The 57,671-nt window shown below is 48.2% G+C and carries 52 protein-coding genes and 1 riboswitch (2 of these 53 cut by a window edge); of the genes, 16 read left to right on the forward strand and 36 right to left on the reverse strand.

The features are described 5' to 3' along the window. The 5 genes in view from A8709_RS29830 to A8709_RS29850 are tightly spaced (at most 27 nt apart) and all read left to right on the forward strand, a layout consistent with a single transcriptional unit that may run on beyond the window. Positions 1 to 1,174: the 3' portion of an ABC transporter ATP-binding protein gene (locus tag A8709_RS29830; protein ID WP_065858104.1), read on the forward strand. Its footprint begins 329 nt before the window's first position; only the last 1,174 of its 1,503 coding nucleotides appear in the window; its start codon lies off the left edge, out of view; the stop codon is at positions 1,172 to 1,174. After that, positions 1,167 to 2,234, forward strand: coding sequence for an ABC transporter permease (locus A8709_RS29835; protein ID WP_065858106.1), 1,068 nt, complete (start codon positions 1,167 to 1,169; stop codon positions 2,232 to 2,234). The genes A8709_RS29830 and A8709_RS29835 overlap by 8 nt, the downstream gene beginning before the upstream one ends. After that, positions 2,218 to 3,141 carry an ABC transporter permease gene (locus A8709_RS29840; RefSeq protein ID WP_065858108.1) on the forward strand — a complete coding sequence of 308 codons (924 nt, stop codon included), beginning with the start codon at positions 2,218 to 2,220 and terminating at the stop codon, positions 3,139 to 3,141. The genes A8709_RS29835 and A8709_RS29840 overlap by 17 nt, the downstream gene beginning before the upstream one ends. A 27-nt stretch (positions 3,142 to 3,168) precedes the next feature. Beyond that, positions 3,169 to 3,846, forward strand: coding sequence for a sulfite oxidase-like oxidoreductase (locus A8709_RS29845; protein ID WP_065858110.1), 678 nt, complete (start codon positions 3,169 to 3,171; stop codon positions 3,844 to 3,846). 1 nt (position 3,847) lies between these two features. Beyond that, on the forward strand, positions 3,848 to 4,579 hold the full coding sequence (locus A8709_RS29850) for a nucleoside phosphorylase (protein WP_065858111.1): 732 nt from the start codon (positions 3,848 to 3,850) through the stop codon (positions 4,577 to 4,579). Positions 4,580 to 4,701: 122 nt separating this feature from the next. On the opposite strand, the gene A8709_RS29855 is transcribed toward A8709_RS29850, so the two are convergent. Further along, on the reverse strand, positions 4,702 to 5,553 hold the full coding sequence (locus tag A8709_RS29855) for a sugar phosphate isomerase/epimerase family protein (protein ID WP_065858113.1): 852 nt from the start codon (positions 5,551 to 5,553) through the stop codon (positions 4,702 to 4,704). Positions 5,554 to 5,695: 142 nt separating this feature from the next. On the opposite strand from A8709_RS29855, the gene A8709_RS29860 reads away from it, so the two are divergent. Beyond that, complete coding sequence (locus tag A8709_RS29860) at positions 5,696 to 6,547, forward strand: AraC family transcriptional regulator (RefSeq protein WP_141692701.1); 852 nt, start codon at positions 5,696 to 5,698, stop codon at positions 6,545 to 6,547. A 118-nt stretch (positions 6,548 to 6,665) separates the two neighbouring features. On the opposite strand, the gene A8709_RS29865 is transcribed toward A8709_RS29860, so the two are convergent. The 8 genes from A8709_RS29865 to A8709_RS29900 form a co-directional block, all read right to left on the reverse strand. Then, entirely contained in the window at positions 6,666 to 7,781 is a 1,116-nt protein-coding gene (locus A8709_RS29865) for an aminopeptidase (RefSeq protein ID WP_065858115.1), read from the reverse strand. A 3-nt stretch (positions 7,782 to 7,784) separates the two neighbouring features. Next, positions 7,785 to 8,414 (reverse strand): ArsR/SmtB family transcription factor, encoded by a 630-nt coding sequence (locus A8709_RS29870; RefSeq protein WP_065858118.1) that lies wholly within the window; start codon positions 8,412 to 8,414, stop codon positions 7,785 to 7,787. A 509-nt stretch (positions 8,415 to 8,923) separates the two neighbouring features. Continuing rightward, positions 8,924 to 9,583, reverse strand: a complete 660-nt coding sequence (gene thiE / locus A8709_RS29875) for a thiamine phosphate synthase (protein WP_244163346.1) — start codon at positions 9,581 to 9,583, stop codon at positions 8,924 to 8,926. Further along, complete coding sequence (gene thiD / locus A8709_RS29880; RefSeq protein ID WP_065858120.1) at positions 9,580 to 10,419, reverse strand: bifunctional hydroxymethylpyrimidine kinase/phosphomethylpyrimidine kinase; 840 nt, start codon at positions 10,417 to 10,419, stop codon at positions 9,580 to 9,582. The genes thiE and thiD overlap by 4 nt, the downstream gene beginning before the upstream one ends. Before the next feature lie 626 nt (positions 10,420 to 11,045). Further along, positions 11,046 to 11,813: a thiazole synthase gene (locus A8709_RS29885; RefSeq protein ID WP_065858122.1), complete on the reverse strand. Its 768-nt coding sequence runs from the start codon at positions 11,811 to 11,813 to the stop codon at positions 11,046 to 11,048. 4 nt (positions 11,814 to 11,817) lie between these two features. Next, on the reverse strand, positions 11,818 to 12,024 hold the full coding sequence (gene thiS / locus A8709_RS29890) for a sulfur carrier protein ThiS (protein ID WP_341833447.1): 207 nt from the start codon (positions 12,022 to 12,024) through the stop codon (positions 11,818 to 11,820). Between the two features lie 32 nt (positions 12,025 to 12,056). After that, positions 12,057 to 13,433, reverse strand: a complete 1,377-nt coding sequence (thiO, locus tag A8709_RS29895; protein WP_065858123.1) for a glycine oxidase ThiO — start codon at positions 13,431 to 13,433, stop codon at positions 12,057 to 12,059. Beyond that, a complete protein-coding gene (locus A8709_RS29900; RefSeq protein WP_065858755.1) occupies positions 13,434 to 14,054 on the reverse strand; it encodes a thiamine phosphate synthase in 621 nt (206 codons plus the stop codon). Between the two features lie 113 nt (positions 14,055 to 14,167). Next, positions 14,168 to 14,266: riboswitch (TPP riboswitch) on the reverse strand. A 141-nt stretch (positions 14,267 to 14,407) separates the two neighbouring features. On the opposite strand from A8709_RS29900, the gene hflK reads away from it, so the two are divergent. Together hflK and hflC are read left to right on the forward strand one after the other, a co-directional pair. Then, positions 14,408 to 15,421: an FtsH protease activity modulator HflK gene (gene hflK, locus A8709_RS29905; RefSeq protein ID WP_084225618.1), complete on the forward strand. Its 1,014-nt coding sequence runs from the start codon at positions 14,408 to 14,410 to the stop codon at positions 15,419 to 15,421. Next, a complete protein-coding gene (gene hflC, locus A8709_RS29910; protein WP_244163347.1) occupies positions 15,418 to 16,290 on the forward strand; it encodes a protease modulator HflC in 873 nt (290 codons plus the stop codon). The genes hflK and hflC overlap by 4 nt, the downstream gene beginning before the upstream one ends. Before the next feature lie 368 nt (positions 16,291 to 16,658). On the opposite strand, the gene A8709_RS29915 is transcribed toward hflC, so the two are convergent. Further along, the gene (locus A8709_RS29915; protein ID WP_065858125.1) at positions 16,659 to 17,405 is read right to left on the reverse strand and encodes an MBL fold metallo-hydrolase; all 747 of its coding nucleotides are present in this window, start codon (positions 17,403 to 17,405) and stop codon (positions 16,659 to 16,661) included. 125 nt (positions 17,406 to 17,530) lie between these two features. Between A8709_RS29915 and A8709_RS29920 the strand changes: the two genes are divergently transcribed. Both A8709_RS29920 and A8709_RS29925 read left to right on the forward strand, forming a co-directional pair. Continuing rightward, on the forward strand, positions 17,531 to 17,962 hold the full coding sequence (locus tag A8709_RS29920) for an Lrp/AsnC family transcriptional regulator (RefSeq protein WP_065858127.1): 432 nt from the start codon (positions 17,531 to 17,533) through the stop codon (positions 17,960 to 17,962). 41 nt (positions 17,963 to 18,003) lie between these two features. Continuing rightward, entirely contained in the window at positions 18,004 to 18,981 is a 978-nt protein-coding gene (locus tag A8709_RS29925) for a bile acid:sodium symporter family protein (RefSeq protein ID WP_065858129.1), read from the forward strand. Between the two features lie 44 nt (positions 18,982 to 19,025). On the opposite strand, the gene A8709_RS29930 is transcribed toward A8709_RS29925, so the two are convergent. Continuing rightward, the gene (locus A8709_RS29930) at positions 19,026 to 19,664 is read right to left on the reverse strand and encodes an SdpI family protein (protein WP_065858131.1); all 639 of its coding nucleotides are present in this window, start codon (positions 19,662 to 19,664) and stop codon (positions 19,026 to 19,028) included. Continuing rightward, a complete protein-coding gene (locus tag A8709_RS29935) occupies positions 19,661 to 19,939 on the reverse strand; it encodes an autorepressor SdpR family transcription factor (protein ID WP_065858133.1) in 279 nt (92 codons plus the stop codon). The genes A8709_RS29930 and A8709_RS29935 overlap by 4 nt, the downstream gene beginning before the upstream one ends. Before the next feature lie 176 nt (positions 19,940 to 20,115). On the opposite strand from A8709_RS29935, the gene A8709_RS29940 reads away from it, so the two are divergent. After that, positions 20,116 to 20,709, forward strand: a complete 594-nt coding sequence (locus A8709_RS29940) for a TetR/AcrR family transcriptional regulator (protein WP_065858135.1) — start codon at positions 20,116 to 20,118, stop codon at positions 20,707 to 20,709. Positions 20,710 to 20,730: 21 nt separating this feature from the next. Here A8709_RS29940 and A8709_RS29945 read toward each other — a convergent pair whose 3' ends face one another. Further along, positions 20,731 to 21,759 carry a DJ-1/PfpI family protein gene (locus A8709_RS29945; RefSeq protein WP_065858136.1) on the reverse strand — a complete coding sequence of 343 codons (1,029 nt, stop codon included), beginning with the start codon at positions 21,757 to 21,759 and terminating at the stop codon, positions 20,731 to 20,733. Between the two features lie 13 nt (positions 21,760 to 21,772). Then, positions 21,773 to 22,414 carry a DUF2306 domain-containing protein gene (locus A8709_RS29950; RefSeq protein WP_065858139.1) on the reverse strand — a complete coding sequence of 214 codons (642 nt, stop codon included), beginning with the start codon at positions 22,412 to 22,414 and terminating at the stop codon, positions 21,773 to 21,775. A gap of 215 nt (positions 22,415 to 22,629) precedes the next feature. On the opposite strand from A8709_RS29950, the gene A8709_RS29955 reads away from it, so the two are divergent. Then, complete coding sequence (locus A8709_RS29955) at positions 22,630 to 23,961, forward strand: MFS transporter (RefSeq protein WP_065858140.1); 1,332 nt, start codon at positions 22,630 to 22,632, stop codon at positions 23,959 to 23,961. A gap of 644 nt (positions 23,962 to 24,605) precedes the next feature. Here A8709_RS29955 and A8709_RS29960 read toward each other — a convergent pair. Beyond that, positions 24,606 to 25,061 carry a DinB family protein gene (locus A8709_RS29960; protein WP_065858142.1) on the reverse strand — a complete coding sequence of 152 codons (456 nt, stop codon included), beginning with the start codon at positions 25,059 to 25,061 and terminating at the stop codon, positions 24,606 to 24,608. 160 nt (positions 25,062 to 25,221) lie between these two features. Here A8709_RS29960 and A8709_RS29965 point away from each other — a divergent pair, with 160 nt between their 5' ends. After that, on the forward strand, positions 25,222 to 27,216 hold the full coding sequence (locus A8709_RS29965) for a hypothetical protein (RefSeq protein ID WP_065858145.1): 1,995 nt from the start codon (positions 25,222 to 25,224) through the stop codon (positions 27,214 to 27,216). A 55-nt stretch (positions 27,217 to 27,271) separates the two neighbouring features. Here the strand turns inward: A8709_RS29965 and A8709_RS29970 are convergent, their stop codons facing one another. The 11 genes from A8709_RS29970 to A8709_RS30020 all read right to left on the reverse strand — a co-directional run bounded on the left by A8709_RS29970 (position 27,272) and on the right by A8709_RS30020 (position 40,921). Beyond that, positions 27,272 to 27,814 carry a GNAT family N-acetyltransferase gene (locus A8709_RS29970; RefSeq protein WP_065858147.1) on the reverse strand — a complete coding sequence of 181 codons (543 nt, stop codon included), beginning with the start codon at positions 27,812 to 27,814 and terminating at the stop codon, positions 27,272 to 27,274. Positions 27,815 to 27,825: 11 nt separating this feature from the next. Next, the gene (locus tag A8709_RS29975) at positions 27,826 to 28,953 is read right to left on the reverse strand and encodes a low temperature requirement protein A (RefSeq protein ID WP_065858149.1); all 1,128 of its coding nucleotides are present in this window, start codon (positions 28,951 to 28,953) and stop codon (positions 27,826 to 27,828) included. Positions 28,954 to 29,106: 153 nt separating this feature from the next. Continuing rightward, on the reverse strand, positions 29,107 to 29,505 hold the full coding sequence (locus A8709_RS29980; protein WP_065858151.1) for a DUF1398 family protein: 399 nt from the start codon (positions 29,503 to 29,505) through the stop codon (positions 29,107 to 29,109). A 119-nt stretch (positions 29,506 to 29,624) separates the two neighbouring features. Beyond that, complete coding sequence (locus tag A8709_RS29985; protein ID WP_065858153.1) at positions 29,625 to 31,922, reverse strand: 3-keto-alpha-glucoside-1,2-lyase-like domain-containing protein; 2,298 nt, start codon at positions 31,920 to 31,922, stop codon at positions 29,625 to 29,627. A 119-nt stretch (positions 31,923 to 32,041) separates the two neighbouring features. Beyond that, on the reverse strand, positions 32,042 to 33,643 hold the full coding sequence (locus tag A8709_RS29990) for a response regulator transcription factor (RefSeq protein ID WP_065858155.1): 1,602 nt from the start codon (positions 33,641 to 33,643) through the stop codon (positions 32,042 to 32,044). A gap of 5 nt (positions 33,644 to 33,648) precedes the next feature. After that, the gene (locus tag A8709_RS29995) at positions 33,649 to 35,508 is read right to left on the reverse strand and encodes a sensor histidine kinase (RefSeq protein ID WP_084225620.1); all 1,860 of its coding nucleotides are present in this window, start codon (positions 35,506 to 35,508) and stop codon (positions 33,649 to 33,651) included. A 37-nt stretch (positions 35,509 to 35,545) separates the two neighbouring features. Beyond that, complete coding sequence (locus tag A8709_RS30000) at positions 35,546 to 36,964, reverse strand: ABC transporter substrate-binding protein (protein ID WP_065858157.1); 1,419 nt, start codon at positions 36,962 to 36,964, stop codon at positions 35,546 to 35,548. Positions 36,965 to 37,136: 172 nt separating this feature from the next. Further along, positions 37,137 to 37,976 (reverse strand): carbohydrate ABC transporter permease, encoded by an 840-nt coding sequence (locus A8709_RS30005; protein ID WP_065858159.1) that lies wholly within the window; start codon positions 37,974 to 37,976, stop codon positions 37,137 to 37,139. Positions 37,977 to 37,991: 15 nt separating this feature from the next. After that, positions 37,992 to 38,915: a carbohydrate ABC transporter permease gene (locus A8709_RS30010; RefSeq protein ID WP_244163365.1), complete on the reverse strand. Its 924-nt coding sequence runs from the start codon at positions 38,913 to 38,915 to the stop codon at positions 37,992 to 37,994. A 217-nt stretch (positions 38,916 to 39,132) separates the two neighbouring features. Continuing rightward, positions 39,133 to 40,332 (reverse strand): ATP-binding protein, encoded by a 1,200-nt coding sequence (locus A8709_RS30015; RefSeq protein ID WP_167357209.1) that lies wholly within the window; start codon positions 40,330 to 40,332, stop codon positions 39,133 to 39,135. Positions 40,333 to 40,492: 160 nt separating this feature from the next. Next, positions 40,493 to 40,921, reverse strand: a complete 429-nt coding sequence (locus A8709_RS30020) for a GTP pyrophosphokinase (RefSeq protein ID WP_065858165.1) — start codon at positions 40,919 to 40,921, stop codon at positions 40,493 to 40,495. A gap of 152 nt (positions 40,922 to 41,073) precedes the next feature. Here A8709_RS30020 and A8709_RS30025 point away from each other — a divergent pair, with 152 nt between their 5' ends. Further along, positions 41,074 to 41,940 carry a pentapeptide repeat-containing protein gene (locus A8709_RS30025; RefSeq protein WP_065858167.1) on the forward strand — a complete coding sequence of 289 codons (867 nt, stop codon included), beginning with the start codon at positions 41,074 to 41,076 and terminating at the stop codon, positions 41,938 to 41,940. Positions 41,941 to 41,954: 14 nt separating this feature from the next. Here the strand turns inward: A8709_RS30025 and A8709_RS30030 are convergent, their stop codons facing one another. Then, a complete protein-coding gene (locus tag A8709_RS30030) occupies positions 41,955 to 42,425 on the reverse strand; it encodes a GNAT family N-acetyltransferase (RefSeq protein ID WP_065858170.1) in 471 nt (156 codons plus the stop codon). A 142-nt stretch (positions 42,426 to 42,567) separates the two neighbouring features. Between A8709_RS30030 and A8709_RS30035 the strand changes: the two genes are divergently transcribed. Next, positions 42,568 to 43,257, forward strand: coding sequence for a hypothetical protein (locus A8709_RS30035; RefSeq protein WP_065858172.1), 690 nt, complete (start codon positions 42,568 to 42,570; stop codon positions 43,255 to 43,257). 76 nt (positions 43,258 to 43,333) lie between these two features. Here A8709_RS30035 and A8709_RS30040 read toward each other — a convergent pair whose 3' ends face one another. The 9 genes from A8709_RS30040 to A8709_RS30080 form a co-directional block, all read right to left on the reverse strand. Beyond that, positions 43,334 to 43,855 (reverse strand): YbjN domain-containing protein, encoded by a 522-nt coding sequence (locus A8709_RS30040; protein WP_065858175.1) that lies wholly within the window; start codon positions 43,853 to 43,855, stop codon positions 43,334 to 43,336. Positions 43,856 to 43,973: 118 nt separating this feature from the next. Further along, positions 43,974 to 44,888 (reverse strand): eCIS core domain-containing protein, encoded by a 915-nt coding sequence (locus A8709_RS35325; protein WP_065858177.1) that lies wholly within the window; start codon positions 44,886 to 44,888, stop codon positions 43,974 to 43,976. Positions 44,889 to 45,011: 123 nt separating this feature from the next. Beyond that, positions 45,012 to 46,391 (reverse strand): PP2C family protein-serine/threonine phosphatase, encoded by a 1,380-nt coding sequence (locus A8709_RS30050; protein ID WP_208607769.1) that lies wholly within the window; start codon positions 46,389 to 46,391, stop codon positions 45,012 to 45,014. Between the two features lie 85 nt (positions 46,392 to 46,476). Then, positions 46,477 to 46,812: an STAS domain-containing protein gene (locus A8709_RS30055; protein ID WP_065858181.1), complete on the reverse strand. Its 336-nt coding sequence runs from the start codon at positions 46,810 to 46,812 to the stop codon at positions 46,477 to 46,479. Continuing rightward, on the reverse strand, positions 46,809 to 47,255 hold the full coding sequence (locus A8709_RS30060; RefSeq protein ID WP_065858183.1) for an ATP-binding protein: 447 nt from the start codon (positions 47,253 to 47,255) through the stop codon (positions 46,809 to 46,811). Before A8709_RS30060 ends, A8709_RS30055 begins: the two co-directional genes overlap by 4 nt. An 11-nt stretch (positions 47,256 to 47,266) precedes the next feature. After that, positions 47,267 to 50,299: a HEAT repeat domain-containing protein gene (locus A8709_RS30065; protein ID WP_065858185.1), complete on the reverse strand. Its 3,033-nt coding sequence runs from the start codon at positions 50,297 to 50,299 to the stop codon at positions 47,267 to 47,269. A 54-nt stretch (positions 50,300 to 50,353) separates the two neighbouring features. Beyond that, the gene (locus A8709_RS30070; RefSeq protein WP_065858187.1) at positions 50,354 to 50,857 is read right to left on the reverse strand and encodes a GNAT family N-acetyltransferase; all 504 of its coding nucleotides are present in this window, start codon (positions 50,855 to 50,857) and stop codon (positions 50,354 to 50,356) included. 35 nt (positions 50,858 to 50,892) lie between these two features. Continuing rightward, the gene (locus tag A8709_RS30075) at positions 50,893 to 53,661 is read right to left on the reverse strand and encodes an adenylate/guanylate cyclase domain-containing protein (protein ID WP_065858189.1); all 2,769 of its coding nucleotides are present in this window, start codon (positions 53,659 to 53,661) and stop codon (positions 50,893 to 50,895) included. A gap of 15 nt (positions 53,662 to 53,676) precedes the next feature. Then, a complete protein-coding gene (locus tag A8709_RS30080) occupies positions 53,677 to 57,138 on the reverse strand; it encodes a stalk domain-containing protein (protein ID WP_141692702.1) in 3,462 nt (1,153 codons plus the stop codon). Between the two features lie 222 nt (positions 57,139 to 57,360). Between A8709_RS30080 and A8709_RS30085 the strand changes: the two genes are divergently transcribed. Continuing rightward, on the forward strand, positions 57,361 to 57,671 hold the 5' portion of the coding sequence (locus A8709_RS30085; protein ID WP_065858193.1) for a DUF4280 domain-containing protein. Its footprint extends 76 nt past the window's final position; the window shows 311 of its 387 coding nt (coding positions 1-311); the start codon lies at positions 57,361 to 57,363; its stop codon lies beyond the right edge, outside the window.

Here is a 57,671-nt window from a genome sequence, read left to right on the forward strand (position 1 = left end):
CGACCGTAAAAAAGCCATCTCACAGGTTGAAGAGCTCTGTGCGAAATACCGGCTGCCGATTGATCCGCGCAAAAAAGTGGCCGATTGTCCTCTTGGATTGCAGCAGCGTGTAGAAATCCTGAAGGTGCTCTATCAAGGCGCGGACATTATTATTTTGGACGAGCCGACTGGGGTTCTCACACCGCTGGAAGCCAAAGAACTGCTCGTCATTATGCGCAGCTTAGCCAACCAAGGCAAAAGCTTCATTATTATCACGCACAAGCTGCATGAAGTGATGGAAGTAGCCGATCGGATTACTGTGCTCAGAGATGGGAAGATGACCGGAACACTGGATGCCGGCGCCACGAACGCCCAGGAGCTTTCCAAGTTAATGGTTGGCCGAGATTTAAAACCATTTAAGAAACGAGCTTCGACTTTGGGGCAGACAGTCCTTCAGGTCCAGGATGTTTCTATCCATGGGGATAAAGGTAAACCGGTGCTGGATCGTGTTAATTTGCAGGTAAAGGCCGGTGAAATTGTTGGGATTGCTGGTATTTCCGGAAATGGCCAATCCGAGTTGATACAAGCGATCTCAGGCATTCAACCGATAGATCAGGGTGAAATTCAACTTTTAGGAGCGCCAATTCAAGGTCGTTCTGTGCGGAAAATCCGGGAAATCGGACTATCCCATGTACCCGAGGATCGTTACCAATGGGGCGCAGCCAAAGAAGGCACGGTGTTAGAGAATGGCACGATGGGTCACCATAAAACCAAAAGTCGTTCCGGCTTTTTACAAGGCAAAGAACTTCGCCAAATGGTGAGCGGCTTCATTCAGCAATTCCAGATTAAGGCTGGTTCCCAAGATGCCAAAGTGAAATTTCTATCCGGCGGTAACTTGCAGAAGCTGATTGTAGCGAGGGAAATTGCGCAGAAACAACCTTTCCTCATAGCGGCGGAACCGACTCGCGGTGTAGATATCGGAGCTATGGAATTGATCCACGAAGAGTTGCTTCGGAAACGTGATGAGCAGGGTGCCATTTTATTAGTCTCATCGGAATTAACCGAGATTCTCAAGCTGTCTGATCGGATCGTCGTCATGTACGAAGGCCGAATTGCCGGTGAATTGTTAGCAGAAGATGCAACAGAGGAACAAATTAGTTTATGGATGGCGGGGGGCGGCGATTCCAATGCTTAAAGGTCGATTTCAGCTAAGTGCGTGGTTGCAGCCGCTGCTTGCTGTTGCCATAGGTTTGCTAGGAGGCGCTATCGCGATCTCCCTCATAGGCGGGTCAGTCACCGAGACCTATGCGGAAATGTGGAAAGGCGCCTTCGGCAGCTTCTACTTTTTCACAAATACATTGACTCGCGCGACACCACTTATTCTTGTTGGATTAGGTGTATCGATCGCGTTTCGTGCGGGATTTTTCAATATGGGGTCAGAGGGTCAAATGATCTTGGGTGCTTTATCAAGCGCACTAGTCGCGCTCTACTTGCCTGGACCTCCGCTCTTTAAATTGCTGGCTGCCATTCTGAGTGGCATTATAGCAGGCGGCATTTGGTCGGCATTTGCAGGCTGGCTGGACGCTAAATTCCGAATGAATTTGATAATAACAACACTGTTGCTTAATTATATCGCAGCTCTATTTGCGGGTTATATGGTTGCTTATCCGTTCAAAGACAAAACCGGCTCCGCTGCACTAGCCCAAACGATGATGATTGATAAAAGCATTTGGCTGCCCAAATTGTTTCAAGGTATGAGCATCCATGGCGGCTTTATCATTGCGATTGGACTAGCCATTCTCCTCTTTTTGTTCATTAAATACACGGTCGCTGGTTATGAAATGCGGATGCTCGGCTATAATCCGTTGTTTGCGGCTTATGGCGGGGTAAACAGACGAAAAGTCATGCTGACGAGTATGTTTGCAAGCGGTGGGTTCGCAGGCCTTGCTGGGGCTGTCGAGGTGCTCGGTATGCAGTATCGCTATACAGACGGAATGATATCGAATCCTGGCTACGCTTGGTCCGGTATTATGGCGACTTTGCTTTCTGGTGCTCATCCACTAGGTACAGCAATTGCCTCTATTCTCTTAGCTGCCTTGCAAACGGGAGGCATGGGTGTTGAACGCAATACGAACATTCCACTGGAAATCTCCAGTGTCATCCAGTCCTTGCTGATTCTGTTCGTTACCGCGAAGTTCAGCTATACCCTTTGGAAACGACGGAAAGGAGGCAAGAGCGATGCAGCATCTTCTTGATGTGTCTTTATTTAACTCCATGATTCGCATGGTGGCTCCGATCCTACTGGCAGCACTTGGCGGGGCGATTTGTTCGAGAGTCGGTTTGTTTAACGTAGGTTTGGAAGGTTTCGTGTTAGTTGGCGCTTTCTCCGCGATTGTTGGCAACTATTATACAGGCAACGTATTCCTTGCCGTACTCATTGCCATCGCCGTGACCATGTTATTTTCACTGATATTTGCCTATATGAGTATTCATTTGCAAGCAAATGTCATTGTTGTGGGGATCTCATTTAACTTTCTAGCCTTAGGCTTAACGGCGTTTTGTTTGAAAGCTATCTTCCATGTCAAAGGTGCCTTCTATGATAAAAATATGATCGGACTGCCCAAATGGGACATTCCCTTTATTAAGGACATCCCTGTCATTGGCGGGATTATTTCCGGGCATTCTCCGCTAGTCTATCTCGCGTTTGTGCTTGTATTCGGACTTCAATATTTGCTATTTAAGTCCGTCATTGGCTTCCGAATGATAGCCGTTGGGGAAAACCCGGTTGCCGCGAAGAGCCTTGGCATCAAAGTAAATCGTATGCAATACTTGGCGGTGCTCATCTGTGGGGTCCTATGTGGACTTGCCGGGGCACAGCTCTCGCTTGGACAAGTGACCATGTTCACTGAAGGCATGACGGCGGGCAGAGGCTTCATTGCACTGGTCGCAACGATGCTAGGGCAAGCCAATCCCATTGGCGTCATGGCGTCCAGCCTACTGTTTGGCTTAATGGATGCGTTCAGTATCCGACTTCAAGGCTTCTCTTTACCTACCCATTTCACACAAATGCTGCCTTATGTTGTGACTCTGCTTGCGATGCTGTTCTTCCGCAAAAGCAACTACCTGGCTGATGCGCAAAAAGCGAATGGCAGCTCGCGATGAGGAAAACATGCTTAGGAGGGATAACAGATGAACAAAGACACCAAAGCGGAGCGCATTAAGCGCATGCAAATTCCCGCTGTAGATGTTCCACAGGAGCTTGCAGGCCGAATTCCACCAGGTCAAGTTGTCACGGACCGTTTTCCCATTCTTCATGAAGGGGACGTACCCAAATATGATATGGCGGCTTGGTCCTTACGTGTATTTGGACAAGTAGCCGAAGAGAAAACATTTAGCTATGACGACTTGATGGCCCTGCCTCGCACGCAAATCCAATGCGATATTCACTGTGTGACCCGTTGGTCCAAGCTGGATACAGTCTGGGAAGGCATCCGATTCAGGGATTTCCTTTCCCTGCTAGATGTGAAGCCAGAAGGTCAATATGTCATGATTCATGCAGATAATGATTATGAAACGAATGTACCGCTCGCTGATCTAATGGGCGATAATATTCTGCTCGCGATGACCTTCGACGGTGAGCCGCTCACGCTGAAGCATGGCTGGCCGCTGCGACTTGTCGTCCCTCATTTGTACTTTTGGAAGAGTGCCAAGTGGATTCGCGGCATCGAGTTCATGGCCGAGGATCGCGAAGGCTTCTGGGAGCGCAATGGCTTCCATAATGTTGCGGATCCTTTTGAAGAACAACGCTTCTCAGGCGAAGCCATTCCTATTCCAGAGGATGAATGGGTCAGAAAGGAGTTCGATTAAGATGTTTTTATCTATTTTACAAGTCAATTCGGAAGACTTACATCCTTATGCGATCGTGTGCGGGGATCCCTTCAGGGCGGAGGCGATTGCCCGCAAGCTGGACAACACGCGTGAATTGAACTTCAGCCGGGAATATCGGACTTTTGTAGGCGAAAAGAATGGCGTACCTATGACGATTGTGAGTCATGGTGTAGGATCACCGGGCGCAGCGGTCTGCTTCGAAGAACTGATCAAAGGCGGCGTCAAGACGCTAATACGCGTCGGAACGGCTGGTTCGTACTCCGCGGATGTTCCCCCAGGGAGCCTCGTTGTCAGTACAGCAGCGGTCCGTGAAGAAGGCTTAACTCGCCAACTAGTGCCGCTAGGCTTTCCCGCAGTTGCCGATCAAGACGTTACACGCGCTCTGTATGAGGCGGCTTCTGAGACGGACGGATTAGTAAAGCTGGGCATCACGGTTACGTTAGATGCATTCTTCCAAGGGGTTGAGGAATTCCCCCATCGTAAGTACAAGCAAGCGGGTGCTTTAGCGGTTGAAATGGAAATCGCAGCGCTCTATGTCATCGCTTCACTGCGTGGTGTGCGTGCTGGTGCGATTGTCGCATTAGATGGCTATGCGGATGCCGATCTGCGTGAAGTATACAACCCGCATACCGATGTCGTATCCGGGGCTATTGAGCGGGAGATTGACGCTGCGATCGGAGCGATTGTGAAATTAGCGACGGATGGCAAATAGCGATTTGGATTGTTGTAACTCTCATAATCGCATTAAAAAAACCTTCAATCCCACATCGTGGAGTTGAAGGTTCTTTGTATACTAATGCTTAACGTTATGAACTAGTCCTTAAATCGCTCTTATTAAGCCAACCATTGCTTCACTTTTGTAGCAAAGTTCTTCAGCATGTCTGCTGAGCCATATTGACCGCTGAAATCCTCAATGCCGAGGTAGCCGTCATAGCCTACAGCTTTCAAATCGCTGAACAATTGCTTCCAATTCACGATACCTTCGTCAATCGGCGACCAGTCGCTTTTCCACAGCTTGATACCGTCTTCTTCTTCACCTGTCAGCTTCCATGCCGCATTTTTCACGTGCACGTGAGCAAGGTAAGGTCCTAGCAATTCAAGCCCCATACGGTAGTTCTCGAAGCCTTCGTGAACCATGTTGCCCGCATCGTGAAGAACGCCAATGTGATCTGGGTTGAAGCCAGCAACGAGTCGGTGCGCCGAGCTTGCACTTGTCGAAATCGTTTGGTGGTGAATTTCAATGATGCCTTTGACGCCATATTGCTGGGACAATTCTTGGCAATGGTGAAGGTAATCCACCGCTTTGGCAAACAAATCATTATAATTTTGCGTTCTATCATAACCTGGTACGCCGACACGAATGAAAGGAACGCCTACTTTTTGCGCAGCTTTGAATACATTTTCTGTTTCGGCAACGTCACAGTTATTCAAGTACGGGGTGATGCTTAGGTTCACTAGATTTTCGTTAAGCGCAGCAAGTTTAAAACGCTCCAACTCCGCATCCGAAGCAGCAGGGTCGATCGAGCACAGGTTGTTTCTCCAGAAGGAAGGCTTCTCCTGGGTCGCGTCAGCTGGGATATCTTTGAAGCGCCATTCAATACCATCAATGCCAGCAGCAACCGCTGCTTTAGCAAGCTCTTCAGGGGTTAGATCAGGTGTTGCGACAGTAAATACCGATAATTTCATATATAAGCCTCCTTAAGATATAAGCAAGATCAGGTGTAGGTTTATCTCTCCTATATTTTGCAGTATAATAAAAACGTATTCATTGCATTAATTGGGCAAAAGTTTGCTTATATTGACTCCAACCACTAGAGGAGTGCTTCACATGCAGGAAATGTATAACAATCTGGATCAAATGTTAAATTTTCGACACGCAGTCACCCATAATCCAGTTCCACTTGATTTCCATCAGCATCAGGACCAATACGAAATTTACTTCTTCCTGACAGGCGATGTTCATTATTTTATCGAGAAGCAAGTGTACCCTTTGCAGTACGGCGACCTCCTGATCATGCATAGCAATGAGCTGCACCGACCTAATTTTCAGTCCAAGAAACAGCGTTATGAGAATGTCGTGATTCACTTCAATCCCGCTCTGCTGCAACATTTCAATTCTTCGCAGTTCGATTTGTTGGACTGCTTCAATAACCGTGTGTTTGGTGAGCAAAATCGGATGAGATTAACGCCGCCGCAGATCGACGACATCATGAAGTTATATGAGCGGATGGAAATGCACCGCCGCCCTCAAGCGCTACCAGGCTCAGATATCCTGTTCGTAGCCACCTTTATCGAGCTGCTGGTCTTTATTAATCGGATTTTCCACCAGCAAGGCAAACAAGAAGAACCGGTCATCATGCCGGACAAGCTCTCCTCCTTATTCGCCTTCATTGACGAAAATCTCGATCAAGATCTATCTCTCGAGGTGCTCGAGCAGGTCGTCTTCATGAATCGCTCCTACTTGTGCCGACTGTTCAAAAAGCATACCGGCAGCACGATACACGAGCATATCCTGTTCAAACGCATTGCCAGAGCCAAACACTTGCTGCGCGAAGGCTCTACCGTCACCGACACCTGCCAGCTGGCCGGCTTTAATGATTATTCGAACTTTATTCGGACGTTCAAAAAGGCCGTAGGCCTGCCGCCAAGACAGTACCAGTCGCAGCAGCGACGGGTGTGACACACTACTCCCGTGGGATGCTGGCTAACTGTACAGTTAGCGTAAGCTATTAGAAAACAAAAAGGTTGTCCACACGTCTACCAGACGTTGGGCAACCTTTTTGGTATGAAGCGGAAACCTATTTCAGGTTTTCCGGATTCAGTTGAAGAAGCTCAGGCAGCACGAAGATTCCGTCCTTACGGATCAGAACATCGTCAAACCAAATTTCGCCGCCGCCGTATTCCGGACGTTGGATGTTGACCATGTCCCAGTGTAGCGAGGATTTATTGCCGTTGTAGGCATCATCATAGCAATTACCAGGTGTGAAGTGGAAGCTGCCATCGATTTTCTCATCGAAGAGAATATCTTTCATTGGATGCTGAATATAAGGATTCACGCCGATCGCGAACTCACCGACATAGCGAGCGCCTTCATCCATATCGAAAATTTCGTTAATGCGATCCGTATCATTCGCAGTCGCTTTAACGATTTTACCATTTTCAAAATGAAGCACCACGTTCTCGAAAATGAAGCCATCATGCGGCGAAGGTGTGTTGTAAGAAATGACGCCGTTAACGGAATCACGAACCGGTGCAGAGTAAACTTCACCATCCGGGATGTTCAGTTCGCCGTCGCATTTGACGCCGCCGATACCTTTGATGGAGAACGTCAAATCCGTTCCAGGGCCTACCAGGCGCACTTTATCAGTACGATCCATCAGCTCTTTCAGCGGATCCATCGCTTTGGACATTTTGCCATAATCCATCGTACATACATTGAAGTAGAAATCTTCGAACGCGTCTGTGCTCATGCTAGCCAGCTGCGCCATGGATGACGTTGGGTAACGCAGAACGACCCATCTCGTATCCTTCACGCGGACATCGAAATGAACCTGTTGATAGTACACGGAGTTGTAAAGCTTCATACGATCGGCTGGAATATCCGACATCTCATAAATATTAGCGCCACCGCGTACGCCTATGTAGCCTTGCATTTGTTTCATTTGAAACGCGTCCGCATCTGCCCACGTTTGCATTTGAGCTTCTGTACCATTCATCACAAGCTCACGAATCACAGCATGATCACGCAAATTGACGAAAGGATGCGCACCCGCGGCGTGCAATTTCTTGACAATTTCCTTCACGAGCGCGGCATCAATGCCGTAAGCTTCTATTAAAATGTTTTCACCAGGCTGTGCTTTAACTGAATAATTTACCAATACGTCTGCGAGCTTCGTTAATCTAGGATCCAACATGTGTTATCTCTCCTCTTCTTTGGCGGGTACACGGGGATCTGCAGGCTCGACCGGATCAAACGCCGCTTCATGTGTCTGGAAGCCAACGGTTGTCAAATAGAACCATTCCCCATTCTCTTCCTGCTCAGCATCGAGCTCATAAATCAGCGCACGAAATTTCGTTAACCATTCGGCATATTTCGCTTTGCTCATTTTCACTTCAACCTGCGTCATGATGATCGGCCATTGGGATCGGTCGGGTGATGGAATCTGAAACGCCTCTTCGGGCGCATGAATCGCTCTGTTTCTAGCATGCCCAAGTACGCTTAATGTACGTTCGCGGTAGTAATTTTCTACCTCCGAGACATAAGGAAGCAAGTTCTGTCCAGGCACGAAACCACGTGCTACGGCACGATAAAATTTTTGCACAATACCATTCTTTAGCTCTGTACGAACAACAAAAATCAGATCATGACGCTCAAGTTCATTCAAATGATAATGCACTTTGGCGCGCGCCATTCCTAGCAGTTTTGCCAACTGTTGGCCGGTATAAGCTTTCTCTATGAGAAGAAGCAGTACTCTAGCACGAAGTGGATCACTTATCGTTTTGAGTTGTTCTAGTTCTTCAATGATATAAACAGGCTGTAGCTTCATCTTGGATCCGACCTCCCTCTCTGTACCGAAAAAGCCTTATAATATGCGCTTTTGGGTCAACATTTAACCTCTAAACGAGATTAATTAAACGACGGTCAAATCTTTTTAACCGTATCATAATCCTAAACAGAATCTATGTCAATTGCGGTTTCAGGCTACCTAAAGATCCAGTACGGAGCCTTTATCTAGGCGACATTTCACCGCTTTAACGAGTTACCGAAATTAAGCTTTCTACTATGGTAGCAAAAAGCGACGTTTCTGTCACCATAAAGGTAGAAACGTCGCAAGGAAAATAATAGATAGGAAACAAGTCTAGCATTCGACGGCATCGAACTACAGGGTTTGACCTCCGTCATGCGTCGGTGCCACAACGCGCGTTCGGGGTACGCGGGTTTTATTTGACGGGTGATGTGCCAGTTTTTTTAAAAGGCAGAGCAACGAGCAGGCTAGTGGTAGAGCAATGGGCAGTGGGCCTTGCTAGTGGCAGAGCTGTGAGCACTACGCCTAGGTTAGAGGTAGAGCAATGAGCTCAGTGCCTCAGCGGCTTCGCGCGGCGCGCGAGCGCCTGCGATGGCGCTCACCACCGCCACGCCGTCCGCGCCTGCGCGGATGACGGCGCTCGCATTCGTAGCATCGATGCCACCGATGCCCACGAGCGGGAGCTGGATGCCGCCTGCGCGCATCCGCGCGATACCGGCAGGCCCCTGAGCCTCACGCGCATCGAGCTTCGTGCGCGTGGCGTACTGGGGGCCTACGCCGAGATAGTCGGCGCCTTCGGCCAGCGCCGACTGGGCTTCGCCCAGATCGTGGGCCGACACGCCCACGATCATGTTCGGCAGCCGCTTCCGCACAGCGGCGGCTGGCGCATCCTCTTGGCCGATGTGGATGCCATCGGCCTCAAGCTCTAGAGCCAGCCGTTCATCATCGTTGACGATGAACGGGATCGCGCGCTGCGCGCAAAGCCGGCGCAGCCGCGCGCCCAGCGCGAGCAGCGCTGGCCCCTGCAGGGCGCCGGGGCCTTTCTCGCGCAGCTGAAACATCGTAATGCCGCCGTCGATAGCGGCTTCCAGCACGTCGTACGGATCTGCCCCGCTGCAATTGGGGCTGCCCATCACCAGATATAGACGCAGCGCTTTACGCAGCTCTTCCTGATTCATCGCTAGGCTCATCGCACACCTCGTGTTGCTTCGTCTTTTTGAGCAGCTCGAACACCTTGTTGATACGCCCAATGATTCGTAGGCCCATGCCCACTTCCGATATGCAAAGGCTCCGAGATCGCAGCGTGGATAAAGCTTTTGGCCAATTGAAGCGAAGCTGTAATTGGACGTCCTTGCGCTAATCCCGAAGTTAAAGCCGCCGCAAACGTGCACCCCGTTCCATGCGTATGTTGCGTAACTAACCTCCGAGACGTAAATTCCTTAAACGAAAATCCGTCATATAATAAGTCCGTCGCCTGTTCTGAATCGGCATCATGACCGCCTTTGATCAACACATGCTTGCAGCCGAATTCATAGATACGCTTCGCCGCTTGCTGGCGAGACGCCAAATCTGTAATTCGTATACCACTTATCGCCTCAGCTTCCGGGATATTCGGTGTGACCACATCAGCCAGCGGAAGCAACTTATGAATCATCGCATCGATCGCCTCCTGCTGTAGAAGCGAAGCACCGCCTTTAGCAATCATCACTGGGTCCACCACGATCTGCTTCCATCCATACTTGTCAATGGCTGCAGCCACAATACGAATGATATCTCCGCTAAAAAGCATTCCTGTCTTCAACGCATCCGGCCGCAAGTCTTCGCCTATCGAAGCCAACTGCCGTTCGATCGCTTCCGTGCTCATCGGGTAAACACCTTGCACCCCTAACGTATTCTGCGCGGTAACGGCCGTAATGACAGACATGCCATACACGCCTAACTCCTGGAAAGTTTTCAGATCCGCTTGAATTCCCGCACCACCGCCACTATCTGAACCTGCTATTGTTAATGCCTTATAGATCGCCACGTTGCTCCCCCTTTCTGAGTTTTATTAAGAAATTTGATTTGTAATGTTTTTAATTTATGATTTGAGCTAAAACTCGAGATTGAATTGGTACAATACGCTCTAGCTTGGAACTGAACAATACATGCTAGTTAAAGTTGGTACTGTTCATTCTAGTTTGAAATTGTGTTATTCGAGGTTAGACTTCTCGTGCAGAATCGCCGACGTATAAAAAAACTGCAAAAGTGCATCCTTTTACCCCTCATTCACACTAAAATAGGAAAAGCCTGCGAATATGCAGGTCATTCTGCATAATTCATCTAATTAAGCTGATTTCTTAGAAAAAGCCTGCATATTCGCAGGTATTCTTCTATGGAGGGGCTAATTCGCTAATAAAACCTGCAGTTTTGCAGGTTTCATTATGTTCATAAGGAGATTTGGGTGTCACAAGTAGATTAGTTCGAAGGTTACGTTGTTGCCAGAGTGATTCGCAGATTGTACGGTCGTGCTGAATGTGTAGCTATTGCGATGTGTGTTCCGTTTGTGCTATTTGCACCAATGGTGCAAATTGTAGAGATTACACATAGAATCTAATAGTTATGTGGGTAGGGTCATGGGCCAACCCTTGACCCTACCCACTAACACTCCACTTACACCCGACTCAAGCCCTCCATCGGACTGCTCGCCGAAGCATATCTCTTTTTCGGTATGCGACCCGCCTCAAAGCCAGCGCGTCCCGCTTCAATCGCGAGTTTCATGGCATAAGCCATTTTGACAGGATCCTTCGCGCCTGATACTGCTGTGTTAAGCAGCACGCCGTCTGCTCCCATTTCCATAGCCAACGCTGCATCCGATGGTGCACCGATTCCCGCATCTACGATAACCGGAACGGTTGCTTGCTCGATGATGAAGCTCAGGTTCAGCGGATTAATAATCCCTTGACCTGTGCCAATCGGTGATGCGCCTGGCATAATAGCATGGACGCCCAAGGCTTGCAAACGTTTGGCCAATAAGACATCATCCGACGTGTACGGAAGTACGATAAAACCTTCCTCCAGCAGCATTTCAGAGGCTTTCAACGTTTCCACTGGATCTGGCAGCAGGGTCATTTCATCGCCTATAACTTCGACTTTGATCATATCGCATAACCCAGAGGCTTTCGCTAACCGCGCGATACGAACAGCTTCTTCGGCTGTTTTGGCACCAGCTGTGTTCGGCAGTAAAGTGAATTTCGATACATCCAGCATCGATAAGAAATTCGGCTGACTCGCTTCAAAAATGTTCATCCTTCGCACCGCAAACGTCAAAATTTGTGATTCACTGATATCTACCGCTTGTTTTTGAATCTGGAAATTCGGAAATTTCCCCGTACCTAGCAGCAAGCGTGAACGAAACTCATAAGGACCGATTTTTAACATGTGATTATCCTCCTCCAACAAAATGTACGATCTCGATTTGATGCCCTTCCGCAAGCTTAGCCCCTGCGTGATTCTCTTTATGTAAAATGGCTGCGTTATGCTCGACCACGAGCATTTTGTCGCTTAGATCGAAATGTGCGAGCAGCTCTTCAACGGTCCGAATTGTTTCGGGTACGTCTACTTGCTCGCCGTTAATGTGCAATTTCAACACTCATCGCTTCCTTTCCTGTGCTTGAACATACTTCAGAGGCTGGGGGGCGCAACACGCTTACTCTCTGGTGAAAGATCAGGACTGAACGCCTCCATCCATGGGGCTAAAGACTGTAAAGCACATTCACCAACCTCAAATTCAATTTGCTGGTACACATCCATATCCATGGCTCGTGGCTCGCTCGATAGTCCTGACGCTGACACTGGTGCTGGCACTGGTCCTGCTCCTGGCACTAGCCCTAATCCTCTCACTGCCACAGTCTCATGTCCCCCGCCCGCACCACTCCCTGCACTTACACCTGTTTCTACACCAGCTCCCATACCCGCAAACGAACTTACCTCGCCACTCAAAATCCAATCCGCCATCACCTTCCCGGTAATGGGGCTCAGCAAAATCCCGTTGCGGTAATGCCCGCAAGCAACATACAACCCCTCCACCATCGGCACCTTGCCGATGTAGGGCAGCCCGTCTGCCGTCTGCGGACGCAGACCCGACCAAGCCTTCTCCCACTCGGCATCACCGAGCGCGGGCATTAACCCCCTCGCGCGATCCATCAGCTCGGCTAAGCCCGAGAGCGACACCTTGCGGTCGTAGCTGTTCGGCACGACCGTAGCGCCGACGACCAGCCGTCCGCCGGCTTTCGGAACAATGTAGCACCCTGGTGTAAACAGGGTCTTCTTCAACACTGGCTTCGGCGTCCTGACGGAGAAGCACTCGCCTTTTACAGGATACATCGGCAGATCAACGCCGATGCTACCAAGCAGCTGACCGCTCCACGTGCCTGCGGCAACGACGACGTGGTTGCTGTAGAGCGGCCCGGCGGCTGTCAACACGCCGATGACGCGCTCCTGCGCGGTCAGCAGCCCTTGCACCCCGGCGAAGGGTTGCATCTTCGCCCCCAGCACCTGCGCCGCCTGCGCGAACGCCGCAGCCAGCAAGGGCGCATCCACCTGCCCATCTTCGGGCAGGTACAGGGCTCCGCGCGTTGCCTCGCTCAGCGCGGGCTCTATGGCCATAGCCTCAGCGGCGCTGAGCCACTGGGCCTGTTCACCCGCCGCGCGCTGCAGCTTCTCCCGCGCGCGCAGCTCCCTCTCTTGAACGTCGCTGAGCGCGATGTTCAGAAGCCCTTCACGGACGAGACCAATATCGATGCCCGTGAGTTCTCGCAGTTCCCCGCTCAGTTGGGGGAACATGGCACGGCTTTGGCGCGCCCACTGGAACAGAGCGCCCGTGTCCTCCATCTCGGACTGCGCGCCGAGCATGCCGGCCGCGGCTGCCGAAGCTTCCAGGCCAAGCTGGCCGCGCTCTAGCAGCGTGACGGATTGCCCTTTTTTAGCCAAGTAATACGCGATCGATGCACCGATAACACCGCCACCGACGATGATGACCTCTGATTTCCTTGCTTTCAATTAGCTCACCTCTATATGTTGAAGCTCGTCTTGATAGGCTTTTACCGCTCTTAGCGGGTCTTGAGCTTCCCAAATTCCGCTCATTACAGCGATTCCAGCTGCTCCTGTATCCAGCACAGACCTTACCCGCCCGGGCGTCATGCCACCAATCGCAATAACAGGGATGTTAACCCGATGAACTAATTGTCGTAATGGCTCCAAGCCTCTAGGCTGCACTCCGAGTTTGGAGTCGGTTGTAAAGATATGCCCGAACATCACATAATGGGCTCCTTCTTTTTCACGTGATTTCGCCTCATCCCCATGATGAACAGAGACGCCGATACGCCCAATCCCTTGGCACAGCTCATCTTGAATCACAAGCGAGGGCGCCGTTCCTGGCAGGTGTAGTCCCCCTGTCTGTAAACCTAGCGCAATAGAAGGAAAGCCATTAATGTATAGACTTTGAGCAGGAACCCCGCGCTCGATTAAGTACTGCACACCAATGAAAACCTCGTCTAAGGACTTCGCTTTTTCTCGAATATGAATCGCTGTAACATGTGGATGGATCTGCGCCGCTGCCTTCGCCAATTCGGACCACGAAAGCTTTCCATTGGATATGACATGAAGTTCTTTCCTTCCCATTGAAGCCCGCTCCTTTCCATCAACATCACAGTTCCCGTATAACACAAAAAAACCACTTTCCTCAGGAAAGTGGTTGTAGGCTGCCGCATCATACATACGCTAAAAAATCGGCTCCAAAGCTCGTTCCACTTTCCTCCGCTGGCATAAACCAGATCAGGTTCAAAGGGTTCAGATTACACTGTCTCAGCCTCACGGCGCCCCTAGGGATTCATTTGTATGCAATTGATAAATATCATAGCACGACATCCAGCTGTTGGAAATATAAATTTTCCGAGCTTGCCTGTCCTGAAACTTTTACCAAAGTCTTCCGTATACCATATCAATCTAATTTTATAAACGAAGGGGTGTTTGTATTGGAACCATTTGTACTGCCAGAACCAGATCGACGAAGACCCGCCTCGCTCCCTCCAGGACTGGCAACCAAAATCATCGCTGGCTTGATCATTGTTCTCGTCCTCATTTTCGGTTCATCCACTTTCTATACCGTGCAAGAGCATGAGAAAGCAGCCATTCTGACCTTAGGGTCCTATAGTGGCGAAAAGGAAGCCGGGCTTCACTTTAAGCTGCCCTTTCCAATTCAGCAGGTGATTGTGCTGCCGGCCAAAAAGACCCAGCGCATCCAAATCGGCTTCCGAGAAGCCGGTGGTAAAATCACCCCCGTCGACGAAGAAGCGATGATGATTACCGGGGATGAAAATATTTTATCAGCCGATGCGGTAGTGGAATGGAATATTAGCGACATGCGGAATTACCTCTACAATATTGATAATGCAGAACAGTTCCTGCGTAACTCAGCAAGCGCCGCGATCCGCTCCGTTATTGGTTCAACCGCACTCGATTTCGCCATCACAGAAGGAAAAACCGAAGTCCAAGGCAAGGTCAAAGAGCGCCTGATCGAGATGCAGACCAAATATCAAACAGGCATTCATATTGTCGATTTGAAGTTCCAAGACATTGAACCTCCTGCGGGTGATGTGCAGAATGCTTTTAAGGATGTCACCAACGCTCGTGAGGAAAAAAATACAAAGATTAACGTGGCAACGAAATATGAGAACGATATTCTTCCTAGAGAGCGAGGCAACGCGCAAGCCCTTCTGGAGAATGCTCAGGCTCAGAAAAACTCCCGGATTTTGAATGCCCAAGGGGATGTCGCGAAGTTCAATGCGATCTATGCCGAGTACGTGAATAATAAATCAGTAACAGAGAGCAGGCTTGTCATCGAGACGCTGGAGAAAATATTACCGAATGCGAAAATTTTCATTAGTGACAGCACCGGTGAAACGGTCAAATATTTACCTATTAACGAGCTGCTGCGCACGCCTACTACGGCTGCTGCAGGCACGGCACAAGGAGGAGCTGCGAAATGAGCATGCAACGCAAATGGCTTTTTCGATCCATCGTTGGTGTCGTTATCGTGTTCTTCTTCCTGATCTCGATTTTTATTGTCAAAGAAGGGCAATACCGTGTCGTTCTCAAATTTGGAGAAGCCGTTCGGATCCAAACCGAGCCTGGTATTCATTTTAAAATCCCATTCATTGAATCGGTCCGCACGCTGCCTAAATATCAGATGGTGTATGATAGCAAGCCGACTTCCATCTTGACCAAAGATAAGAAGCCGATCGAGGTTGATAACTATACGGTGTGGCGGATTGATGATGCCCAGCAGTTCCTGCGCACGATTCAGTCGATCACAGGCGGGGAAGAGCGGATTGATGCAGCGGTGTATAACACCGTGAGACGGAAATTATCGGAGATTAATTACAGCGATATCATCAGCGAGAATACCCAGCGGGGTAACCTAAACGATGAGATTACGAAGGAAGTTTCGGAGTTGATGGCGCGCGATAACTACGGCATTCAAATCGTGGATGTGCGCATCAAACGCACGGATCTGCCCGATTCTAACAAGCAAAGCGTGTACAAAAGGATGATTTCGGACCGCCAGTCCATTGCGGCGAAATACTTGTCCGAGGGCGATGAAGAGTCGAAGAAAATCACCTCCAAAGCGGACAGACAAGCGAGTGAGTTGATCGCGCAAGCTCAGGCCGATGCGAAGAAAATCGTGGCCGAAGGCGAGCAGGAAGCCGCTCAAATTTACAACACTGCCTATGGGAAGGACCCGGTTTTCTATAATTTCTATCGTACGTTGGACAGCTACCTGGTTTCCTTCCAAGGAGAGCCGGTCATCATGCTGCCGATTGATTCGCCGTACACGAAAATTTTACTAGGTAAATAATGTTCTAGGTTTCCAAAGAGGGTGTCACAGCCAAGTAAATGGCGAGGGGCACCCTCTTTTTACTTCATTTGAATAGGACAACATAGTTAAGCCCCTTAACCTTCTCCTGCGATTAGTTTAATTGGATTTATCCAGTGTATTCAGTTGATTTATCGATGAATGATCACTTCCAATGGACATTTCCACTCATTACCCCTCAATTGGGTCATTTTTGCTGGAAAAATGGACCTTGCAGTGGATTTATCCAATCAAAGTCACTTTCACCGCTGCAAAATCAGATTTCTACTGGATATATCCAATGGAACTTGGTTGAGTAATCCATCTATTCGATGAGACGTGGGATAAGGAGGTCATCCATCAATCCAAGTTCACACCCACTCCCCATCCTCCGGAATGGCGACCTGCTCCTCCAACCCCTCTGCAGTCACTCTGTTCCGCAAATCCTCACGCGTTACGTGACAATGGTTGATCGCATCCATATGCACAGCAACGACTTTGGAGAATGGCGCGTAGCGACATAAGCTCACGACATCGTTCGCATTCATTGTAATGGGATCACCCATGACGAATTGCGCTCCGCCAGCATTGACCACCGTCCAATCTGGTTGATGGGCTTCCAACGCTTGCTGCACGTCCTCACACCAAATCGTATCTCCCGCGATATACAGGGTCGGCTCGGTTGCTGCTTGGAAAACAAATCCTGACACCTGCCCCATTAGCTTGCCAATCTCACCTGTCCCATGCTGTCCGCCTGTTCGGACTAAGGTTACTCCCTGCAAGGTAAGTGTCTCTTGAACAGCTGTTACGGAACTAAACCCCGCAGCCGTAAACGTCCCTTCATCCCCAGGCTGGCATAGAATCGGCGTTGACTTCGATAGTTTTTCTGCGGCAGCCGCGTCCCAATGATCGCCATGCAGATGAGTCACAATAATAGCATCAGGCTCACGCAGTTCATCCAGCGGGAATGGCAGTGAAACAAGTGGATTCCTCCGAGAATTCGCTGTATTCACAATCGGTGGATTGACACCTTCTTCACTAAACATGGGATCGATCAGGAATTGAATACCTGCATATTCCAGCCAAAGCGTGGCGTGACGAAGTAATTGAAGCTTCATGTTCGAACACCTCTTATCTTCTATTTATGGTTCTGCTACAATTATAAAATAGAAGCCATGACTCCCATACCCTACGTTGAAAGGAAAAGTCAGCTTTTCATTTCATTGTGAAAGGAATTTACACAATGCTAAGCAACTCCGCCATCGACGAGATTGATTTACGTATCTTGCACCATTTGCTGCAGGATGCCACGCAGTCGCACAAGGCTATTGGCCAGCACGTTCATTTGACCGGACAAGCCGTCGGTGCTCGTGTTCGCAAACTTCAGGATCTCGGCGTTATCACGGGCTATACCGTGAACTGGAACCCCGAGAAAATCGGGCAAGTTGTCCATGCTTTTATCATTGTTTTTATGAAATCAAATACAGCCCATCAGGCGTTCCTTACCTATATGCAAGATCAGGAAAGTGTGGTTGAGACACATCGTGTCAGCGGTGAAGGCTGTTACTGGATGCGGGTACGCGTCCGAACACCATTGGAGCTCAACACGCTCCTTGATGAACTTCTGCACTTTGGCAATTACAAAGTCAGTCTTTCCATCGGTCAAGTCAAATAGCGCTCCCTCATACCAGCTAGTCACGAAAGGATGTCACCTAGATGCTTTCCCAATTGAATCGTCGATTAGAAAAGATTTTGCCGCTCATTACACCCATCAGTGTCCTTATTGGCGTCCTACTCGGGAGCCATTTATCCGTCTTCACCTATTTATCTCCTTGGTTGTTCGCATTCATGACCTTCTCGGGGAGTATTTCCTCCAGCTTCCGAGAGTTCGTTAAAGTCGTCGTTCAACCTCTGCCGCTCATCACGACACTTCTGATTCTCCATGTTGGGATGCCTTTGATCGCGCTTGGTCTCGGGCATACCGTCTATGGACATGAACCGTTGACGATTACCGGACTCATTCTAGCAGCAGCCATTCCTACGGGGATAACCAGCTTCGTCTGGGTGGCGATTTACAGGGGCAATATTGTGCTGACGTTATCGATCATCCTGATGGATACGATCCTCTCCCCCTTTGTCGTCCCGTATACGCTATCTGTTTTAGTGGGCACCAAAGTGCAGCTCGATACCTTCGCGATGATGAAAGGTCTGTTCTTCATGATCGTCGTGCCTTCACTTATCGGCATGCTGCTCAATCAATGGACACGCGGGCGAATTAAGGAGCAGTGGAGTGGGCGTCTGGGCCCTTTTTCGAAAATCGCCATGGGCGTCGTCGTCGCGATCAATAGCTCTGTCATCGCTCCCTACTTGCGAGATTTCAGCGCTAAGCTGCTCGGATTGGCAGGCTTCGTGCTCGTCGTTGCCTCGCTGGGCTACATGATCGGCTGGCTCGTCGCCAAGCTGTTCCGGTGGGAACAAGACGTCGTGGTTGCCCTTACTTTTAACAGCGGCATGCGCAATATTAGTGCAGGCGCGGTGCTCGCTGTCGCTTATTTCCCGCCACCCGTGGCGATTCCGGTCGTGCTCGGCATGTTGTTTCAGCAGTCACTGGCTTCCCTATTCGGCTTTCTACTGAATCGCAAATATGCGCTAAAAGGTGATCCAACCAGCTTGAAGGTTAACGGGGTTAATTGAAAAAGACTGCGCAGCAATTAGCTGGCAGCCTCCATATCTGTTATTTATTTGGAAATTCGGCTAAATAAGATATACGAATACACGACAGGAATGAAGGAACTGAGCGCAATAGCTGCGATGAAGACAACAATCGCTGCTGTGCTCGTCAGGAATGCAGCAATAAAGGCAATGATCCCGCCGATCATCATTAAGGGTCCGCCCAAGCGATGTGTTTTGCGCCAGACTTCTTCATTGGCGAGCGTCCATGGTGTCCGTATGCCAAACGTATAGTTCGATTTGACCTGTGTTAAGAAGTTCCCCATCACGGCAAATAGAGCGCCTAGCAAGATCATTGTCATTTTTTTGAAATCCAAGTCATAGCCCAAGTTAAAAATAATAATTCCCCAACCTACCACAGCTAACAGAATGGTAACCCCGAACCTTGTCACTTCAAAGGCTTGCGGGAATTTCTCAAAATTCGCTTTCTTCGGATCAATCGAACGGATAATGCGCAGGAATGGCGGCAGTAGACCAAGCAGGAACAGCATCAGTAGCGACATATTTTTGCTCATCGTGCCGTTCACTTCATTATTCACGCCAAAATGAGAGGCCATTGTGTCCGGAAGACGGTTATACAGCAGCAGAGCTCCTATGACAGGTGAAAGACTAATAACAAGCAAGGAAATTTCTTTCCATTTCTTCATGACGGTTCCTCCTGATCTTTTTTATTAAGTATGTTAAACATCCATCCGATGACATCTTCGACAACCGTGGTGTGCAGCGTATACATGATATGTTGTCCCTGACGTTCATCAAGTACAAGCCCCGCTTGCTTCAGCAGGTTTAAATGATGCGAAATGCTCGGCTTGCTAATATGAAAATGATCGGCAATATCGCCAGCATTCATGCTTTTTTCGCGTAGCAGCTGTAAAATTTCCCGTCGTGTTGGATCGGATAGAGCTTTAAATGCCTCATTCAATGTTTGCCCCTCCTTATTTATTTAGATGTTTGCCTAAATATATAATTAAATGATACTTCTGATTTTCCAGCCTGTCAATTTGCTTTTGCCCATGAATCCTTAAATTGATATAGCCTAAGTTACGTTGTGTTATAATCGTAGTAATCATGTAAGTTTCGCAAGAGAGGAATTCACCTATGCGCAAAGGCGAACAAACGAGGCTCCGAATCATTGAGAAATCGGCTGTTCTATTTAACGAAAAAGGATACACCGGCACAACGATGCAAGACATTATGGACGTGACGGGTTTAACGAAAGGCGCTATCTATCGCAGTTTCGCCAGCAAGGACGATATTGCTATTGAAGCTTTCCAATACGCGGGACAAGTACTATGGCAGCATTTCTCAGCCGCAATCGAAACACAAGACACCGCTACCGGCAAAATCATAGCTATGTGCGATGTGTATCGTGACACCGTTCATAATCCTCCCCTGCAAGGGGGATGTCCTTTCTTGAATACAGCGGTCGAGAGCGACCATTCATTTCCCGTTCTTCGCGATCATGCTGTGGGAGCTTACTCCCAGATGTTAGGATTTATTCAATCTTTACTAGCGGAGGGGTTGCGTACCGGGGAATTTCAACCGGAGATGGAGCTGGAGTCGGTCGCTTCCTTTATCTTTTCGACAATTGAAGGCGGCATTATGGCCGGCAGGCTGATGCGAGATAACCGTCATGTCGCTTATGCCATGCAAAATATTGAACGGCTGCTCCTGAGCTACAAAGCTCAGTAACAGCCGTTTTTCCATGTGTATTCAGTTGATTCGACTACCCGCAACCTTCGAGGCAGGAAGCATGCCTGCTTTAGCTGTTCCGCTCATGACATCTCCCTGCACAGTTACTTCGAACTTCAAATTCAACCTCATCGGCTTCTTCACACGCTGCGTCCACGTCAATTGACTGCCATTCCAAGTAGGATTGAGGAATTCGACGACCTCGTCGCCTTGTGTGGCTGTCCCCTGTATAACTCCGTCCTTCGAGGAGATGTGGAGTTTCACTGACATTTTGCCAATAGGTGTGGATATAGCCGTTTGCCAGTTGCCTGCGATTCCCCTGCTGGTTGCCGCATGGTTATCAACTACTGGGCCTTTAGCCGATGTCGGCATTTCGTCTGTAGTGTCATCCAAACTTGCAGCAAAATTGATCGGCACGATACCTTGTGCTCGCCACACCGTACCTCTACGCTCGTACTCGAATAATTTCTCAACAGCCGAAGCAATTTGGGGGCCTAACTCTCGCTCAACTAAGTACAAGGCCACATCAAGTCCTGACGTTACGCCTCCGCCACTTACCAATCGAGGCCCGTCTTCTACGACTCTAGCCGCGATCGGGATGGCCCCTGTGGCACCTAGCGCTGCCATCCCCAAATGATTCGTCACCGCATGCCGATCCTCCAAAAGCCCTCCCATAGCAAGCACCAACGAGCCCCCGCATACTGTCGCTACAGTCACATCATGATTGTCAAAAGCCTGTTTCATCAATCTCGTCAAATCCGTTTCCATAGCCAGCCGTAAAATATTGGGGACTGCATCTTCGTCATCTCCTTCTGGCTTTCCTGAACCTCCTGGGACAAGGATAATGCCCGCTCGATGAGGGTCTAGGGCAGCTTGCGCTTCGATTGCAGGCCCATTCATGCCGCTCGGTACCGAGCGTTTCCCCTCTGCCGACACCAATTCCACCGTGATGGCTCCTCCAGCGTACATCCCTGCAGCTGCGAATACTTCATAGGGGGCTAACGCATCCATCAGATCGAACCCATCAAATAATACAACTTGAACATGCATGAGAGTGCCTCCTTCAGATGATCGTGCTTGGTTTACGAAAAGCAGTTCGAATGACGAGTTCCGCCGCTGCCGCTAGACACACGATCGCCCCGTACACGGCTATCGTATAACTGGTCGTATAAGTGAGGCCGAAACCGTTATGAAGTAGTGAACTAATGGCATGAATCATGAGATTGGTAAATACGAAAGCATAGCTCCTTGTCATCCATTTGCGATGTTGGTTCATTTGTTTTTTCTTAATTTTGACGATTGCCGTGATCGTCATCGCCAGCCATACGATATTCAACAGATCAAAACCCATGCTGGTCGCCTTTCCCCCTGTCGCATATGGCGCCATGAAGCCGGAAGTAAGGTCCACGATTACGACGGACAGGACATATAAATAGCCATTCAGACGATGGAATTTGCGATGCTTCCGTAGGACAAAGGATGCGAAATTAACGGCTCCCGAAATCATAGCCATACAAGCGAAAATGATGTGTACATTCATCACTTTTAACCAGACCGGCCTATTTACTGGATGTTTCAGGTCCACTTTATGGCTCAGAAAGGCGGTTGCTTGTGGATCATGGACAAAGTTGGCGTACAGCACGTAGATGATGAATAAGGCTGCTACTGACACCATGAGTAGGTATGCTTTATGACTTGTGCTCATGTTTTCAACCTTTCTTTAGGAGTGGTTTCACAGAATAAAAAACCGAACCGTACGGTCTTTTTTATTATATAACAAAAGAGATATGATCTCCTACTGAATTGTTACAAAATAGGAACGGATGAACATCGCTATTGATGCGCCTTTGGATATTATACTTTATAGGTTTATAATAAAGGAATTCTATTTACAACTCACGTCAGACAGGATGGTCCTACATGAACGATAAAATTGTAATGCCCGTTTGGACGATTGGCTTATTCATTGTTGTCATGAATACGACAATGTTTAATGTATCGCTGCCTAGTATTATCCAAGATCTTAACATTACCGCGGACCTCGGATCCTGGGTCATCTCCAGTTATTCCATTGGTTATGCCCTATCTACCGTTATATACAGCAGACTATCCGATGTTGTTCCTATTCGTAAGCTCCTCACTGTGGGGCTTATTGTGCTTGGTCTTTCCTCTGTTTTCGGATTGTTCGCCCACGAATTCCATACCTTGCTGCTAGCACGTATTCTACAATCCGCAGGTGCAGGGGTGATGGCTGGGCTGGGGCTGGTACTCGCCAGTCGGTACATACCAATTGAGCGCCGCGGCTCAGCGATTGCGATGATTTCCGCAGGAAGCGCCATGGCTTTCGGGCTCGGCCCGATCGTTGGCGGCTTGATCAGTGAATATTTTGGCTGGAACGGGTTGTTCGCCATTACGTGTCTCGTCTTGGTGATTCTCCCTATTCTCTTGCGTTTGCTGCCTAAGGAGCAGCCGATGCCGTTTCGATTCGATATGCTGGGCGCTGTCTTCACGGTCGTAAATGCTGCGACCCTGCTGCTAGCTGTCACGCAGCTGTCGGTTGTTTGGCTCACCGTCAGTGTGATCTCGCTTGGCTTGCATATCTGGCACCTAAAGCGAAAAAGTAACACATTCATCAACCCAGCCTTGCTGGCAAGTCCGGCTTTTCGCAAACTTGCCGTGATCGGTTTCTGTATCTTGGTCTTGAACCTGGGTAATTTATTTCTAATGCCGCTGGTATTGGCGAAAATCTTCGATAAATCGGCCATGACCATTGGCTTAACCATTGCTCCTGGAGCTATCCTGTCGGCCTTCCTAACTCGCTTCGTCGGCCGCTTTATTGATCGCTTTGGCAATCTGCGGTTTTTGCTGATCGGACATGTGATTCTGGCACTAGTAATGGTCGCATTCTCGACTGTACTGGGAGCTTCACCGCTCGTCATCATGATCGGCTATCTGTGTTTCTCACCCGCTTTCTCGGCAACTATTGCTTCGTTGAACAATGAAACCTCACGCATCCTCCCAAGGGAATTAATCGGCTCTGGCATGGGTTTGATGCAGCTGATCCAGTTTTTTGGGGGCTCGATGTCGGTAGCCATCTGCGGGATCTTGCTTGAGATTCAGAAAAACACCACGCTTCTTCACTCGTACAAACATGTATATGGGATCCTCATCCTTGTGGGATGTTGCTCACTTGGGATGCTCCTGTGGTACAGGCTCTCTGTAGTGAGGGGGGCTGGGCGGCAGGCGGGGTAGTAACTCTACAAAGTAGGTCGATGAATCGACTTGCAAAAACACGAGGCCTCTGGGTCGGAGTAGATAGTCGGATTTTCCGGCTATCTCCTACTGGATTGACTCTGTATCGGACGAGTTAGTCGGATCTTCCGGTTATCTCCACCCGGATTGACTCTGGGTCGGACTAGTTAGTCGGATTTTCCGGTTATCTCCTCGCGGATTGACTCTGAGTCAGACAAGTTACTCGGATTTTCCGATTATCTCCTACCGGATTAACTCTATATCGGACTAGATAGTCGGATTTTCCGACTATCTCCTACCGGATTGACCCTGGGTCGGACGACTTACTCGGATTTTCCGACTATCTCCTCGTGGATTGACTCTGAGTCAGACAAGTTACTCGGATTTTCCGACTATCTCCTGCCGGATTGACTCTGAGTCGGACGAGTTAATCGGATTTTCCGGTTATCCCCATTCGGATTGATTCTGGGTCGGACGACTTAGTCGATTTTTTCGACTTATTACACCCGTAGACCTCTAATCCCTTTCCTGCAATTCGATTTTTTCGACTTGCTGCACTCCTGTGGTCTCCACCTTAACATCATCAACAAAAAAAGCCCTCCAAAGTTCATCCTCTGAAGAGCCCTCCACTATACATTTCCCCGCTATTTCAACACTTTCAGCAATGACGCAACCACACCGCCATGATTGACCTCATGCAGCATACTAGAAACGATCAATTCTTCCACTGTCTCCGCTTTGAAAAAGTTCTCTTTCACCGTCGATCCTAGTGTATCCTTGAAAGTCTCGCGTATCCGTACAGCCTGATCCTTCAATTGTGCAACGAGATCATCCCACGCTGGCGGCTCCTCTTGCCAATCTGCGGGTTTTGTCCCGCTTCCGAAAAAGCCCATGTAACTTGCTGGAACTGCCGTCGGTTGCTCTGCAAAGCCGAATATGACACGCTCCGTGACCGTTAGCACATGTCCAATTTGCCAGTGCACACTATTATTAAAGCCAGCAGGCACGACATTGCGTTTCTCTACGGGGCAACCCTCTACCAACTGTAGCAATCTTCCACGATGTTTGTCGACCAAGTCAAAAACAAATGAATCTCTCATCTGAATATAGCCTCCTGAAAATATGTATTCGTTCTACACCCTTATTGTAGCCTATCTGGCATGAAGACGCACTTTTGGACAGTACGCCCACAACTTTCCACCCAATTTATAGTCAAACATACTAGATGATTGAAATGATGAAGGGAAGGAGTAACCTACCATGTGGAAAAAAGCTGTAGTCCTCGGGTTAGCGGGTATAGGCTTGCAAATCGCTCTTTGGGCCTCTCCAGGGAGTGCCTACGAATATGCCGATACACCAACGGAAGTTGCAGATGGCATTCATATTCCCCTAAAGGTAACCCTGCTTGAGGACATTCCTTATTATGTGATTCCGAATGCGCTGTTGAACAAAGCGGAGGGATCGTTCGCTCCCCAAACGGTTGACGTGATCGAAGCCGAGAGCCAATGGTCCGGTGGCGGGAACTGGTGGAAAATACATACGGATATTGGCGACAGATGGATTAAAACCGCTCCTTGGCAAATTGAGGTTCCGCCACCAACGACCCTAACCTTAATGGACATAACACCTTTATATGCGAAGCCTTCTGATAAAGTTGAGCCTACGGCAGCTCTTTCCCCGCAGGATGTGACCGTTGTTGACGCTGAAAAAGGCTGGTTCAGGAATGGTTCAGGCACAGGCGATGTATTCAATCCAATGAAATGGATCAAAATTCATACCACCTGGCTTGGGGATCAGTGGATTCATGTGAAGCTGGATCAGATTGGTACCTTTCATAAAGCAGATCAGATGAGTTATTTTTCAAATGTCTACTATAACCTTAAGCCTCAGTTCGATTACCAAACCTATCAGACAGACGGAACGCTTTCAAACCAATTTTTACATATAACTGGTAAATATCGTTCTGTGCTCGGAACCTACTATCAAATCGAAACGAATGAGGGAACGAAATGGGCCTTAAGTGGCGGACAGCCAATCGCTGCAGAATCGAAAACCATCAAACGAACACATCCAAGTGCGCTCTATACCTATCCTTCCCAGTTTGAGGATGAGCCTAAAATAATCGTAACTGGAGACCTGACTGTCTTTGAAAAAACATATAGCGAGTTTCCCAATTCCTATGGTTATGAGGGGGATTGGTATCACGTTCGCACCGCTCAGGGTGAGGGTTGGTTTAATCCGAGATTTGCCGAACCTGAGGATGCTGTCACTGAGACTGCAACGCTCCAGCTTAACGCGGGCATCACGACTCTTTTTCGCTATCCCAATACAGGAATTATTCTTAACCATGGACAGCTTGGGCCACAAACACTCCATCCAGTAGCCGCATGGACCGACCCGAATGGCGTACGATGGTTCCAGATTAACACATTCGTTGGTAAAGCTTGGATTCAGATCCAACCTTACATCGATCGAATCGTACTGAAAGACCGCGAGTCAGATATGCAAATGATAGGCGACACCAACTATTCTGGAGATTTTTATATGAATGACCAAGGTGTCTTTACCTACGGCAATGACCCCATTGGATACGACAACCTGCAAGGCGAACCTTTTTTTGATACTTCCTTTTTGGCAGGCATGTACCATTACGATATAAAAGGTCCAGATGTCGAGGGCTGGTGGACGTATACAAATACCTCAGGCTATGCGTTTCAGATCAAAACTGGCGAACTTCAAGCAAGAACACTATGGGACGGTCATCTCGCCAAACAAGTAACACTGGCCTCCGCACCTGTCATCCCTACCAAAAAAAGCTCCCCTCACCTCGGTCTTACCGATATAAGGACTTTGCTTGGAGCAACGACAAATGTCTTCACAGGCTACAACGGGAACAAAGTTGTCAATTTAAGTGCACACCAATATAACATCTCTAACCTCCAATTTCCCTCGATAGTGGAAAATGACCACGCCCAGCTATCAGGAGTGATCTATGACGGTCGCTATGATGAAACGAATAGTATCGTGCAGACGTTACAAATAACAGTAAAAAATCGAGACTCTAACGAGTCATCCACGACTGAGCATGTTGCCGCGATGACATTGCTTTATGATTTGAGTTATCATTACGGACTTTATGATATTTCGCTAAATCAACCGCTTAAGCCAGGAATGAATCATTTGACGGTCGTATTCAAAGTAGGAGAGCGTATCCTTTTACAGCGCGACTGGGATGTAACAAGTTCTGCTAAATAGCCGCAGACACCAAAAAGCAGGTTGCCGAGGCAGCCTGCTTTTTATCCATTATGCGTTAGCCTCGTCGCCACTCCCGCTTCAACATGCCAAACACCACAAGATCAATGTAATGGTCGTACAACCACTCCGCATCCCGAATTTGGCCTTCCTTCGTAAACCCTAACTTCTCCGGAATAGCCCTGCTCCTGTAGTTGTTATCCCCGCATCGGATTTCAACACGATTCAGACCGAATTCATTAAATGCATAATCAACTAATCTCTCGCAGGCCCTCGTCATTATCCCCTGCCCTTGAAATCCTTGGCCTAACCAATAGCCGATACTAACGCTATGATTCGTCCAATTAATCGGGTGGAATCCGATACATCCTGCGAACTCACCTTTATACCAAATGCCCGTATTAAAGCCCTTATTGGCTGCTTCCTGTGTCTGACAATGTTGAATAAAAGCAATGGAATGCTCACTTCTTCGCGTCGCATCCACCCAGGGCAGCCACTCTCTCAGATAATCTCGACATGCACTAGTCAGTGCGAATAAAGCCTCAGCGTCCTTAGGTTCAAGTGTTTTGAGTTGCAGATCGTTGTCGATTTCTAGGATCATGGTATCCCTCCTCAAGTCGTTACTTTCGCATACACAACAAAGAACAGCATCATCTCTCCGATGATCACATAATTCGGCAGATCAACCACCAGATCAACCCCAAAGAACACGCCCAATATGCCGAGTAATAGGGCTAAATGGGGAATCCCTAAACGGAGATGAGAATGTCTATATTTATGGAACACAAGAGATGTTGAGAAGAAATAGAGGAGTACAGAGCCGAAAATAAAGCTTAACATGAACCCATTATTCAATTGTTTCAAGAATAGCAACTGGATCGAAGCAGCAATCATACATAAGGATAAATAAATGAATAAATGGCCATAGATAATCGTTTGCCCAGCTGTTTCCAAGGCTTTGTTCACTTTCTTCTCCATATTCTCAAAATACTGCCACCACATCGCGATGATTAATAAGAAGGTGAGGGAAGCAAACATGATGGATGGCCAATTCCAATCGCTGGACTGGAGTACGGTGAGGATGCTAACAACCGACTCGCCTAGAAGAATAAGCGTAAACAACGAGAAGCGCTCTAAGAGATGAGCTGTGTTGATCGGGCTTTTCACCAAATACTTTCGACCTAGGAGTGGAAGCATCACATCGACGATAATTCCCGCATACAAGATGGCATATCGTACCCATGAGTCAAAGAAAAGGGACAGTGCGGATATCGCAAGTCCGATCCAGAAGCGGCTTCCCAAATAGCGGGCTGTAGCGCGTCGATGATCTTCTTCCTTCCGATGAACTGCGAGATATTGAATGGCTGTCATCGCCCGCAAACCTAGATAGCCAATCAGAAAGGGAACAAAATATTGATCGAAATCAACGGACAAACTAGCCGTCATAATTAAGACGAAAAATAACTGTAAAATCATAAAAACACGATGTGACATGCTGTCCTGCCCGTACCTATTCACAAAAAGGGACTGCCCTACCCAAGCCCACCAAATCGGAACGAAAATGAGCACAAATTTACTCAAATACTCTAGCGGGATGGTACCATGATCCACATGCAGCAGAACGTGACTCGCTTTGGACACCGCAGCAGCGAATAACAGATCATAAAACAGCTCGAGCCAGGTCACTTTTTTCTCAGCAAGTGCCTTAAAATGATGCAACCCAGCAGGTTGGTTGTTCATGGGGTTGCTCCTTTGTTTACCGTCTATGGGCTCACCCATTTGAAACCCTTTACTCCCTATATTCGAGATTCATAAGGATAATCCTGTATTTATTATGTGACTGAAAAAGTTAGAAAAAGCCACATCCTCAAAGGATGCAGCTTTCTATTCGTATTACTCAAATGCCGGAATGGCCTCCGCATAGGATTCTCCCGGTCTGCCGCTGGTGTAAGTAATCATTCGCCCAGGCATGTCCACGATGTAATAATGAACCCCCGCTTTCGCCATATCTTTCAGGAAATCCGCATAAGGCGTGCGGTGCTGCTGATGGTGTACCAAGCCGCTTTTCACCTCGTCACCGTGGAATTCGTCTGCGATTTCCGATTTCTCCGCCATAGCCGAGTTCATATCCTCATAACGATCACCCTCACCCATGTACACAGTGAAATTATCCGCTACTTCCGTTCGATACGAGGTCACACCTGCATCTATTAAGGCTTGGAACGTTCGCGGATAAGGCCATCTCTCCAGCTTAGATACTTCACTAATTCGCTTCACTTCTTGAACGTTCATCTTCAGGCCCCTTTCACTTCACTATCTAATATACCACCACGTCTATTATCCCCAAATGCAAAAAAACTGCCCCAAGTCTTAAAGACTTGAAAGGCAGTTCTTCCTAGCAGCCTAAACGATCATGATGTCTCAATCGCATCAACATACATCGTTCCCGTCTTCACGACCAGTTTGATCGTATGGGAGCCAGATGACAATCCTGCTTTCTGGTACAGCGCTTCACGATAATAAGCTGCTGTATTTGCCGTGTTTATCGTTGTTTGCAGAACGCCATCTATGTACACATCCGCTGTTCCTGCACCCGACTGTTTCCGGCCAATAATCGCGGCATTCGTCCCCGTAAATGTGTACTGCAAGGAGGCACCCACCGTGCTGGAGGTCTTCAAGGTACGCCCATAATCCTGCCACGTGCCGTTGGCATCAGCCCAAGTTCCTGTATACGTGACTGCACTGCCGCTGCTATCCTGTCTATTAATTGCTGAAGGCGTGGTTGTCGTAATCGGCTCAATCTTCAAATTATCGATGTCAACGGCCGCAAGCTTACTCGCGAAAGCTACTTGTCCCGAGTTTATCGTGGCATCTGTCGTTGTCGCCACCTGTGTACCGCCGATATAAGCTGTGATTTGATTGTTATTCATCGCAACCTTCACATTGTACCAATTGGCTGAGCTGAAACCAGCCACAGTTCCATTAGCGAAATTGGTCACGACACCATTATCCACTTTGCGGAAATACCAATTACCGCTGGAAAATAGCTGCATTTGATACCCAGATGGTGAATAGTTACCTGGGTTATGCAAGTTAGCACGGCCCGATACAGTCACATAGGCACCGCTTGGCACTTTGACATCGGCACTCACCTGATAATTCGACCACCGTGTGTCCCCCAGCGTGGTATACGGGTCGCCGGTCGTCATCCAATCTTGCGGTTTGGTCGCGATGACTTGACGCAAGCCTTTGTTGCCGCTGCCATAATCTACAACCTCGAAAGCACCCTGCTGGTCCACCGCATATTTCATTTGAGCACCCGTTGCATAGCCGTTGAAATTGTCTGTATACGTGAGTGCTTGCGGCGTATCCGCTGGATCACTGTAGGTTGCTGTTCCCTTGGTTTGACCCGTCGTTGTCGTCAACGACGTAACCGATTGCGCAGGTGCTGATAGACTGAATGCTCCTGCAGATGGCGTAATACTGGTTAATTGGCTGAATGACGTGCTCTGCGTAGTGCGCCACACATTCAAGCTGCTGGTAGATACATTTTGTAAGGTGAACGCGTAGTCGGTTGCCGTCGTCCCCGTATTCACTATGACAACGCTGTAGTTGGTCGTATTCGGATCTTTGAACGTGATGTAATAATTGTTCGCATCCAGCTTGCCGCTGGCACCATCGAGGATTTTCCATCCCGGAGGAGCGAATTGGGTGAACTGAGCCGTCATCCACAGGCTCTGATTCACATCGTAATGACCTGACCATGGGGTGTTAGCTGTCAGGATGCCTTTACCTTGGTATTGCAAGGTATCATACACACCGTCAAGTGCTGGTTGGTACATGTACCGAACCATTTTGCCCGTCGTGAACGATTCGGCCATACGCCCAGCCACGTACATAGTGCGTGTCCAGTCGTCATGCATCGGCGTGTCACTTTCATTGCTGTACAGCGGTTTTCCTGTCGCTTGCGCATTCGCCGTGCTCGTAATGATGTAATGGGAGCTTATCGCATATAGCGCACTGCTCAAAGCCGTGTCGGATACCACGGTATCTGCCACGTTCCAATTGTTGTAAGCATCCGCGGCGACCAGCTTTACGTTCGAATATCCGCCTGCTGTTAAAGCAGGCTTCAACGTGTTCACGACATAGTCCCGATTGAACGAGCCTTCATTTTGCTCCGGACCCAAGAAATCAAGCGGTGTACCGTTAGCGGCCATCAAACTCAAATAATTGAGATAATAATTTTTCTTATCGGTATCCGTTGCAACCCAAGCAGGCAATCCCCAGCGCAGCGCTTCATATTTCATAGACGGGTAGCGTGTTTTGGCTTGCGCAGCCATCCAAAAGTTGGCACCGCGCGCCGTAGGCGTTTCGGCTGCAGTCCGCTGATGACTCGGCTCGGCTCCACTGCTAGAATCCATATCGCCGCCGATTTCGTTCTTAAACACGGTCAAACCTGCCCCGAAATTCGGTTTAAATAAAAAATCGAGGATATCGCTTTGCTGATTCGCCGGGTAATCATAGAGGAGCTTGGAGGTGCCGCTGCTATTGACAATTCCGACGCCTTCAAAGGTTCGACCGCTTCCGCTGCCATTAATGGTCACACTTGTGCTCGCATACGCGGGTAAAGCGACAAAGACAGAAGCGGTTGATAGAAGAACTGCGCTAGCGGTAACAAAGGAGCACTGCCGAAGCATTCGCTTTAACATGAGTTTACCTCCTAATAGTTTGGATTCAACTTCATGATAGCGTATACATTCCCTGTCTACATGCAACAATTTTTACTTTCTGCAACGGTGATTTTACTAGATTGCTATAGGCTCCACATTTAGCCACGATATTCGACAGGCGTGACCCCCGCGTATGTTTTAAAAGTCTTGATAAAATAACTTTGATTGTCGTACCCCAACAATTCACAAATTTTGCTGCACGAATGCGTCGTTTGAGTTAGCAGCTCTTTCGCTCGCTCCATTTTCATCCGAGTTACATATTCAATAAAGCTCTCCCCGACCTCTTTTTTGAAAAACCGACTGAAATAGCTAGCATTTAGATAACAATACTCCGCGACTTCCTCCAGACTAATCCGCCGATCGAGATGCATGGATACATATTGACACGCCTTCGTGATCTCTGCACGCATGCCAGTCGTAAGGCGGTTTCCCGTAAGTGAAACAATCGTTTGTAAGTGGCCGGATAGCCAGCGCTTCATTTCGAATAGGGTATCCAGATCAATAATTTCTCTGTGCAGCGTGTCTGTTGAATAGCTCGGACGGATGAACTGAAGCGACTGCCACTTCAGCTTCTGATCGAGTAACAGCTTGAGCATCCAATCCTTGACGGTCTCCGGAGCAAATTTCTGCCCATGAATGAGCGTTATCCATCTATCAACGGCTTCCGACACCGCTTCAGGCTGTTTGCCAATCAGCACTTCCCGCAGTTCCGAGCTTGCCTGATCATAAAAAGCGAAAATATCCTGCTGCGCATGATCAACACGCTTCATTTTCACAATACTGCCCTCTTGCAAATAGAACCGTTGTGTCTCATTCTGCAGTAGCTCATTGAGATTGAATTTCAGCTGTGTTGGGGAAATGCAGCACTCACCGATCAGGAATGTCATCTGCAGCTTAAGCACCTGATACAACGTAGCTTGAATGGACTTCAGGCAAGCCGCCGTCACATCGTACATGTTTAGTTGGATCCCCGGTTTAAAAGCAAACAGAAATAAAGACTCCTTCGCCCCATATCCAACATGCATACCTTTCATGTCCTGGCTCTTCAGCACTTCTTCCATCACATTGTTAATGGCAAAACGCAGCGTCTGATCGGATGAAAACCGCTTCTTCGCAAGCTTATAATCGACCATGAAACCGATCGCCGTCATACACATATAACCCTCGGTAAATACCCCGTACGCGCGTGCTTCGCTTTGCCATTCCTGCGGATTAATCAGCGGTTGTTGGATAAAATTTTTCATCCACTGCTCTTTGCGCAGCGCCTTGGTTTCATCAGCCAAATGCGATAGCTTACTATGCTGCCAGTTCGTTTGCTCCTCATCCTGGATGCTTTGTTTGAACTGCAGGAACAGCTTCTCCAGATCTTTGGGCTCAAATGTATCTTTCACTAGGTAGTCTTGCACATTCAATCGCATCGCTTGCTGGGCGAACTGAAACTCACTGTGACAAGAAAGAATAGCAATGCGCACATTCGCTTTACGCGCCTTGACCCTTGTGATGAGCTCCAAGCCATTCATCTTCGGCATCCCGATATCCGTAATCAGAATATCCGGCATCGCTTCCTGAATATGCTCCCAGGCATTTAGCCCATTCTCATAGGTTCCCATTAATTCAAGGCCTAGATCCTCCCAAGGGATCACTTCGGACAGCAGCTCCAGAACGGGGTAATCATCATCAACGAGCATCACTTTATGCATAGCTGTTATCCTCCCTTTATCGGAATGATCATCTGAATCCTAGTCCCTTTATCAGGTTCACTCTGCACATCCATGTGGAATTTCTCCCCAAAGGTCATGGTCATGCGTTCATGCACATTAAACAGACCAATCCCCGAAAATCCGCCCCCAGTACCTTCCACAACAGCCATTCTCTTCTCGCCATGTACCAGCTTGTAACGGAGCGCTTCCAGCTTCTCCTCATCCATCCCGATACCGTCATCTTCTACGATGAGAATTAAGCTATCATTCTCGATCTGAGCTTGAATCCTAATAAGCCCTGCACTCCGATTGAGCCCATGTATAAGCGCATTCTCCACCATTGGCTGCAGGAAGAAACGCGGGACTTGAACGAGGAAAGCCTCCGATGGCACATCGAGCACGAAGGTCGCTTCCTCTCTCTGACGCATATTCATGAGATCGACATAGTGAGTGAGCAGGTCAATCTCTTCATGCAGCGAAATTTCATCCTGCTCCTGGCTGACACTCATCCGCAGTAATCGGGACAGGGAACCAATCATATTCGCGCTCTCTGGATCCCCTCGTCGCATGACTTTCATTCGAATGGAATTCAGCACATTAAATAAAAAATGAGGGCTGATCTGAGCTTGCAGCATCGCCAGTTCTGCTTTTCGTTTGCGGGCTTGCGTATCCGACACCTCGGCGATCATATCTTTGACTTTATCTAGCATCTGATCGAACGAGTAACCTAATCGGCCGATTTCATCCTGTCCCCGTACACCTGAACGAACAGACAAATTCCCCATCTGCACCAGCTTGGCGACCTTCCCTAACTGCATAATAGGCCGAGTAAATGTCCTCAGCAACAAAAGCAGCAGGATTAGAAAGACAACGAACGAGCTCATTTGTAAAATAAATACATTATTAAAAATCGTCGTGATATTTACAATAGCTTGCTTATAGGGCTGCATCGATACGAGATTCCAATCCGTCGTTCCTAGATTCAATGGCTGCTTCGTAATTAAGTAATTCTCCTTATTTACAGGCACAATGGCAGACGAACTAGCACCTTGCAGCTGTTGCAAATAGGAAAGCTTCGTGCCGATTTTCTTCGGATCCCGATGCGACATGATCTGATCATCTCCATTGACGATCATGAAATCAACGTGATCACCAAGCCGATCGAATAATTGATTGAGCTGGTTTTCCATCATCGTGACAACCACATAGCCATACAGCTCTTTATTATCAAGACGCAGGGTGCGAACGACGGATACTTGATACGGATTATCGACCTTTAACGTCTGGAATTCGGTCGGCGTTGTTCCTGTCCAATAGGACTGAAATCCATTCAAGTTCTTTAAATTTTCGAACCATGGCTCGGTTTTTAATTGTAAGGGATTATATTCGGAAATCGAGTAGTTCATGAAATAAGAACCGTCTGTCAGAAGGACAGTCACGAAGCAATGTTCGCCTAAAGCCATCAAGCTGAGACTATCTAACTCTTCGATGACACGGTTGGTATCGGTAAACTTCTGATAGGAATCCTCTTTGCCTTCGTAAGCGTTTCCAGAGGCAAGCATTTTAAAATAATGTGTCATTTCAGGGTTCACTTGAATGTAATTCGCGATGCTAAGCATGCGTTTCAACAAATTGGTCACGTTGCCGTTGATGAGGAGAAGCGATTCTTGGGCATTGGATACGGCCTGCTTTTTTACAGCTTCCTGCGTTAATCCGTTATAAATGAACAAGGTGCATGCGGCAGGCACGAGAATACAAGCGATCGAAGCGATCATTAATTTATACCGAACAGAACGAAGCGTAAGCCTTTCTTTGAAACGGCTCCACACGCAGAAATCCCCCTTAAAAGACAAAAAGGGGGCCATTCAAGCCCGCCCCCTGTTACCGCAAGTATACCAGAATTTACTTTTTATTCGAAGCAATAATTTTATCAACCTGATCCTGTGAATTCTTGATCATCGTATCGATGTCCTCTTTGCCAAGAATCAATTTCTCATACTCGGTGTTCAGCACCTTATACACTTCGGCTTGGTACGACGCTGGCGGAACAACCTGTGATGCCTTGGAGATCGCTAACGTGTTGACTAGGGAAGCTTTATCTACTTTTTCTGGATTTTTCGTGCCGCTAAGGATCGTATCGATGATGCTGGCAACGTCGTCATTTTTCACTTTGCTCCAGGAAGGAATGTTCTTTCCTTGTACAATTTGCCCCTCGGAAGTGTACCAACGAACGAACTTATAAGCCTCATCTTTATGCTTAGAGTTCGCGCCAACAGCAACGTAATCTGTTGTTACTGGTGTTAGACCGTTCGGATCGCCTGGGTTATTTTTAGGAAATGGAGCAACTGCGACATTGAATGTAAGCGGCACCTTATCCGTACCGCCGATCTCGGTGTTCATCCAACTGCCAATTGCAATCATACTCGCCGATTGATTGAAGAATTCGGTCCGATACGCGAGCTTCTGTGAAATGATATCCGCATACGGAACGGACGATTTGTCTTCTTTTTCCATTCTCACACGCAGCTCTAAGGTTTTCTTAAAGTTCGGATCACCAATGTTTGACGTGCCGTCAACCTTCAAGAGATCTGAATTGACGGGTTGGTTTTCCTGCATCAGCTTCAAGTATTCCATCCAACCCCCGCCTTGCGGGCCATGGAAGTAAGTACCGTAGCGCTTCGAAGCGCCATCGCCTTTGGTCAACTTCTTCGCGTAGTCAGCGAAATCGTTCCAAGTCCAATCCGTCGGAACTTTCAGCCCTACTTCGTCCAAGTTGTCTTTGTTTAACAACACGTACCATGGGTTAAATTTACCTGGAAGCGAATACACTTTGCCGTTCAAGTGCGTATCAACCTTGTATTCTTCCTCTTCCTTATATCCATCCTTAGCGATGAAATCATCTAGCGGAGCTGCCATACCAAGTCCTACGCGCTGTGCATAGGATGCGGGATCACTGAACATGAGAACGTCAATCGTTTCGCCCGAAGCAGCTGCCAAATCCAGCTTCTTCGTCGCTTCTTGTGTATCCCCTTTTTCACTAAGCTGGACCAGTTCCACTTTGATGCCCGGGTTCTTGGCTGTGAAGGCGTCCAACGTTTTCTTCCAGTTATACTGATCCTCTGTCCCATACGTGTACAAACGAATGTTGACGGGATCCACTTTTGTCGGTGCCGCTGTTGCTGCAGCCGTGGCGGCTGCTGTAGCAGCGGCTGACGCATCTGGAGATGCCGTCGTTGTGCTGCTTCCCGAGGAGCTGCAAGCGGATAATAAACCAACAACCATACTGCCTGCAAGAACACCTGACCATAGATTCTTTTTCATATGAACCCTCCTTAAAGTTTTCGCTAGGAAACTAGCAATTCTAGTGCTCTTTGTAATGGTTGATGAATCGTCGACAATTCACATTATAGCGAGACATAATTCTAACCTCATGAAACTAAATTTACTTTTTTAGAAAAATTTTTACCATTATGGGGATTTTTTGCATTAATATTCATCCTTTAATCCCTCCCACGGCTATGCCCTTGAGGACGTTTTTCTGACCAATAACGAAGATGATCAACAATGGCAGAATCGCAGACACGGCAGCAGCCATAATGAGTGAGTAGAATGCTCCACTAACCGAAGTGAATTTCTGCATGCCGAGTTGAATCGTGAATAATTTGTCAGAACGCAGGAAGATAAGTGGGTTAAAATAGTCATTCCATGTCCAGCCGAATCGGAGAATGGCATACGTCGCAACCGCTGGCTTCACCATCGGTAATCCGATGGCATAGAAAATCCGGAAGTGGCCTGCTCCATCGATCTTCGCTGATTCAATAAACTCTTGATGCACACCCATGAAAAATTGGCGCAGCATAAACGTTCCCAACACACTAAAGCTGCCCAGCAGGATCAAACCCAGATGACTGTCGAACAACCCAATATATCGGTACAGGATGAACTCAGGGATTATGACAGCATAATTAGGAATCATATACGTCGCGAGAACGATCATGAATAAATATTTGCCCGCTGTGAACTGAATTTTGGAGAAGCCATAAGCAGCTAAGCTAGACACCGTACAGGAAATCAGGGTCGTCAGTACACTGACTTTAATAGAATTCCAATAATATCGATAAAACGGATATTTCCCGAACCAGACTTCCTTATAGTTAGCGACCGCATGCCATTGCTTAGGAAGCCAATGGATCGGATAGACGAACACTTCATTTTCCACCTTTAACGAAGTCACGAACATCCAGAAAAAAGGCAGCAAAAAGAGTAAACTCCCCGCGAACATAATGATCGTAATGATACTTTTACGCCATTCCAATACGAATCGAGCCTTCATTGGTCCTCTCCTTCCTTAGTAGTTCACCCATTTTTTTTGAGCAGCCCATTGCCCAAGCGTAATGAGCAGAACGAATACGAACATAATGACCGCCATGGAGGAGGAGTATCCTACTTTTAAATTGACGAAGGCCGTATTATATAAATCCCAAAGCATATTCGTTGTCGAATTAATGGGCCCGCCTTGCGTTAAGATTGCAATGACCTCAAATACTTTGAACGTCGAAATGATGCCTGTAATCATCAGGAAAAAAGAAGTGGAAGACAAGAGCGGAAATGTAATACGTGTGAATTTCACCCAAGCATTCGCACCATCGATTTCGGCAGCTTCATATAAGTCACTTGGAATCGCTTGCAAGCCCGCAATATAAATGATCATATTAAACCCAATTGACGTCCAAATCGTAATCATCATGACCGAGATCAATGCGAAGTTGGGGTCTGCGATCCATAAAGGCGGATTCTTAAAACCAATCGATTTCAAGAATTCGTTAATGGGTCCATAGGACGGTTGAAAAAGCACCTGAAATACAATGGCAACCGCGACAATACTCGAAATATAGGGCATATAATAGGCGACTTTAAAGTAGCTTTTGAGGTATACATATCGATCGATTATGATAGCCAGCACCATCGAAATCAGCATATACACAGGTACTGCAAGTAGAAATAGGAAGTTATTCACGACAGATTTTATGAAAATATCGTCATGGAGGAGCTTCTTAAAATTCGCAATACCCACCCATTTCAAGCCATGTATACCTGCAACGAAATTCCAATCGGCCAAACTCAGCACGAACGTTGCTAGAATAGGCAGCAGGACTAGAATGAATACACCGAGTAACATCGGGCCCACGAAAAGAAAGCCCGCAAGTGTCTCTCCTTTTTGAAGTGACCGCGTCTTTTTTCTTGTCCGTAGGGCGGTGTCCGGCTGTCGGATAGTCCGTTCAACTGTGTGACGAATGGCTGCTCACCTCTGATCTTCTAAGATTGTTCTCATTATAATCAAAATACGATCCCCCCATATGACGGTATTTTGATGATCTTCACAATTATTTTTACTTATTCACCCAATTGCTGGTGGTTTCAACGACTAAACAGCATAAAAAAACCAAACGCAAGAACGATAGATCATGCGTTTGGCACATTATTTTCTTTTACAATGCTTCCAACAATCGTTGCCGATCCCCTGATCCGACCAAATGGATCAAATGCGCCAGCACTTTCTTCTGCTCGGGATTCAATCTGGCAAACACGCGAGGCTCTGCATGGCACAATTCCCTAATCGCAGCTTCCAGTTCATCTTTATGCGCGGTTGCTTCAGGATCACCTGCAAACGTTGGAAATGCCTTCGATTCCGCGAAATCCTTAATGACCGCATCGGATAATTTGCGTAAATAGGGCTGCCTTTTATCCGTAATAAAGCTGCCAAGCTCTTCAAGTAAGAATTGGAACGCGTCGCTCTTTCTACTGGAGCCGAACGTGAAAGCCTGTTGGCCGCTGACATCCTCATTCGAGAAATCAAACTGATCAAACAGCCTGCTCTGAATATACACACTATGGTAAAAGGCGTCGCCTTTATTGTTAAACGTTGTAGGCTGTTTATGTTTCTCTACCTGCTTCGAGTCGATGAAATACAGTTTGGAATACTCATGATTAATGCGATCCGCCCAGCGAATATAGGTGATGTTAAACTTCGTTTGGGACACCGGATGCACGGACATGAAGGATTCTTTCTCCGCGATCAAGCTCGCATAATCCAAAGGCTCACCATCAATTCGAATGACGTAAGGCTTGTCCGCATGAAGCTCCAAGAACCAGCCGAACTCTCTGCTTAAAAAAGCTAGACAATCCTCCAGCACGAACTCCTTGATCACATGATTAAAGGTAACGAGCGTGCCTCTGTCCCTGTCTGTCAGGGTGGGTTTCGTCACCTGATACTTATCTAAACTTCTGGCATGAATATGAATGTCATACGTGTTTTTGAGCAGGAGACCATCCTCATACGTGGTTTGCCAGATGGCTTCCGATGCAAAATGGTGAAACGTTAGGCGGCCTATCCCATTTTTACCATGCATGGCTGAGGTTGTTCGCACACGTTTATCCGGATCCACACTCTTCTCCGATTCATAGAATGGCGTGAATTTCGCCTCAACTTCTTGCAGCTTAATCCCATAGCCATTGTCAGCAATTACAATTTGCTCTACACCGTCTAGTATGTTTTTGTGAAGGGTTATGTCTACAACCGTAGCCTCAGCGTCGAAACCGTTCCAAATGTATTCCGCAATAGCTTGCAAATAATCAAACTTTCGAAGCGCTTTTTCGATACCTTTTGAGGATATTTTTATGTTGTTCATGGCGATCAACCCTTTCATCACATAATCACTTCAGATCCATACCTGTATCATATGGCAAAAAGCACATTTCGTATGTCGATTGGTGTCTTGCCTGGCCAAGTCTTTTTCGACAAAAAAAGCTGACACCTCTAGGTGCCAGCTCTTCCACTGAGACTTATTGCTACGCCTCTTTAAATTTCAGTTCAGCGATCGCTTTTTTGTACTTATCGATTCGTTCAACATCTTGACGGGTGGGATGTTCAATCCGGCTGAGGTCGCAATTGTCCTCTAAGTCGAGCAGCTTCACCACAGCGGCTAATGGATTGACTTTAATACGCTTGATAAAGCCTTCATACGATTCATCCGGTCTTCTCGTCAAGCAGTCTAACGCTTCAATAACGGATAAGCTAAAGCCTTCCTTTTTCAAATCAAATAAGGTTATATGCGAATCCTCCACGACATCGTGCAGCACGGCAACGATAGATTCTTCCGTTGATTGGGCCCGGCTGGCTAAGCGAATGGGATGTAAAATATAGGGATTCCCACCTTTGTCTACTTGACCATCATGTGCCTTAGACGCAATTAATATGGCTTTCGTTAGTGTGCTCATGAATGTTCTCCCTCTCACGTTGGTCGTGGAAACGTTTTTTCCCAGTTATAACACAACTCTTGCTTTTTGCATATGGCTTCTCATTGTATAATGGAAAATAATAACCAATTAGGTTGTCTATTCAAAATAATAACACAACAAGGAGATTGACAATGTCTACGCAATCCATACCAACAAGCCTCCCCGATGGGGATCGCTCTCATATGCAAGGAGACTGTGCGCGCTGCTTCGGCCTATGCTGTGTCGCACTGCCTTATGCTGCTTCGTCAGACTTCGCAAACACCAAAGATGCTGGTCAGCCATGCACCCATCTGCAAGATGATTTCCGTTGCGGTGTGCATACGCAGCTCAGACAAATCGGTTTTCGCGGTTGCACGGTGTACGATTGCTTCGGTGCAGGCCAGCATGTATCTCAGGTGACCTTTGGAGGACAAGACTGGCGCCAAGCGCCTAGCACGGCAAAGCCCATGTTTGATGTGTTTCCAAGGATGCGCCAGCTTCATGAGCTGCTCTGGTATTTGACTGAGGCTTTGAGCTTCGAGGCGGCTAGCGAGATCCATGATGAGCTTCGTGCCTCACTTGCTGAGACGGAGCGACTTACGCATCTCGATGCGGAGCGTCTCCTTCTACTAGACGTGGCGGCACATCGCGCCGCTGTCAATGTCCTGCTCCTGCGCGCAAGCGAGCTCGTCCGCGAGGAGGCGCTTCGCGCGCTGAAGAACGCGCCCGGCCGCCGCAAAGCTTACGGCCGAGGCGCAGATCTCATCGGCGCTAACCTCAAAGGCGCCGACTTGCGGGGCGCTAACCTGCGGGGCGCCTATCTCATTGCCGCTAATCTGAGCGGCGCCAATCTACGGAAGGCCGACCTCATCGGCGCTGATTTTCGAGATGCGGACCTCCGAGGTGCCGATCTGACGGACAGCCTATTTCTGACGCAGTTTCAAGTCAATGCAGCTAAAGGCGATGCGCTCACGAAGCTCCCGCCCTATTTAACCCGACCGCCACACTGGTCTTCCTAGGCATGGTGAGGGAATTAAAGTTCCTTCACCATGAGCCACACTGGGTAAGGATGTTCTTCCTCTTTTGCTAAAACACGCATGCCCCATTTCTCATAAAGGCGAAGCGCCCGCACATTAGTCGGTGCAACGCGTAGTTGATACGATTTGACGCTATATTTGCTGAAAAATCGCTCTGCATACGCAACTAGCTGCTGGCTATGCCCTTTCCCGCGGTACGACGGAATCAAATAGAATAGATTGGCATAACCAATCTGTTCCCCCTCGTAAGTCACAATTTGAAGCTCCATTTGACCGACGGGTTGCCCCTCTTCCTCAATGAGCACGAGTCCATCTGGAAACCGCTTGATGCGGTTGGCAATTCTATTCACATACTCGTCCGCGTCCCCGAACCCTTCCTCACTGCCGAAGCTCACTACATACGAATCCTTCCGAAAAGCGATAATCGTCTCTCGATCCTTGATCACATCGATCGTCCTGAACTCCATAAAGCACCTCCTTGTCGTGGTTACACTCAGCCAACTTTAAGCTAAAATTTATGTCCCATTCAGCTTGTTTTCTATATTCTTTCATATTATCATCTTACAATAAAGTCTGTAGAGACCAATATATAGGAGTGATACATACACAATGGACATGAAAAAAATTGCAGGCATATGCATTCTAATTCCCATTTTACTTAGCGGATGCGGGAATCAATCTGACACAAAAACAGCAGCCGCTGCCAGCACTACACAACCTCAACAAACCGCAGCAGCAACAGATGGCGGGCAAAAGAACCAGCAAAACCGCCCTGCGATGGACCCAGCGCAAAGACAGCTTTTCACTACGTTCCAAACGTTGATCATGCTGGATAAAGCCGATGGCTTAGCGATCACGAAAGAGCAAGCGCAAGCTATGCTTCCTGTCGCACAAGATATCGAAACGAAGAAAGAGCTAAGCGATGACAACAAAACGAAGCTGCTTGCTAATCTAACCGATGCCCAGAAAACATTCATCACGGACGCGGAAACTCGCATGAGTAATCGTGGGAATGGCGGTGGCGGTAATTTCGGTAAAAATGGCAACGGACAAGGTAAAACAAACGGCGGTACTGGTAATGCGCAATCACCAGATGCGTCCGCGAAGCCAAATGCTAATGCGACTGATGGTACTGGCAACGGCCAGCAAGCAGGCGGCAAGAGACAGAATGGCGGTAACGGTGGAAATGCTAATGGCGGTGGTCAAAACGGTGGCGGCGGAAATCGTCCTGCAGGCGGCGGCCAAATGGGCGATCCAGGAAAACAATTTATCGAGCTCCTGCAAACGAAGTTGAAATAAGTCGAATTATTTCCCAGGCAATGACGAAGACCTCCAACACCACGCGAAGTGGGTTTGGAGGTCTTTTTGCGTAAGCCTACGCTCTCAAAGCCTGAATAACTTGATCCGCAGCTGTTTCACCGCTGGCCACCTGTTCGATATATTCAGCGAACATATCACACATATACACGAACAGCGTGAGGATTTCTAATACTTCATCACTCTCGAACGTGCGCGAAGCCGAAATACTGTATACATAGCGATAATGAATCTCGCCTTCCTCGTTAATCCCAAAGTGACCGATAGGTAACCGAGTATTCACTTCCAATAGTAAGGAAGCTAAACCCTCGCGAGTACCTTCATGAAGGTGAAACGGCAGCGTGCTGTAGATTTGCAGGAGCTGAATAGCGACAATTTCCTCATCATTTAACGGTAAAAAACTAAAATGCAGGAACCGATCTCGCCCTTTGCTATCCTCTTGAAACCCTGCCATGAGCACGTGAAGCGGAATCGCTTCGGATTTCTCTAATAAATTCGTAGCCAGCTCGGCCTCATCTAAAATCTCTTTCAATTGCCCTAATTGCGCCAAATGACGCGCATGCGCAAGCTCTGTCAGCATACTGCCCGTCCTCCTATTTTCTCTTGCCCATCGCTTCAATTATTGCACTTTTCAACTTCATTTATCCGCGTTACAGACAGCTTTAGTTGTACTCCATGCACCCGCTTTCGATGCACGGTTACTTGCCACCGCGTTGTTGAACTACATGCGTCAGTTCATGACCAAGCAGCTCTTGGCCTTCACGCGTATCTGGATTGTATCGACCTTCCCTGAAAAACACATCATTCCCAGTTGCAAATGCCTCTGCTCCTAAAGATCTGTTAATCTTAGATGACTCTGAATCATTATGTATATTTACGTTGCTAAAATCGGTTTTGAACGCCGATTCCATCTTCGCTTGAATGCCTGCATCCATTTTGCTGCCGCTGCCTTGTTTCGCTTTGATCTGCGATTCAATCCCTGCATCCGCTTCAAAGCCCCCGCCTGCGCTCTCCGAACGCTGAATGGATGGCTTCATCTGCAGCTCTTCTTCCTCGCTTTCACCGCCTTCGGAGCGTTGAATCGCGTCTGACGATGGCTTCATCTGCAGCTCTTCTTCCTCACTCTCACTGCCTTCAGAGCGTTGAATCGACTCTGATGATGGCTTCATCTGCAGCTCTTCTTCCTCGCTCTCGCCGCCTTCCGAGCGCTGGATCGACTCTGATGATGGCTTCATCTGCAGCTCTTCTTCCTCGCTTTCGCCGCCTTCTGAGCGTTGGATCGACTCTGATGATGGCTTCATCTGCAGCTCTTCTTCCTCGCTCTCGCCGCCTTCCGAGCGTTGTACATCAGGCTTCGAAGAGGTACCACTTTCGGATGCTGCAATGTGATCCGCTGCTTCTTTCCCCATTTGATCCGCTTCTTGCTCGTACGCATCACCAACAGGTCCAACCGTCATCTTCGTCTGAATGTTCAACATATTGCCCACAGCACGATTGCCGATGGCACGCTGAATATTCATCAAATCAGAGGATGCTGACGCACTGTTCGTTTTGTTGCTGTTATTCGTGTGCAGAGAAGAATCTGGTTGCCGGTTAATATGCGATTTGTGCATGGGCGTAACCCTCCTAGCGAACTTTTAATGGGAACATTCCTTACTTGCAAATTGCACTTCTACCTATCCGTCCTATGCTTGATGTCTATATATGTACTATATCACAACGCTTTGCAGCGGAGATTACAAATTCATAGGTACACGATCCACAATGAGCACAGCGATATCATCAGACTGAACGGCTCCATCTGCAAAATGATCTACATCCCTAACCATCTGTGCGAGCAACAGCTCTGGTGCACTCGATTGTTCCCGCAGTAATACATCCTTGAGACGAGCAAATCCATACTGCGCTAATTGCTGATCTTCAGCTTCTGTAATACCATCGGTGTACACGATAATTCGATCACCCAACTCAAGCGTAACCTCATTATCCATATACGACATATCGTCTAGAACCCCAAGCGGAAGCCCCTTCTTCCCTTTCAAAAGCTCCACCTCACCGCCAGCGCGCACGATATATGGAGGGCAATGACCGCCATCACTATACAAAAGTTGACCTGTCGTGACGTTCAGAACCCCACAGAAAATCGTCGCAAACATCGTCGAGTCATCTTTATATAGCTCTTGATTAACCGATGTCAGCAGCTCTCCTGGCGTCAGCTCCGCAGTCATTTTACCTTTCAGCAGCGTCATGGTCACCGCCATAAATAAAGCTGCGGGAATCCCTTTGTCCGAGACATCGCCAAGTACGAAGAACAGACGGTCCTGATCGATGCGAAAATAATCATAGAAATCGCCGCCCACTTCACGAGCTGGGCGAATCGTCGCCAAAGCGTTGGCTTCCGCCCCAAGGCGCTCACCACTCGCTGCTCCCCCGCTGCTTTGCAAGCTTAAACCCTTCCGAGGAAGAAAGCCCATCTGAATGTCCGTTGCAATTCGCAGTTCGCTTTCCATGCGTTCTTTGGCTGCTGTGGTTACTTTCAAAGCATGAATTGACTTCTCCAATGCATCGTACAGCATCGCATTCTCTAAAGAAGCCGCTGTTGGCGAGGCGATGGATTCCAGCAGCTGCAAGTCACGATCAGTGAAAGGTGCTTCGCCCCTTTTGTTCAACACCTGCAGCACACCGATGATCTTCCCTTTGCTTACCAAAGGGACACACAGCATGTTCCGCGTCGGATAATCCACCCGTTTCGCGACCTTGGACGACCAGCGCTCGTCCTGAGCGGCATCGTCGATCTTAACCGACTTTCCGGTCTGGGCGACCCAGCCCGCGATACCTTCGCCGATTTTGAGGCGGATTTCACGTACCTCATCGCCTTTGGCTCCAAGCGCAAGATCGAAGAACAGCTCACCCTTTTCCTCGTCGACCAAGATGACAGATGAGGCCTCCGCATTCATGATGCGGGATGAGGTTTCCATGATTTTGACTAACAGATCCTGTTTACGAATCGTTGAATTGACTTCCAGGCTCACATCGAACAACTGCATCGTCCGCTGAAGCTCGACTTCCGCTGCTAACCGCTTACGATTCCCGAGCTGCCACTGAATAACAGCCATAAGGCACAAAACTATGAGCACTCCTACGACAACACTCATCCAGCGCAGCTCCTTTCTCACATGAATAACTTACTTAACTACCTATTTATTTAATCGCATTAAGCGCTTCGTCTTCGGTCTCATAAAGCTTGAAAATACTGCTGAACCCCGACATATCGAATACTTCCTTCACATTCTCATTCATTCGTGACAAGGCCAGCTTACCTTGAATGACCTTGACCATTTTGGCTGCTGACAGCAAACTTCGAAGCCCTGCGCTGCTGACATAATCCAAGCCCTGTAGATTAAAAACGAACTTACCGTTTCCCTGCTCGACAAGCTTAGCAAAAGCGGATTCCAGACTCGCCGACGTGTTCCCATCCAATCTGCCTTCTAAGGTAACCACTACAACATCACCCTGTAATTGCTCCGTAATATTCATGAAACGCCCTCCTCTTTCATCCGATTTTTGGTCATCATTAAGATATTTTCCCCATTCAAGCGTTCGTAGATCAACTCATCCATCACTTGCCTGACAAAGTGGATCCCCAATCCGCCGATACCGCGATCCTCGATCGTTAAATCCGTGCGAGGCGCAGCTTTCAGCAAGGGATTGAATGGAATCCCGCGATCTGTCAAGCGCAACTCCCAGCCTGTTAGGTTTTGCCCAACATCAAGTCGAATTTCATGCATTCTGTTTTCAGAGCTTGGATAACCGTAGAGAATAATGTTCGTGACAAGTTCATCGCAGACCAAATTCAGTTGAAACAGCGACTTCTCATCGATGTCAAAGGTCACAGCCAAGCTACGTATAAAAGCTGCTAGACGTTCTAGCTCTTGCAAATCGTTGCTCAAAACGATGGACTCTGACTCCGATGCTCCCATTTCAATCACTCCTACGACATTTTCAAAAGCATGTTCTCCAGCAGTCGCACTCTTGCACTCGAAGCATGCAGCATGCCGATTCCAATCTCCGGATATAGCCGCACTAGCCGTGACAAACTCTCACCTTGCAAGGAAAGCACTCGTACTTCATCGAATATCGCCTGTGCTGTAACCGATGATGGAGAACCATCCAGTGCCGTCGTTTCTCCTACGGCTTGCTTCGCACCCAGTACCCCGATCGTTGCGGTTTCACCTACGCCCGTCTCATTGCTTAACTCTACATGCCCTTCAATAATGAGGTACATCGCCGTATTAGCTTCACCACGGCGCAGCAAGTAGGTTAAATCCTCATGTACTTCTTCTGTCGCGATTCCCGCAATTAAACCTAATTCATCCACAGACAAATCCGCAAATAGGCTGACTTGCTTCAAGAAAATGACTTTATCCAGCATCGTTAGAAACTTGCGTTCTTCTTTCATATCATCACGCTCCAATGCGCTTAGTGCGTATATCGCAATATCTTTGAGCCAATTATCGGCCCAGCTTGCTGCCTCTTGCAGCAGCTCAAATGGCTGTAACTCCACTGCTCCAGCGTCTGTATCCTTCAGCTTAAACTGATCTAGTAAAGCATACGCCAATTTGCGATCGCCGAGTCCTTCCGCAAGCACTTCCAAGCCGTTCTCACGAAGTTCTTCACTTTCATCTTGTATAGCTTCGCGCAGCGTCATAATAATGCGTTCGTCGACTAGCTTCGCCATCACGGCCCACGCTCCGTCAATGAGTGCGCGATGCAGCTCACCGCAGCGTTCCTTTGCAAGCTCAGCTAGCCCCTGCAGGCCCAGCTCCTCTAGCGCAGCAGGCAGTGCGCGTTCCTGCGTCGAAGCTTGAAGTCGCTCCACGCAGAGATCCACAAGCATCGTACGCAGCTGTCCATCTTCCAGCAATTCAGCTAACGTACTGACAACCGCATTCCAGATGAAGGGGTTAGAATGGTGACTATGTTCTCGCAGTGTAGGTAATGCGCCTTGCCCCATATCTACCAGAGCTTGCAGAATTACTTTGCGCAGCTCTTGATCCGCTTTCGGCACCATACCAAGCAGAATAGGGATGGCCTCAACATGCTGCAGCTTGCCGATACAATGCGCAGCGGCCACCTTCACGGCTGGACGCTTCTCATCCAGCAAAGAGACAACCCAAGCTGCATACGTGTCCAGTTTCAGATCAGCGACGGTATGACAGCCATATACGGCCCATTCGCCGCCGGTATCGAGCATTTTGATAATGGCCTCGTCACAGGCCGGATAGCTCTCTTCACTTTCTAAGGCATAGAGGGCTTTCACCCCTTCATGCACGACTTTCGGGTGACTATCGAGCAACTTCACGCGGATAAAGAAATGCGATTGGCTTTTGAGATGAGAAGCCTTAGAAATTAACTTGACGCATTCCGCACGTACTTCAGGATCCTCATCTTCCAAAAAGGACGCAACCTGCACCAGCTCTTGAATACCTGCTCCCTGCAAGTTCATCGCACGCAGCACCGCAATGCGAATGCGCGAGCTCTCTTCGCCAATCATGGAGATCAAATGCGGCAGGAACGCCGAATCTTTCGCTTTACCGATGATCTCTAAAGCTAACTCCCGCACATAATCATTCGGATGCTTCAGATAACCGAGAATAGCCGATAAAGCTTTGGAACTGCGAATACCCCCGATAAAAGAGCTCGCAATCTCGGACAAATCGCCATGCAGGGATTGAACGCTTTTAACCAACTCACGAATGTAGAGGTTTCGTCCGAACCACGCTACAACAACAAGAATAGCCGCCACGACAACGCCTAACCATGCCAAGGGAGACAACTGCAGCAATCCAAATGAATGCAGCATAGACAGCAGTGATCCAATAAGAATTCCGCCAGAAGCGGCCACGCCTTGTGCAAAATAGCGATAGCCATCTCGCTTGGAGATTGGCATCATTTTGAAGAAAAGCTGATAACACGGCTCTGCGATGTAGTACAGCAATATATAAAAAATCGCATAGGACCCAGACACCATCACTAATCCGAGTTCTTGATTCATAAATAGCGCCGTCAATCCGAAGCCGCCAAAGAATAGGATCGTGATACCGAGTAGAATATTACTGGCACCTAACCAGTTCATTAAGCGGGTGGATACCGTTTGGAAAAGTAAGCACACCGTAAATTGTATAGCTGTAATTAAGCCATAGAACGAGGTTAAATCTCCCTCTTGTGGGAACTTAAACTCTGCTGCCGTAAAATACTGATACTCCATCATGAAATACACGGCTGGCATCAATGTCATTAGGGCAACCGCGCACAGTAAGAAAGGATTGCGCAGCATTTGCTTTGCATAATAACCAGCTGCCTGTGGTTTCTCCTCTTGGGCAAGAGGCACCGACTGCGTTTTCAAGCGCTTATCTTCTTTCAAGGTGAGAGGTACCAAGTACCGCATTAAAGCTTTACGGAAGAAAATGAAACCGAACACCATCAGTACCGGCGCCATCGCATACACCGCTTCAGTGCCGAGCAGCTTACCAAGCTGATGTGCGATTAAGCCCGCTGTAATCCCGCCAGTCGTTGTCGAGGCAATGAACATCGGCATTAACCGCTTTGCCTGTTGGGTCGGGCATAAGTCAAAAGCTGTGCTCCACAAGAGCAGGGTCAGCTGTCTCACAACGAAATTCGAAGTAAGGAAAAGAATCGGGTAATAGAAGCGATAATCTACGCCCCCTAGCTTAAATCCGAGCAGCACGGCGCCATTCAAGAAGAGCAGGCCGATCATGATAAGGTACAGTGTAGTCATCATTTTGGCCTTCGGCAGTCGATTCGCCAGCTTAGCTAACAGCCAGCCTTCGAGCGGCATAATGGCGGCTTCTACGATGTAGATATAGGGTAAAAATTGCACGCCGAAGCGCAGATTAAAAAGTGCCATGAACGCTGTGTAATTCAAGGATTCTGCAATCCCGCTAAAGTAAAAGATCGGCAGCATCATCCAAAGCTTACGACTATCTTCTGTACGCAGCCCCATCCACCCTTTTAAGGTTGCTTGCATCTCATCAGGTCCAATCTATTAGTTCATCTGTCATGGGGACAGTGGTTTATAAAAGGCTAGTCTTGCTTCACCTTCATAGTAGTAATTCGGATATGTACCGATTAATTCAAAGCCATTGGTTCTGAACATCCGCTGAATCGGCTGATACTCGGGCAAGTCACAGGTATAGGTCAATATGTAACGACCTTGTGCGGCACGTGCGAACGATTCTAACGCTTGAAATAACACTTTCGCAAAACCATGTCTGCGATATTCGCGGTGAACAGCTAAGTAATCCCAGAGAAAACCGCCGGATTGGTGCTCATTCTCTTTGCAGCTTGTCACAGCAACGATTTCACCGTCCTCGTTCTCAATAAACCAATGGCGGTGATTGCGCTGCGTCAAGCTAAGCATGGGGGCATTGCGGAAATGATCCAGCTCCCCTGGGGTATGACGTTGATCGTCAAATGAAACAGGCGACAAATAAAATTCAGTTATACGCAAAGCATCTTTCTCAGTTAGCAATTCATGTACGGTTAAATTACTTGTCTCCATGTCACAATCGCCTCTTTCACATGCACGTTACGATATCAGGAAACCGATAAGGTTCCATTCCATTCGCCTGTCGTTCCTTGTTGGAAATATTCATCACACATATAGAAATACAGTTGAGCTGCTTTATCTTGACGATTCTGCTTAATGACCATCAGGAATGCCTCACGCGCATCATAGAATCGCCCAACTTGATAATACGTAACCGCCTGCTCGAACAGGGTTTTGGTCTTCTCTTTCAACGTCCGAATCGTATCCGGATCGCCTTGGTAAACATCGAACAAATGAAGCGGTTCGCGAATGCCTTCCACTTGAATCAATCCCAGATTCCGATATTGGAAATCGGACGGCTTCTCCAAGGTCTGCACCACCGAATCGGTGATGAGAATCGAAGCGCCCAGCGGCTCTGTCATTTTTTCCAGCATCGTAGCTAGGTTAACTCCGTCTGAAATTACGTTACCTTCCAAACGTTTCTCTTCCCCAATAATGCCCAAACGAAGCGGACCTTTGTGCAAGCCAATGCCGAAATCAATGGGCGGATAGCCAACCTTCGATCGGTGCTCATTATAGATATCCAGCTCTTTGCGCATTTCCACACACGCGAGTAAAGCATCATCGGTTTGGTTCGGGAATAACGCCATAAAGCCTGCGCCCAAATACTTATTCATCAGCCCTTCATGCTTTCGGATGTAGGGTCCAAACCGCTTGAGAAACGAATTCACGAAGTTAAAATTCTCTTCTGGTGAAAGCCTTTTGGACAATTGAAAGAATCCACGGATATTAAAAATCAGAATCGACATGTGCTGCTCAACTTGATCACCCAGCTCCACATCCAGAATGCTTTCTTTGTTCAAGAAGCGCAAAAACTGCTGCGGAACGAAACGGTAGTAGGACTGACTGAAATTCTCAACCTTCGTAATGTAATCTCGAATCCGTGCAGCCATGGTATTGACACTGTCGCCCAGGTCTGACACTTCATCACGCGTATTGATTTTCACAACCGCATCCCAATTGCCTTTGGCAATTTCACCAACACTGTTGCGCAGCTTGCGTATCGACGACAAGAGCACATACGTCATCAGCACGAGGACGAGCAGTAAACCGACGGAAATGAAAGCAATATTACGAATAATCGAATTTAAAACCGTTTGGCGATGCTTTAGAATGCCATCTAGGTTCTTGCTCGTCTCGAAGACACCGACAATTTTGCCAGAGGAATTAAGGATAGGCGCGATCGCATACCGCCACTCACCGGAGAAATCCTGCCACTGGCCAGTTGCTGTTTTCCCCTCCAGTACGACCTGTTGATTCTCAGGCGTTTGCTGGAACGGGTTGAACATATGCATGCCATCATCATCTTCCAAAATGCGATAAATGACGCCATTCTCATATTTGTACACGGCCTTATAAAAGCCTTGATTATCATCACGCGCATTATTCTCGAAGACAGATTGAATCTTCTTGCGAAACGATTGATAAATCGTTCCTTTGTAATCCAAAGGCGAAGTGAGGCTTTCCAGCTTGTCACCGTCAACTAAATTTTGGCCGTTCTTGGCGAGTAGAATGAGTTCACTGAACGTTTCTTCTTCCATCTTTTGCGAGAAACTGTTGTAAATGACGGTGGAGAGGAGAATCATGGAGAAGGCAATCACCGGTATGAGTATGAAGATCTGCTTTACCATGAGCGGCAAGCGACGCTGCAATAGATTGAAGAAAATGAGCTTGATCGCGTAAAGCACGAGTAGAATGGCAACCACCGCAATCGCCCATATGAAAACTTCGTGATTGTGCGTAGATTGACTAAACTCAGCTTCGGTTATGGAAGGCGTAATCGTGCCATCGGGAAGCCGGCGATTAATCTGAGCAGACTCCACGATAATCAAACTGTCATCCGGGCCAATACTGCTCGTTGTTGTATCAAAAGCTAACTCCACATGGTTGGCTTTGGCCTTCTCATCATCCACAAGCCCCTCTAAGACATAAGGCTGTTTGGGATCCAGGCGAGTAATCATACGAGAGTTAAAATCAATGAAAATAAGACGTCCCTGATTGTCCAAATGCAGACTCTCCGGGAAATTACGGCGTGTACGATCGATGCCTGGAAGGGGATACACAAGCTCTGAACGCCCGTCACTGTAGGCACGATAAATTTCACCGCTGCGCGTAGAATAATAAATATCTCCTGGCTTATAGCCATCCGCTTCTGACACATACTTGTTGTCAGGAAGTTTAATCGAGTACACGAGCTGCGGATCAGCCGTCGTTCCATTGCCTGTCGGGGTCTGGTATAGCGCTAACTTCTTTACTTCATCATTAAAAAAGTACACCATACCTTCATGTACCTGTACATTGCGTAAAGAGCCTAGTCGATATCTCTTCGTCTGTGAATCGCTGTATTCTTGGGTAAACAGGCTGCGATCGAACTCTCCGTCTGGTTTATACCGTACAATTTGCTCGGACTTAACCGCAATCCCATAAGGGTCTAGCAAGGTCCGAATCGTGTATAAATAGCCTTGATCATCGACAGCCATATCGTTAAAACGGTACACTTCACCATTCTTCCCAACTTCACTTGTAATGGAGAATTGGAGGATGCCTTGTGAATCTAACTTATGTATGGTTTTCTTCGCGTTATCGATAACGAATAGGTTATTCTGTGAATCCGAGATGGCCTTCGATAAACCATCGAAAGGCATGCTTTTGTTCCAAGGCCACAGCTCGATACTGTCCCGGTTCGCACCTAGGTAAGTTCCAGCGGCACCTAGGAGCAGCAGGACAAGCAGCAATGCCGCAATCGATTTCTTCATCGTTAGTCTTCTCCTCTATTTAGCAATCTGTATAATCTGCATGGCAGCGTTCCAGTCCACAGCTAGGCCTAATGATTCAGAAATAAACCGCAGTGGTACGTAGGTTAAGCCATCTAGCAGCAGGGAGGGTCCATCAATCCCCATGGGTTGTCCATCTATATAAGCCGTAGCCTGATTGATCGTGCTCGTAATGGTTGTATATTCCGTACTCACGGTGACCGTGAAGCTCTCCGGATCCCAATCTACCGCCGCACCAAAGGACTCTGATACGGATCGTACAGGTAAATAAGCTGACCCATTTATTATAACAGGCGGAGCGGCAAATTTGATAGAAATATTGGAAGAAAGCACGTTTTCTGCCGAAAGAGGTTGAATCGTGACAGAAGTATCCGTGCCACTAGACCCAGCCGCCTCCAAAGTCGTAATACCTGCCAGGGTATCCGCGATGGCTGTGAGCTTCTGCTGTTCCTCCGGCGAATACTTCGCTTTCTCCTGCTGCTGCAGTCCAGCCAGCAGCTTCTCGATCTGCTGTTCCAGCTGCGCCTGTACGGCAGCATCTGGCGGCAGCTCCGCCAGCAGCTCCTGTACAGCGTCGAGCTTCGCGAACAGCGCTGCCTGCTGCGTCGACAGCATCGCTGCGTCGACGGCTTCGAGCGAGCGAGTCAGCGTTGCAACTCGCTCCGTGTCCTGCTGCGCCTGCGCTGCGCTAAGCGCAGCTTGGAGCTTCTGCTTCGCTGCAGCGAGCGAAGCCACCCCTGCGGATGCGCCCGTTTGCGCATCCGCGAGCTGCGCCTGCGTCGCGAGAAGCTGCTGCAGCAGGGCTGCAGCGGCTTCCGGCTTGCCGGCGGCGAGGGCTTGCTCCAGCTTCGCCTGCTGGAGCTGGGCTTGATCGGCCAGCGCGTCTTCGCTGGCCTGGTCGCCATTGGCGGCGGTTCCATCGCCGCCAGTAGTGCCATCGCCGGGAGTAGCCGGCGATGATTCTTCGGACAGCGCTGCGATCAGCGCGTCCGGGTTGTTCACGAGCGCCATCTGCGCGAGTGCGGCTTTGGTGTCGCCTTTGAGCAGCGCTTGCAGCATGCCTAGCTGAGCCTGCGCATCCTTCAGCTGTACGGCGAGATCCGCGATCTCGCTTAGTTTCATAGCAGCAACGGCTGCTTTTTTCGCTGCTTCAAGCTTCTCGATATCTTGATTAAGCGTTTCGATCTGCTGCTGCAGCTGTTCCGGTGTTTGTAAGGACGCAATCTTGCCAGGCTCCTTGATTTCTACGGTCAATTTGATTGCATCCACAGCCGCCTTGGATAATACTGCTGAACTCGGTGGATTCGTTAACGCATCCGGATCTAAGACATCATCCATCCCGATCCATGGCGCTCCCGGAGCATCAGATTGATAAACCATCCCTTGTCCCGAAGCCGCCATAGTAGCGGTGGCTGCGTTGTAAGCCTCGGGCGTCAATGCTTCAAGCTTTACTTTATAGGAACCAATAATAACTGTACCTAAGCCTTCCCCGCTGTTAGCCGAGCCCTCTCCTTGTCCAGCCTCACCAGCGTTGTCATCGGTTCCGTTAGCATGTTCGCTGCCAGAGTCCGAAGTGCCTTGACTGCTACCATTCGTACTGCCAGCCGTGCCATTGGCGCCGTCAGAGCCGGTATTTCCTGAATTTCCCGTGTTTCCTGAACTACCGCTGCTGGATGTATTCCCATCGTTTCCGGTATTTCCAGAAGTACCATCATTACCAGCACTTCCATCCGTCCCTGCACCCGTATCACTTCCATCGCTTGCAGTCCCAGTACCCGTACCACTCGTTGCACTTGCAGCAACAAGCTGTCCAGTACTTCCTTTGCCGTCCAGAGGCAGGGTTTGAAGCACTTTCCCTTTTTTATAAAGAACAACCTTGAGTTGATCGGTCTGGCTAAATTTCAGTGATAAGTTCCGCACTGGTTTATTAATTTTGACGGGTTTCCCAATTCGTTTGCCAGCCTTAGTAAATACAGCGTACTCCGTTGCACCCAGCTTTTTGCTTACACTGATACTAAAATCACTTAGTAGCTGACCTACGGCAGGCTTAATTTTCCACGTCCCTAGTGGTGCTTGTGGTTTTTGAGGTTTAATTGGAGAGAGTCCATCATCTATATCCTTATATGGCAAAATCCCCGGGCGAAGCGTGCGATCCACTGCCCCGCCAGTCGCCAGATCCAGCTTGCCGATCGCCATTTTGTAACCGATTTGTGCCGCTACAATTTGTTGATCCGCTTGGTCGACTGCTTCCTGATAAGCCTGCAGTTCATCCGCCTTCATCAAGCTTAGCTTCAGCTTTTGAGTCGCTTTCGCCAAGCTCGTTGCCGCATTATCCTTATCACGCAAGGCCTGCGCGTAGGATTCTTCCGTCCCTTTGGCTTCCAAAAAAGACTGCCGCACATCGGCAATCACCCCGTTCCGGCTTTCTTTTTCCTGCAGCTGTGCCTTATTCTGTTCCATGGTTGCAAGAGGCAATGCATTCGTGAGATCGTCCAAATAACGAATCCCATCAAATTCGCCCTGCAGCAGTGATTTCGGGATAGGAATGATGCCTAGCAGCATAAAAAAGCCCTGCCAATCCTCCTTCACCCTTTGCAGCGTTTCATCATAGCTGGCTTGAAATAGATCCATATCGATATCCTGCTGCTGGTAAAGACCATCCATCACTCGCATACGGGCAGGGCCGAACTTGTTGCTGTATAGATTACGAGCCGTATTCAGTTTCTCATCAGCCAAACGCCGAGTCTCTGTATCTTTTAATAGGCTTATCGTTGTCTTCTGGGCCATAGCTATATAGGCAGGGAGAATACGTTGATTCAAATCCGCATAATCCGGCTGAAACGATAGCTCCACTTTATTTTCCATATCGAGTTGCAGTAATTTGCCTAGCGCTAATCGACTAGACTTGGCCGTTAATTGCGCTTGTTTGTAATCAGAAACGGACTTCTCTAACGCTTTATCCGCCTTCTCTTGTTCCGCTGCATCCGCGAGACCGTATTTGCGCTTCTTTTTCACCGTATCCACGTCGGCTTTCGCCGCTTCATTCTTCTTGCGGGAACGTTCTTCAGCTACAGCATCTTGATAGGCGGTCAAATAGCTCTTCTCAATATCGTAGCGAACCGCATTGGTAGACTGACGTAATGTTTCCTGGGCCATAAATAACTGCGAACGGGCATCCGGCACCTTCAAATTCGTACTCAAATCTTGGCTTAAATTGTGTGGTTTTGCGAACGCCCCAGTCGCCTTGGCCGCTTCGTTATTCACGGTATGCTGCGCTTGCTCCAGCTCAATTCTTTTCTTTAATACATCGGTTTTGGCATCCCTCAGCTGAGTGCTTTTTTTCAATCCCTGATCAATCGCTTCTCCCATGGTCAAAGCCTTCACTGCCGCTGCTTCTGCATGAGTTCCTACCAACATCCACGAGGATGTGGCCACGACAACTGCTAGGCTTATTTTCACTATTTTCAACCCGATCAGGACAATCCCCTCCGCTCACTTACCTCTCTCTTCATAGTACAATATCTCCTGCTCTATCGCATCCATTCTTTGGAGAAAAATAGCGAAAACTATCGAATACAGGATTAGATTGCCGCCTATTCCCTTTTCTAGTAGTATAAAAGTAATAGAATGGTCGAACTATGCCGAGAATTGCTCGGATTTAATTAGAAGGGAGTTTCCAACATGGGAAATCTCGTTTGCGGAGGCGCGATGCTGCAGTGCACATTCGGTGCGGCACCTGGCACCTTGATGGTACTTCCAGCGAACATGGTCATGACTGCCATGCCGATCGCCAATATTATGGACAATAAACCTATGGTAAATATACTTCCTTTCGGAATGTGCAATTCACCGTCCAATCCGATGGTTGCTGCGGCAACCGCTGCTGCTTTGGGCGTGCTGACACCGATGCCTTGTATCCCTGTGACGGCTGCCCCTTGGGCGCCAGGGTCTCCAACTGTACTAGTCGCGAACATGCCCGCGTTAAATAATAG

This window comes from Paenibacillus pectinilyticus (assembly GCF_001700435.1).
Classification (GTDB): Bacteria; Bacillota; Bacilli; order Paenibacillales; family NBRC-103111; genus Paenibacillus_E; species Paenibacillus_E pectinilyticus.

Bases quoted from the DNA above. Each gene is read 5' to 3' on its own strand.
- A8709_RS29835 (WP_065858106.1), top strand. From the start codon at position 1,167: ATGCTTAAAGGTCGATTTCAGCTAAGTGCGTGGTTGCAGCCGCTGCTT.
- A8709_RS29840 (WP_065858108.1), top strand. From the start codon at position 2,218: ATGCAGCATCTTCTTGATGTGTCTTTATTTAACTCCATGATTCGCATG.
- A8709_RS29845 (WP_065858110.1), top strand. From the start codon at position 3,169: ATGAACAAAGACACCAAAGCGGAGCGCATTAAGCGCATGCAAATTCCC.
- A8709_RS29850 (WP_065858111.1), top strand. From the start codon at position 3,848: ATGTTTTTATCTATTTTACAAGTCAATTCGGAAGACTTACATCCTTAT.
- A8709_RS29855 (WP_065858113.1), bottom strand. From the start codon at position 5,553: ATGAAATTATCGGTATTTACTGTCGCAACACCTGATCTAACCCCTGAA.
- A8709_RS29860 (WP_141692701.1), top strand. From the start codon at position 5,696: ATGCAGGAAATGTATAACAATCTGGATCAAATGTTAAATTTTCGACAC.
- A8709_RS29865 (WP_065858115.1), bottom strand. From the start codon at position 7,781: ATGTTGGATCCTAGATTAACGAAGCTCGCAGACGTATTGGTAAATTAT.
- A8709_RS29870 (WP_065858118.1), bottom strand. From the start codon at position 8,414: ATGAAGCTACAGCCTGTTTATATCATTGAAGAACTAGAACAACTCAAA.
- thiE (WP_244163346.1), bottom strand. From the start codon at position 9,583: ATGAGCCTAGCGATGAATCAGGAAGAGCTGCGTAAAGCGCTGCGTCTA.
- A8709_RS29885 (WP_065858122.1), bottom strand. From the start codon at position 11,813: ATGTTAAAAATCGGTCCTTATGAGTTTCGTTCACGCTTGCTGCTAGGT.
- A8709_RS29900 (WP_065858755.1), bottom strand. From the start codon at position 14,054: ATGGGAAGGAAAGAACTTCATGTCATATCCAATGGAAAGCTTTCGTGG.
- hflC (WP_244163347.1), top strand. From the start codon at position 15,418: ATGAGCATGCAACGCAAATGGCTTTTTCGATCCATCGTTGGTGTCGTT.
- A8709_RS29915 (WP_065858125.1), bottom strand. From the start codon at position 17,405: ATGAAGCTTCAATTACTTCGTCACGCCACGCTTTGGCTGGAATATGCA.
- A8709_RS29920 (WP_065858127.1), top strand. From the start codon at position 17,531: ATGCTAAGCAACTCCGCCATCGACGAGATTGATTTACGTATCTTGCAC.
- A8709_RS29925 (WP_065858129.1), top strand. From the start codon at position 18,004: ATGCTTTCCCAATTGAATCGTCGATTAGAAAAGATTTTGCCGCTCATT.
- A8709_RS29930 (WP_065858131.1), bottom strand. From the start codon at position 19,664: ATGAAGAAATGGAAAGAAATTTCCTTGCTTGTTATTAGTCTTTCACCT.
- A8709_RS29940 (WP_065858135.1), top strand. From the start codon at position 20,116: ATGCGCAAAGGCGAACAAACGAGGCTCCGAATCATTGAGAAATCGGCT.
- A8709_RS29945 (WP_065858136.1), bottom strand. From the start codon at position 21,759: ATGCATGTTCAAGTTGTATTATTTGATGGGTTCGATCTGATGGATGCG.
- A8709_RS29950 (WP_065858139.1), bottom strand. From the start codon at position 22,414: ATGAGCACAAGTCATAAAGCATACCTACTCATGGTGTCAGTAGCAGCC.
- A8709_RS29955 (WP_065858140.1), top strand. From the start codon at position 22,630: ATGAACGATAAAATTGTAATGCCCGTTTGGACGATTGGCTTATTCATT.
- A8709_RS29960 (WP_065858142.1), bottom strand. From the start codon at position 25,061: ATGAGAGATTCATTTGTTTTTGACTTGGTCGACAAACATCGTGGAAGA.
- A8709_RS29965 (WP_065858145.1), top strand. From the start codon at position 25,222: ATGTGGAAAAAAGCTGTAGTCCTCGGGTTAGCGGGTATAGGCTTGCAA.
- A8709_RS29970 (WP_065858147.1), bottom strand. From the start codon at position 27,814: ATGATCCTAGAAATCGACAACGATCTGCAACTCAAAACACTTGAACCT.
- A8709_RS29975 (WP_065858149.1), bottom strand. From the start codon at position 28,953: ATGAACAACCAACCTGCTGGGTTGCATCATTTTAAGGCACTTGCTGAG.
- A8709_RS29980 (WP_065858151.1), bottom strand. From the start codon at position 29,505: ATGAACGTTCAAGAAGTGAAGCGAATTAGTGAAGTATCTAAGCTGGAG.
- A8709_RS29985 (WP_065858153.1), bottom strand. From the start codon at position 31,922: ATGTTAAAGCGAATGCTTCGGCAGTGCTCCTTTGTTACCGCTAGCGCA.
- A8709_RS29990 (WP_065858155.1), bottom strand. From the start codon at position 33,643: ATGCATAAAGTGATGCTCGTTGATGATGATTACCCCGTTCTGGAGCTG.
- A8709_RS29995 (WP_084225620.1), bottom strand. From the start codon at position 35,508: ATGGCCCCCTTTTTGTCTTTTAAGGGGGATTTCTGCGTGTGGAGCCGT.
- A8709_RS30000 (WP_065858157.1), bottom strand. From the start codon at position 36,964: ATGAAAAAGAATCTATGGTCAGGTGTTCTTGCAGGCAGTATGGTTGTT.
- A8709_RS30005 (WP_065858159.1), bottom strand. From the start codon at position 37,976: ATGAAGGCTCGATTCGTATTGGAATGGCGTAAAAGTATCATTACGATC.
- A8709_RS30015 (WP_167357209.1), bottom strand. From the start codon at position 40,332: ATGAACAACATAAAAATATCCTCAAAAGGTATCGAAAAAGCGCTTCGA.
- A8709_RS30020 (WP_065858165.1), bottom strand. From the start codon at position 40,921: ATGAGCACACTAACGAAAGCCATATTAATTGCGTCTAAGGCACATGAT.
- A8709_RS30025 (WP_065858167.1), top strand. From the start codon at position 41,074: ATGTCTACGCAATCCATACCAACAAGCCTCCCCGATGGGGATCGCTCT.
- A8709_RS30030 (WP_065858170.1), bottom strand. From the start codon at position 42,425: ATGGAGTTCAGGACGATCGATGTGATCAAGGATCGAGAGACGATTATC.
- A8709_RS30035 (WP_065858172.1), top strand. From the start codon at position 42,568: ATGGACATGAAAAAAATTGCAGGCATATGCATTCTAATTCCCATTTTA.
- A8709_RS30040 (WP_065858175.1), bottom strand. From the start codon at position 43,855: ATGCTGACAGAGCTTGCGCATGCGCGTCATTTGGCGCAATTAGGGCAA.
- A8709_RS35325 (WP_065858177.1), bottom strand. From the start codon at position 44,888: ATGCACAAATCGCATATTAACCGGCAACCAGATTCTTCTCTGCACACG.
- A8709_RS30050 (WP_208607769.1), bottom strand. From the start codon at position 46,391: ATGGCTGTTATTCAGTGGCAGCTCGGGAATCGTAAGCGGTTAGCAGCG.
- A8709_RS30055 (WP_065858181.1), bottom strand. From the start codon at position 46,812: ATGAATATTACGGAGCAATTACAGGGTGATGTTGTAGTGGTTACCTTA.
- A8709_RS30060 (WP_065858183.1), bottom strand. From the start codon at position 47,255: ATGGGAGCATCGGAGTCAGAGTCCATCGTTTTGAGCAACGATTTGCAA.
- A8709_RS30065 (WP_065858185.1), bottom strand. From the start codon at position 50,299: ATGGGGCTGCGTACAGAAGATAGTCGTAAGCTTTGGATGATGCTGCCG.
- A8709_RS30070 (WP_065858187.1), bottom strand. From the start codon at position 50,857: ATGGAGACAAGTAATTTAACCGTACATGAATTGCTAACTGAGAAAGAT.
- A8709_RS30075 (WP_065858189.1), bottom strand. From the start codon at position 53,661: ATGAAGAAATCGATTGCGGCATTGCTGCTTGTCCTGCTGCTCCTAGGT.